Origin of the sequence: Thermodesulfobacterium sp. (genome assembly GCF_030445475.1) — a bacterium.
Lineage (GTDB): Bacteria > Desulfobacterota > Thermodesulfobacteria > Thermodesulfobacteriales > Thermodesulfobacteriaceae > Thermodesulfobacterium > Thermodesulfobacterium commune.
Map to the genome: position 1 here is coordinate 1 of NZ_JASUTP010000003.1, position 57,671 is coordinate 57,671.

49 protein-coding genes, 1 other RNA gene and 1 pseudogene (1 of these 51 running past the window's edge) are annotated in these 57,671 nt (G+C 38.4%); 33 read left to right on the plus strand and 18 right to left on the minus strand.

Annotated features, from left to right (window positions below):
- Positions 1 to 37 precede the first annotated feature (37 nt).
- The 7 genes from PWP26_RS02055 (at position 38) to hydE (ending at position 7,324) form a co-directional block, all read left to right on the plus strand.
- Positions 38 to 1,414 carry a [Fe-Fe] hydrogenase large subunit C-terminal domain-containing protein gene (locus PWP26_RS02055; protein ID WP_301398866.1) on the plus strand — a complete coding sequence of 459 codons (1,377 nt, stop codon included), beginning with the start codon at positions 38 to 40 and terminating at the stop codon, positions 1,412 to 1,414.
- 33 nt (positions 1,415 to 1,447) lie between these two features.
- Complete coding sequence (locus tag PWP26_RS02060; protein ID WP_051754603.1) at positions 1,448 to 1,774, plus strand: iron hydrogenase small subunit; 327 nt, start codon at positions 1,448 to 1,450, stop codon at positions 1,772 to 1,774.
- A gap of 98 nt (positions 1,775 to 1,872) precedes the next feature.
- Positions 1,873 to 3,315: an aspartate ammonia-lyase gene (locus PWP26_RS02065; RefSeq protein WP_301398867.1), complete on the plus strand. Its 1,443-nt coding sequence runs from the start codon at positions 1,873 to 1,875 to the stop codon at positions 3,313 to 3,315.
- The gene (hydG, locus tag PWP26_RS02070; RefSeq protein WP_301398868.1) at positions 3,306 to 4,814 is read left to right on the plus strand and encodes a [FeFe] hydrogenase H-cluster radical SAM maturase HydG; all 1,509 of its coding nucleotides are present in this window, start codon (positions 3,306 to 3,308) and stop codon (positions 4,812 to 4,814) included. Before PWP26_RS02065 ends, hydG begins: the two co-directional genes overlap by 10 nt.
- On the plus strand, positions 4,789 to 5,049 hold the full coding sequence (locus PWP26_RS02075; RefSeq protein WP_301398869.1) for a hypothetical protein: 261 nt from the start codon (positions 4,789 to 4,791) through the stop codon (positions 5,047 to 5,049). Before hydG ends, PWP26_RS02075 begins: the two co-directional genes overlap by 26 nt.
- Positions 5,046 to 6,326, plus strand: coding sequence for a [FeFe] hydrogenase H-cluster maturation GTPase HydF (gene hydF / locus PWP26_RS02080; protein WP_301398870.1), 1,281 nt, complete (start codon positions 5,046 to 5,048; stop codon positions 6,324 to 6,326). The genes PWP26_RS02075 and hydF overlap by 4 nt, the downstream gene beginning before the upstream one ends.
- The gene (gene hydE / locus PWP26_RS02085; RefSeq protein WP_301398871.1) at positions 6,287 to 7,324 is read left to right on the plus strand and encodes a [FeFe] hydrogenase H-cluster radical SAM maturase HydE; all 1,038 of its coding nucleotides are present in this window, start codon (positions 6,287 to 6,289) and stop codon (positions 7,322 to 7,324) included. Before hydF ends, hydE begins: the two co-directional genes overlap by 40 nt.
- A 38-nt stretch (positions 7,325 to 7,362) precedes the next feature.
- On the opposite strand, the pseudogene PWP26_RS02090 reads toward hydE, so the two are convergent.
- The 8 genes and pseudogenes from PWP26_RS02090 to rnpB all read right to left on the minus strand — a co-directional run bounded on the left by PWP26_RS02090 (position 7,363) and on the right by rnpB (position 16,162).
- A pseudogene (locus PWP26_RS02090) lies at positions 7,363 to 9,054 on the minus strand (sulfite exporter TauE/SafE family protein).
- A 186-nt stretch (positions 9,055 to 9,240) separates the two neighbouring features.
- Positions 9,241 to 10,680: a putative nucleotidyltransferase substrate binding domain-containing protein gene (locus PWP26_RS02095; protein WP_287567834.1), complete on the minus strand. Its 1,440-nt coding sequence runs from the start codon at positions 10,678 to 10,680 to the stop codon at positions 9,241 to 9,243.
- A gap of 1 nt (position 10,681) precedes the next feature.
- Complete coding sequence (locus PWP26_RS02100; RefSeq protein WP_287567835.1) at positions 10,682 to 11,320, minus strand: PolC-type DNA polymerase III; 639 nt, start codon at positions 11,318 to 11,320, stop codon at positions 10,682 to 10,684.
- A 26-nt stretch (positions 11,321 to 11,346) separates the two neighbouring features.
- A complete protein-coding gene (locus tag PWP26_RS02105; protein WP_287567838.1) occupies positions 11,347 to 13,161 on the minus strand; it encodes a putative nucleotidyltransferase substrate binding domain-containing protein in 1,815 nt (604 codons plus the stop codon).
- Position 13,162: 1 nt separating this feature from the next.
- Positions 13,163 to 14,707: a cation/acetate symporter ActP gene (actP, locus tag PWP26_RS02110; protein ID WP_301398873.1), complete on the minus strand. Its 1,545-nt coding sequence runs from the start codon at positions 14,705 to 14,707 to the stop codon at positions 13,163 to 13,165.
- Positions 14,708 to 14,725: 18 nt separating this feature from the next.
- Positions 14,726 to 15,019, minus strand: coding sequence for a DUF485 domain-containing protein (locus tag PWP26_RS02115; RefSeq protein ID WP_287567843.1), 294 nt, complete (start codon positions 15,017 to 15,019; stop codon positions 14,726 to 14,728).
- Between the two features lie 137 nt (positions 15,020 to 15,156).
- Positions 15,157 to 15,750: a ribosome biogenesis GTP-binding protein YihA/YsxC gene (gene yihA / locus PWP26_RS02120; RefSeq protein ID WP_287567844.1), complete on the minus strand. Its 594-nt coding sequence runs from the start codon at positions 15,748 to 15,750 to the stop codon at positions 15,157 to 15,159.
- A gap of 25 nt (positions 15,751 to 15,775) precedes the next feature.
- Positions 15,776 to 16,162: RNase P RNA component class A (gene rnpB, locus PWP26_RS02125), an RNA gene on the minus strand.
- 136 nt (positions 16,163 to 16,298) lie between these two features.
- Between rnpB and PWP26_RS02130 the strand changes: the two genes are divergently transcribed.
- From PWP26_RS02130 to PWP26_RS02160, 7 genes are read left to right on the plus strand one after another with little or no spacing between them, the layout of a single operon-like run.
- Positions 16,299 to 17,258, plus strand: coding sequence for a carbohydrate kinase family protein (locus tag PWP26_RS02130; RefSeq protein WP_301398874.1), 960 nt, complete (start codon positions 16,299 to 16,301; stop codon positions 17,256 to 17,258).
- 28 nt (positions 17,259 to 17,286) lie between these two features.
- Positions 17,287 to 18,609 (plus strand): TldD/PmbA family protein, encoded by a 1,323-nt coding sequence (locus PWP26_RS02135; RefSeq protein WP_287567849.1) that lies wholly within the window; start codon positions 17,287 to 17,289, stop codon positions 18,607 to 18,609.
- Positions 18,610 to 18,627: 18 nt separating this feature from the next.
- The gene (purF, locus tag PWP26_RS02140) at positions 18,628 to 20,004 is read left to right on the plus strand and encodes an amidophosphoribosyltransferase (protein ID WP_038061318.1); all 1,377 of its coding nucleotides are present in this window, start codon (positions 18,628 to 18,630) and stop codon (positions 20,002 to 20,004) included.
- Position 20,005: 1 nt separating this feature from the next.
- Positions 20,006 to 21,472, plus strand: coding sequence for a menaquinone biosynthesis decarboxylase (locus PWP26_RS02145; RefSeq protein ID WP_038061321.1), 1,467 nt, complete (start codon positions 20,006 to 20,008; stop codon positions 21,470 to 21,472).
- Between the two features lies 1 nt (position 21,473).
- Positions 21,474 to 21,965 carry a metallophosphoesterase gene (locus tag PWP26_RS02150; protein ID WP_287567853.1) on the plus strand — a complete coding sequence of 164 codons (492 nt, stop codon included), beginning with the start codon at positions 21,474 to 21,476 and terminating at the stop codon, positions 21,963 to 21,965.
- Positions 21,966 to 21,979: 14 nt separating this feature from the next.
- The gene (locus PWP26_RS02155; protein ID WP_287567855.1) at positions 21,980 to 23,677 is read left to right on the plus strand and encodes a proline--tRNA ligase; all 1,698 of its coding nucleotides are present in this window, start codon (positions 21,980 to 21,982) and stop codon (positions 23,675 to 23,677) included.
- Positions 23,678 to 25,477 carry a KUP/HAK/KT family potassium transporter gene (locus PWP26_RS02160; protein WP_301398876.1) on the plus strand — a complete coding sequence of 600 codons (1,800 nt, stop codon included), beginning with the start codon at positions 23,678 to 23,680 and terminating at the stop codon, positions 25,475 to 25,477. It begins immediately after the preceding gene.
- Positions 25,478 to 25,481: 4 nt separating this feature from the next.
- Here the strand turns inward: PWP26_RS02160 and PWP26_RS02165 are convergent, their stop codons facing one another.
- The 10 genes from PWP26_RS02165 to fdnG all read right to left on the minus strand — a co-directional run bounded on the left by PWP26_RS02165 (position 25,482) and on the right by fdnG (position 39,612).
- Positions 25,482 to 28,154 (minus strand): cytochrome ubiquinol oxidase subunit I, encoded by a 2,673-nt coding sequence (locus PWP26_RS02165; protein ID WP_301398877.1) that lies wholly within the window; start codon positions 28,152 to 28,154, stop codon positions 25,482 to 25,484.
- Positions 28,151 to 29,194, minus strand: a complete 1,044-nt coding sequence (locus tag PWP26_RS02170; RefSeq protein ID WP_301398878.1) for a hypothetical protein — start codon at positions 29,192 to 29,194, stop codon at positions 28,151 to 28,153. The genes PWP26_RS02165 and PWP26_RS02170 overlap by 4 nt, the downstream gene beginning before the upstream one ends.
- Positions 29,195 to 29,409: 215 nt before the next feature.
- The gene (locus PWP26_RS02175) at positions 29,410 to 29,841 is read right to left on the minus strand and encodes an ACT domain-containing protein (protein ID WP_028841167.1); all 432 of its coding nucleotides are present in this window, start codon (positions 29,839 to 29,841) and stop codon (positions 29,410 to 29,412) included.
- Positions 29,842 to 29,856: 15 nt separating this feature from the next.
- Positions 29,857 to 31,161: a phenylacetate--CoA ligase family protein gene (locus PWP26_RS02180; protein ID WP_038061335.1), complete on the minus strand. Its 1,305-nt coding sequence runs from the start codon at positions 31,159 to 31,161 to the stop codon at positions 29,857 to 29,859.
- 34 nt (positions 31,162 to 31,195) lie between these two features.
- Complete coding sequence (locus PWP26_RS02185; protein WP_038061338.1) at positions 31,196 to 31,615, minus strand: ACT domain-containing protein; 420 nt, start codon at positions 31,613 to 31,615, stop codon at positions 31,196 to 31,198.
- A gap of 25 nt (positions 31,616 to 31,640) precedes the next feature.
- Positions 31,641 to 32,942: a phenylacetate--CoA ligase family protein gene (locus PWP26_RS02190; protein WP_287567867.1), complete on the minus strand. Its 1,302-nt coding sequence runs from the start codon at positions 32,940 to 32,942 to the stop codon at positions 31,641 to 31,643.
- A gap of 28 nt (positions 32,943 to 32,970) precedes the next feature.
- Entirely contained in the window at positions 32,971 to 34,902 is a 1,932-nt protein-coding gene (locus PWP26_RS02195; RefSeq protein WP_051754607.1) for a molybdopterin biosynthesis protein, read from the minus strand.
- Positions 34,902 to 35,654, minus strand: coding sequence for a formate dehydrogenase accessory protein FdhE (gene fdhE, locus PWP26_RS02200; protein ID WP_038061341.1), 753 nt, complete (start codon positions 35,652 to 35,654; stop codon positions 34,902 to 34,904). Before fdhE ends, PWP26_RS02195 begins: the two co-directional genes overlap by 1 nt.
- Positions 35,655 to 35,782: 128 nt before the next feature.
- On the minus strand, positions 35,783 to 36,511 hold the full coding sequence (locus PWP26_RS02205) for a 4Fe-4S dicluster domain-containing protein (protein WP_287567869.1): 729 nt from the start codon (positions 36,509 to 36,511) through the stop codon (positions 35,783 to 35,785).
- Positions 36,512 to 36,570: 59 nt separating this feature from the next.
- Positions 36,571 to 39,612, minus strand: coding sequence for a formate dehydrogenase-N subunit alpha (gene fdnG, locus PWP26_RS02210; RefSeq protein WP_287567870.1), 3,042 nt, complete (start codon positions 39,610 to 39,612; stop codon positions 36,571 to 36,573).
- Between the two features lie 304 nt (positions 39,613 to 39,916).
- Here fdnG and PWP26_RS02215 point away from each other — a divergent pair, with 304 nt between their 5' ends.
- From PWP26_RS02215 to nuoK, 19 genes are all read left to right on the plus strand, one after another.
- Positions 39,917 to 40,213: a ferritin family protein gene (locus PWP26_RS02215; protein ID WP_287567871.1), complete on the plus strand. Its 297-nt coding sequence runs from the start codon at positions 39,917 to 39,919 to the stop codon at positions 40,211 to 40,213.
- Between the two features lie 58 nt (positions 40,214 to 40,271).
- On the plus strand, positions 40,272 to 42,428 hold the full coding sequence (locus PWP26_RS02220) for an LPS-assembly protein LptD (protein WP_301398879.1): 2,157 nt from the start codon (positions 40,272 to 40,274) through the stop codon (positions 42,426 to 42,428).
- Between the two features lie 47 nt (positions 42,429 to 42,475).
- Positions 42,476 to 42,883, plus strand: coding sequence for a 23S rRNA (pseudouridine(1915)-N(3))-methyltransferase RlmH (locus PWP26_RS02225; protein WP_287567943.1), 408 nt, complete (start codon positions 42,476 to 42,478; stop codon positions 42,881 to 42,883).
- A 97-nt stretch (positions 42,884 to 42,980) separates the two neighbouring features.
- The gene (locus PWP26_RS02230) at positions 42,981 to 44,183 is read left to right on the plus strand and encodes a hypothetical protein (RefSeq protein WP_287567873.1); all 1,203 of its coding nucleotides are present in this window, start codon (positions 42,981 to 42,983) and stop codon (positions 44,181 to 44,183) included.
- A gap of 44 nt (positions 44,184 to 44,227) precedes the next feature.
- Positions 44,228 to 44,845 (plus strand): respiratory nitrate reductase subunit gamma, encoded by a 618-nt coding sequence (locus PWP26_RS02235; RefSeq protein ID WP_301398880.1) that lies wholly within the window; start codon positions 44,228 to 44,230, stop codon positions 44,843 to 44,845.
- 8 nt (positions 44,846 to 44,853) lie between these two features.
- Positions 44,854 to 46,182, plus strand: coding sequence for a (Fe-S)-binding protein (locus PWP26_RS02240; protein ID WP_301398881.1), 1,329 nt, complete (start codon positions 44,854 to 44,856; stop codon positions 46,180 to 46,182).
- Between the two features lies 1 nt (position 46,183).
- The gene (hmcA, locus tag PWP26_RS02245) at positions 46,184 to 47,794 is read left to right on the plus strand and encodes a sulfate respiration complex hexadecaheme cytochrome HmcA (protein WP_301398882.1); all 1,611 of its coding nucleotides are present in this window, start codon (positions 46,184 to 46,186) and stop codon (positions 47,792 to 47,794) included.
- A gap of 135 nt (positions 47,795 to 47,929) precedes the next feature.
- Positions 47,930 to 48,889 carry a 4Fe-4S dicluster domain-containing protein gene (locus PWP26_RS02250; protein WP_301398883.1) on the plus strand — a complete coding sequence of 320 codons (960 nt, stop codon included), beginning with the start codon at positions 47,930 to 47,932 and terminating at the stop codon, positions 48,887 to 48,889.
- A 2-nt stretch (positions 48,890 to 48,891) separates the two neighbouring features.
- Complete coding sequence (gene nrfD / locus PWP26_RS02255; RefSeq protein WP_051754610.1) at positions 48,892 to 50,088, plus strand: NrfD/PsrC family molybdoenzyme membrane anchor subunit; 1,197 nt, start codon at positions 48,892 to 48,894, stop codon at positions 50,086 to 50,088.
- Positions 50,089 to 50,244: 156 nt separating this feature from the next.
- Positions 50,245 to 52,332, plus strand: a complete 2,088-nt coding sequence (locus tag PWP26_RS02260) for a molybdopterin-dependent oxidoreductase (RefSeq protein ID WP_038061370.1) — start codon at positions 50,245 to 50,247, stop codon at positions 52,330 to 52,332.
- A gap of 14 nt (positions 52,333 to 52,346) precedes the next feature.
- On the plus strand, positions 52,347 to 52,853 hold the full coding sequence (locus PWP26_RS02265) for a 4Fe-4S dicluster domain-containing protein (protein ID WP_038061373.1): 507 nt from the start codon (positions 52,347 to 52,349) through the stop codon (positions 52,851 to 52,853).
- Between the two features lies 1 nt (position 52,854).
- Complete coding sequence (locus tag PWP26_RS02270) at positions 52,855 to 53,352, plus strand: NADH-quinone oxidoreductase subunit B (RefSeq protein ID WP_081856540.1); 498 nt, start codon at positions 52,855 to 52,857, stop codon at positions 53,350 to 53,352.
- The gene (locus tag PWP26_RS02275) at positions 53,349 to 54,554 is read left to right on the plus strand and encodes an NADH-quinone oxidoreductase subunit D (protein ID WP_022855753.1); all 1,206 of its coding nucleotides are present in this window, start codon (positions 53,349 to 53,351) and stop codon (positions 54,552 to 54,554) included. Before PWP26_RS02270 ends, PWP26_RS02275 begins: the two co-directional genes overlap by 4 nt.
- Positions 54,551 to 55,111: an NADH-quinone oxidoreductase subunit NuoI gene (nuoI, locus tag PWP26_RS02280; RefSeq protein ID WP_028841148.1), complete on the plus strand. Its 561-nt coding sequence runs from the start codon at positions 54,551 to 54,553 to the stop codon at positions 55,109 to 55,111. The genes PWP26_RS02275 and nuoI overlap by 4 nt, the downstream gene beginning before the upstream one ends.
- 3 nt (positions 55,112 to 55,114) lie before the next feature.
- Positions 55,115 to 55,498: an NADH-quinone oxidoreductase subunit A gene (locus PWP26_RS02285; RefSeq protein ID WP_022855751.1), complete on the plus strand. Its 384-nt coding sequence runs from the start codon at positions 55,115 to 55,117 to the stop codon at positions 55,496 to 55,498.
- The gene (locus PWP26_RS02290) at positions 55,480 to 55,962 is read left to right on the plus strand and encodes an NADH-quinone oxidoreductase subunit C (RefSeq protein WP_028841146.1); all 483 of its coding nucleotides are present in this window, start codon (positions 55,480 to 55,482) and stop codon (positions 55,960 to 55,962) included. The genes PWP26_RS02285 and PWP26_RS02290 overlap by 19 nt, the downstream gene beginning before the upstream one ends.
- Positions 55,963 to 55,983: 21 nt before the next feature.
- The gene (nuoH, locus tag PWP26_RS02295; RefSeq protein WP_301398884.1) at positions 55,984 to 56,997 is read left to right on the plus strand and encodes an NADH-quinone oxidoreductase subunit NuoH; all 1,014 of its coding nucleotides are present in this window, start codon (positions 55,984 to 55,986) and stop codon (positions 56,995 to 56,997) included.
- A 9-nt stretch (positions 56,998 to 57,006) separates the two neighbouring features.
- Positions 57,007 to 57,528 (plus strand): NADH-quinone oxidoreductase subunit J, encoded by a 522-nt coding sequence (locus tag PWP26_RS02300; RefSeq protein ID WP_301398885.1) that lies wholly within the window; start codon positions 57,007 to 57,009, stop codon positions 57,526 to 57,528.
- Positions 57,515 to 57,671, plus strand: the 5' portion of a protein-coding gene (nuoK, locus tag PWP26_RS02305; protein WP_301398886.1) for an NADH-quinone oxidoreductase subunit NuoK. Its footprint extends 149 nt past the window's final position; the window shows 157 of its 306 coding nt (coding positions 1–157); it begins with the start codon at positions 57,515 to 57,517; its stop codon lies beyond the right edge, outside the window. The genes PWP26_RS02300 and nuoK overlap by 14 nt, the downstream gene beginning before the upstream one ends.

The window sequence follows — 57,671 nt, forward strand, 5'->3', positions numbered from 1 at the left end:
AGAGGGTAAAAAAATATGTTAGCAGGAGGGAGAAACCATGGTTAGTAAAGTTAGAACTTTCAAATCAGAAAAAGGGTTATCTCAGGATGTAGGTACTTACAGAAGAGGAGAACTTAGAGGTGTCATTCGGATAAACGAAGAAGTTTGTGTAGGATGTGATACTTGTAGAGGAGTTTGTCCTGCTGATGCTATAGAAGGTTCTGTAGGAGAAAAGCATAAGATCAACTTAGACAAATGTGTGGTATGTGGGCAGTGTTTGATTAACTGTCCTTTTGATGCTGTTGAGCAGATGAGCTTTGTGGAGGATGTGTTGCCTAAACTAAAAGACAAACAAACCAAGGTGGTGGCGATAGTGGCTCCTGCGGTAAGGGTAGCTATAGCAGAAGAGTTTGGCGCAAAGCCTGGGACCTTAGCCTTAGGGAGACTCTGGGTTGCGCTTAAAAAGGCTGGATTTGAGATTTATGATAACAACTTTGCAGCTGACCAGACTATCTTAGAAGAAGGGACAGAACTTTTAGCAAGGATTGCCGCACATGCAGGATTAAAGGAACTACCTGTTTATCTATGGGATAAAAAATTGGTGTTAGAAGTAGAGGAATATAAACACAAACCTTTACCACAGTTTACCTCTTGTTGTCCTGCTTGGGTAAGGTATGTAGAGCTTTATTATCCTGATCTTATTCCATACCTTTCAACCTGTAAATCTCCTCAGCAGATGGCTGGAGCTACGGCTAAGACCTATGGAGCTAAAGATGTGTGGAAAGTTGCGGTAGAAAAGGTTTATACCGTAGGGGTTATGCCATGTACAGCTAAGATTTTTGAGGCTTTTAGGCCTGAGTTTAATTCTGCCGGTAAATATCATAAAAATGAGAGTATAAGGGATGTAGACGCAGTACTTACTACCAGAGATTTGGCAGAAATTTTTAGAAGACTTAACATCGATTTTATGAGATTACCAGAAGAAAGGGATCCTAAACATTTTATGTGGTATTCAGGAGGGGCCACAATTTTTGGTGTAAGTGGAGGGGTGATGGAGGCTGCGATAAGGTTTGCTTTTCATGTTCTCTCTGGGAAAGAACCTTCTCCTACTGCTTCAGAATGGGAGTTTCATGATGTAAGAGGGCTTACTAACCCTGTAGTCAGAGCTACGGTGACCATACCTTTGAGACCTGAATATCAAAAAGTTTTTAATGATAAAGTTATAAGACTTAAGGTTTGTGTAGTAAATGGTATTGGCCATAATGGGGCCCATTTAAAGCCAGTGGTTAAAGAAGTGCTTAGAGGAAAAAGCCCTTATCAATTTATAGAGGTTATGACCTGTCCAGGGGGTTGTATTAATGGAGGAGGGCAGCCCAAACAGGCGATGAGTATAGGGTTTATTCAAAAAATATTTTATAAGCTGGGTAGGGCTTAAACATAAACTAAGTTAGAACACAGGAGGGAAACTATGCAAAAAGTAAACAGAAGGGATTTTATAAAGTTTTTAGGTATAACCTATGTAGCCTTTACCGTAGGGGTGCCTAAGATAGTTTATTCTCAGGAAAAGGTTAAAGAAAACTTCTTTGAAACCTCTGTAGGTAGAGAAAAGCTTGAGCTTATTAAAGCAAGACAGTCTGCTCAGTATAAGGACGATAAGATAGTAAGAGAAAAATTTAAAATAGCTGCAAGCCATCAAAATCCGATGATTAAAGAATTTTACACAAAGTTTGCCCAGCATCCTTTAAGTGGAATAAGCGAAAGACTTTTACATACCTATTATAAGAAAAGAAGATAAGTCCAATCCCCTGGGGGGTAAAAATTATTTGGGAGGCCATCTCTGCATACCCTTCCCCTCCCTCCCCCAAGGGGTGTTTTTAAGGAGGTTGAAAAAACTTGTTTAGAAAAGAAATTGATTTTCTGGGAGAAAAACTTGTTCCACAGGAAGCCTACTATGGTATTCACACCTTAAGGGCCTTAGAAAATTTTCCGCTATCTGAAGAAAGGGTTCATAGAGAGCTTGTCTGGGCTATAGGTTTGGTTAAAAAAGCCTGTGCCTTTGCTAACAAAGAGCTTGGTTTTTTAGAGGAAAAAAAGGCTTATGCTATTTTAGAGGCCTGTGAAGAACTTGCTGAGGGAAGGTTTGATGACCAAATTCTAATCCATCCTCTGGCAGGAGGTGCAGGCACCTCTTTTAACATGAACGTTAACGAAGTCATTGCTAATCGTGCTCTTGAAATTCTGGGTCATCCTAAAGGAAGGTATGAGATCGTGCATCCTATAGAAGACGTAAACCTACATCAGTCAACCAACGATGTTTTCCCAACCTCAGTGAAGATAGCGGTTTTAAGACTTTTGAAGGAGTTGGCTCAAGAGGTAGCACTTCTTCAAGGAGAGTTTCAGAAAAAGGAAAAAGAGTTTGCCAAAGTCTTAAAGGTTGGTAGGACTGAGATGCAAGATGCTTGCCCTGTAACTTTAGGGCAAGAATTTGGAGCTTGGGCTGAAGCCTTAAATCGAGACTGGTGGAGGTTGAATAAAGCCTCAGAAAGGGTAAGACAGGTAAACCTTGGAGGAACAGCTGTAGGTACAGGTCTAAACTGCCCTAAGGAATTCGGAGAAATAGCCATAGAAAAGTTGAGAGAGATTACAGGACTTCCGGTGGCAAAAGCAGAAAACCTTTTTGAGGCCACACAAAACATGGATGCTCTCTGTGAGGTTTCCGGTTTTTTGAAGACCTTAGCAGCAAACCTTATAAAAATAGCAGGAGACCTAAGATTTCTTTCTTCTGGACCTAAGGCAGGTATAGGAGAAATTAAACTCCCAGAGTTGCAGGCTGGTTCCTCTATCATGCCAGGTAAAATAAACCCAGTTATTCCTGAGATGGTAATTCAAGTAGGTATAAAGACGATAGCAGCAGACCATGCCATAACCTTAGGATGTAGCCTTGGTAATTTAGAGTTAAACCCTTTTTTACCGCTTATTTCTCAAGAACTTATCACAAGCTTAAAGCTTCTTAAAAAAAGTTGTAATATCCTTAGAGAAAAATGTATATCAGGCATAACTGTTAATCAAGAACGATGTAAAGAATTGTTTAACCAAAGTGCTTGTGTGATCACAGCCTTTAGTCCCTATTTAGGTTATGAAGTTTGTGCAGAGGTTTTTAAAGAGGCTGTGAGTTCAGGTAAACGGGTAGAAGAGATCTTGTTGGCTCGAGGTTATTTCACTGAAGAAGAGTTGAGGTTGATACTTGATCCTCAGGAGCTTACTACCCCAGGAATTGCCGGGTTAGAAAAGTTAAAAGAAATAATACAAAAAAGGGGGGATAAAGAATGTTTTTAAACTTTGAAACGGTAGAGACACAGGGTCTGGCAGATCAGATAATAAAAGAAAATGAAATAGAAAGGTATTTAGAGAAGGGAAGGGATTTTATCAACGACGAGGAAATTTGGGAAAAATTAAACAAACATGTTGAGCCAGACCCGGTTAGGGTAAGAGAAATTTTAGCTAAGTCTCTTGCTATTGAAACTCTTGAACCTGATGAACTGGCTATTTTGATAAACGTCAAAGACCCAGAACTTTGGGAAGAAATGTTTGCTACGGCAAGAGAAATTAAAAAGAAGGTATACGACAACCGTATCGTTACCTTTGCCCCACTTTATTGTGGTAATCTTTGTATCAACAATTGTCTTTATTGTGGTTTTAGAAGAGAAAACAGGGTAATCAAGAGAAGGGTGCTTACCATAGAAGAGGTAAAGACAGAAGCAGAGGTTTTAGCAGGAGAGATAGGGCATAAAAGGCTGATAGTGGTTTATGGAGAGCATCCTGCTACCGGGGCTGAATATATTAGAGATACAATAGAGGCTATCTATTCGGTAAAGGTGAAGACTCGAAGGGGATATGGACAGATCAGGAGGGTTAACGTTAACGCTGCCCCTATGTCCATAGATGAGCTTAAGATGCTTAAGGAAGTAGGCATAGGAACTTATCAGGTGTTTCAAGAGACCTATCATCACGAAACCTATGCCCAAATTCATCCAAAAGGAACGGTAAAACACCATTATCAGTGGAGGCTTTATTGTCATCACAGAGCTTTAGAGGCAGGTGTAGATGATGTGGCATTGGGGGTACTTTTTGGTCTTTATGACTGGAGGTTTGAGTTGATGGGACTTTTATACCATGCACGAGACCTTGAGAAAAAGTTTGGGATAGGCCCACATACTATTTCCTTCCCCAGGCTTGAACCTGCGGCTAATACCCCCTTTGTGCAGGAGACAAAATACAAAGTTTCAGATGAGGATTTTAAAAAAGTAATCTGTTTAATCAGGCTGGCTGTACCATATACAGGTATGATACTTACCGCAAGAGAACCTGCTCATATAAGAAGAGAAATCTTAGGTTTAGGAATTGTGACCCAAACGGATGCTTCAACCAAGATAGGAATAGGAGCTTATTCTGATAGGTATACAGAACAAGAGTTAGAAAGACAGCAGTTTCAGATAGGAGATCCTCGGAGTCTTGAGGAAGTAATAAGAGAACTTGCTGAGATGGGGTATATCACAAGCTTTTGCACCGCAGGGTATCGTTGTGGAAGAACAGGAGAAAGGATAATGGACCTCCTGGTTAAGGGGAAAGAACGAATCTTTTGCAAGTTAAATGCTGTCCTTACCTTTAAAGAATGGCTTGATGATTTTGCTTCAGAAGAAACCAAGGAGGTAGCCCAAAAGGTTATAGAAAAAGAGATGGAAGAACTTAAGGGTATGGTTCCTGAAGGGGTTTATCAAAAACTTTTAGAGTATTATCAGAGGATTGAAGATGGAGAAAGAGACCTTTATTTCTAAGTTTACAGCCTTAGCTGAAAGGATAAAACAAACTTATGGAGTAAATCTTTGGTTGGTTGAGGTGCTTGGAAAAAGACATTCTTATGTAGCTGGCCACAAGGAAGATAGCTTTTTGCCTCCAGAACCTATATACCTTAACGAGAGATTTGCGGTTGTTTCTAACGAGTGGGAGAAAATCCCAGAGGAAGAAAGAAAACAACTGATAAGTTTTTTAAAAGAGGATCTTTTAAAATGAATATACCTAAGGGACAAAGGCTTCACATAGCCCTTTTTGGAAGGAGAAACGTGGGAAAATCTTCTTTGATTAATGCTTTAACCGGACAAGAACTTGCGATTGTTTCGGATATTCCAGGAACTACCACTGACCCGGTAGAAAAAAGTATGGAGATTCTTCCCTTAGGGCCTGTGGTAATCATAGATACAGCTGGAATCGATGATGTAGGTAAACTTGGTGAATTAAGAAAGAAAAAGTCTTATGAAGTTTTTAATAAAGCAGATTTAATTTTATTGATAATAGATCCGATGACAGGTTTCGGAGAATTTGAGGAAGAGGTAGTAAAAAAGGCTAAGGAGTATGATACTCCGTTAGTGCATGTGATAAATAAAATAGACCTTTATCCTCAGGCTAAAACACAAAAATTTCCAGAACCTAAGGTTTTCGTAAGTGCTAAGACTAAAGAAGGGATAGACGAGTTAAAACAGGTGATCATAAAGCATGCACCCAAAGACTGGGCTCTTCCAACTATAGTAGGAGATTTGATAAAACCTGGAGATTTTGTGGTATGTGTAGTCCCGGTAGATAAAGCAGCTCCTAAAGGTAGACTTATTTTGCCTCAACAGATGGTTATAAGAGACATTTTAGATAATGAAGCTATCGCCTTGGTGGTAAAAGAAAGGGAGCTTAGGTTTGTTTTTGAAAAGACCAAGGTTAAACCAAGTCTGGTGATAACAGATGCCTCGGTTTACACCAAAGTTTCTGCAGACACTCCACCAGACATAAGGCTTACGTCTTTTTCTGTTCTTTTCGCAAGATATAAGGGGGATTTGCAAACCCTGGTAGAAGGGGTTCTTGCTGTAAAGACACTTAAGCCTGGAGATAAAGTGTTGATCGCAGAGGCTTGTACCCATCATCCTGTAGAAGATGATATAGGTAGGGTAAAAATTCCCAGATGGCTTAGGGCTCAGGTAGGACAAGACCTTGAAATAGAGGTAAAAGCAGGTGGAGGGCCTCTTCCTGAAAACCTTGAGCAATATAAACTGATCGTTCATTGCGGAGCTTGCATGCTCAATAGAAAAGAAATGCTTTCAAGGATTATGCAGGCTAAGAGTGCCAAGGTTCCTATCGTAAATTATGGGGTAATGTTGGCCTACATGCATGGGATTTTAAAAAGAGCTCTTTCTCCTTTTCCTCATTTGCAACGGTTGGTTGTTTCTGAAATCAGAGATTATAAAAAAATCGCAGATGACTTTAAATGCATAAAAGCTTTCTTTTTAAAAAGAACAAACAACTAACCGAAAACAACCTGATAGAAAAGGCTTTATCAGGGATAAAGTTTTCAAAAGAAGAAATTGCCTTTCTTCTTTTAGAAGCCAACCCTGAGTGGGTATATGAGATAGCTAATGAGATAAAAAAACGAGTAAAGGGAAATGTAGTTTATTTAAGAGCGATCATCGAGTTTTCCAACTATTGTAGAAACAACTGCCTTTATTGTGGCATAAGAAGAGATAACAGGGAACTCAAACGTTATCGCATGAAGGAAGAAGAAATTTTAGAAATAGCAGAAAAAATAAGCAAACAAGGTTTTAAGACCATAGTTTTACAATCTGGTGAGGACCCTTTTTGGGATGCTAAGAGGTTGAGTCGTTTGATTAAAGAAATTAAAAATTTAGGGGTGGTAGTTACCCTATCTGTAGGTGAAATGGATTATGAGGATTATAAGGTTTTAAAAGAGGCTGGGGCTGACAGGTTTTTACTCAAACATGAAACGATAGACAAAAGACTTTTTAGTTGGTTAAAGCCAGATACTAATTTAACAAAGAGGGTTCGTTGTTTAAACTGGTTGAAGCAGCTTGGTTATGAAGTTGGTACAGGCTGTATCGTTGGTTTACCAGGACAGAGAATAGAGACCTTGGTCGAAGACCTTCTTTTTTTACAAGAAATTAGCCCAGAGATGGTAGGGCATGGCCCATTTATTCCTCATCCTCAAACTCCTCTGGCTTTTTTCCCTTCTGGAAACCCTTGGTTAACCCTTAAACTGATAGCCTTAACCAGGATGATTCTTCCAAAAGCTAACATTCCTGCAACTACAGCTTTAAACGTTTTAGCACCTGATTTAAGGTTTAAGGCTTTTCTAGCTGGTGCTAATGTTCTTATGCCAGACTTAACTCCAGATCAATATAAGCTCCATTATGAAATATATCCAGGAAAAGGAAGTTACCGGATAAATTTAGAGGAATATTTTCGGTTTTTTGAAAAAGAAAACCTAAGGACTGACCTGAAACCTGTTTAGTCTAAGTTAGGTCAGCCCTTAGGTGTAAAGATCTTAGATTAAGGAATAAACGGAACGTTTAAAAGTTTTAGCCCCAAGTAAGTTATCCCTAAACAAGCCACTCTTTTAACCCAGACAGGGCTTAATCTTTTAGCAATTCTAGGTCCTACAAATCCGGCAGCAATTGCTCCTACAGCCATGACTACAAACAATAAAAGGTCAGTTTGTCCAAAAAAGAAGTAACGTGAGCTTGCCATTAAGGTGTTGAAGAAAATGGCTAAGAGAGAACTACCGACCACCACATAAATCGGAAGACCCATAATTACTGTCATAAGGGGAACTACAAAAGGTCCTCCTCCAAAACCACCTAAACTGGAGGCAACTGCTATGAGAAAACCTCCTATGGCACCTATTATCATGTTAGCATAAAACTCTTGTCCCCAAAATTCTATTCTTAACTTCATGGTTTTCACCTCCTAACTAGATTTTTTTTCCTTAGCTTCTTTAGCACGTTTTAGGTACTCCTGAAGTATAGCCCTTTCCTTCTTATTCTTTTCAAGATATCCTGGTGTTGTCTGCCAGAAGAGAAGGGCAGCAAGGATCAACAGGATTACTCCGAAGATGAACTTATACTCTTCTAAAGTCACAAACTGGTTCAATAGAGGCCCTATGAACCCACCGATTAGCATAAAAATACCTACTCCTATACCAAGTTTCCAGTTGATAAATCCTATCTTTGAATAGTTGTAGATTCCTGCGGATTGACTAAAGAGAACTGTTGGCATAACTGAACCAGCAACCACACCGTGAGGCAATCCATAGATGAGAATCAATAAGGGGTTTAAGATAAAACCACCTCCTGCTCCCATGATTACTCCGAACGTACAAACAGCAAAGGCTAAAAAAAGAGGCCCAAATATGTTGGTAGAAGTTCCAGCTACAGGAAAATATACAGTAGGAAAGGAGATTTGATGGGTTAGTTGAATCGGATCGCTTTTTACTTCTTTGCTAGCTACAGCTAAAACAGTAAAATCTCCCTTAGGGGCGCTACCAGGAAGGGTTATCTCTGCCTCAAAGGTCCCGTCGGGATTATTCTTGATTTTAGTAAGCACAAAGATTTTTTCAAATTTCTTAAACCTGACTTGAATTAATCTGGCAGCCACTTTACTTATGTCTTTTTTATCAGTAAGGGGATCTAATTTAATACCTCTTGAACCTATAAAGGCTCTTAGAACTGTAGTTTTCCATACATCGATTTGTTTGATTTCTTTAGGAGGAGTGATAAAGGCAAAATTAGCGTTGCTTTCTCTTAAAAATTCTCCTATTTTCCATTTCTTATTTTGTTTATACTTTTGATAGATTTCCTTTACCGGTTTTTCTTCTACCGTACCGTTTTTGTCTATCTTAGCTATATACTCCTCATTAATCCAAATTTGATAGAAAGCAGGTATTTCTTTACTTAAATAAAATTTAAAATCTTTCCTATCAAGTCTACTTACCTGGACTTTTTCTTTTGAAGTGATTTCGATGAAGTTTACTTTGTAGCCCTCAGGGACTTTACCTGTAAGTTTGATCTTTTCACCACCTTTGAAAGAGGTTTTGTCAGCCTTTAACTCAATCTTTAAAGGTATTGCTTCAGCCTCAGGTTTGGTAGTATTCCCCTGTGGCTGAGCTAAAAGGTTTTTAGAAAAAACTAATAAAAAGAAAAACAAAAGAAAAGACCATAAGTTTAACTTAAACTTGTACCGCATAACCTGCCTCCCTCCTTTGGATTTTTGAGGTTTCTCGATCAAATATCATGCCTAAACAAAAAATGGTTAAAATTAGAAAAATAAAGAATTTTAAAAGATAAAAAATATATAGGTTTTGATACTTTGGACCTTTAAGCGCAGGGGGTTGTCCCGTTAAGGACAGATCGTTACAAAAGGTTTTGTTAGTTAGGTAAAAAACCTCAGGTTGTATTTTCTGAAAAGGAATTCTTGGAAGGTTTTGATCGTTTTGAAAACCTGTTTTAGTTGGTCTCTGTCTTTTTTAGAAAGTTCTTGCGGGTTTAAATAGTTGTCAGGGGGTTGTCCGGTTTGGAGTTTTTTGGCTTGATTCAAAAATTGAAGAGAAAGGATAAACCTGTATCCTTCTTTTAATTCAGAGGCAAAGTCTAAAGAGAGAATCCCTTCCTCTTTTAGAGCATCGATTCTATCAAAGGTATTTGTATGCCAGAGGTTGTACTCTAAAGCCAGAGCTCTAATCCCCTGGACTATGGGAAAAATGGCTGTTTTTTTAAGGTCTAATTTACCTTTGTTAGGGCCTTCTTTTTCGGTTATAAACCTTCCCAAGAAATTAAGAGGTGGTTCAAACCTTATGGCTTCTGCCGCAAGACACACGATAAGTCCTTTATTTTTACTTATTTTTTCTTTTATCCAACCTCTGATCTCCTTTTCTATCTCTTCATCTCCATAAACCATTCGAAAATCTAAAAAAATACAAAGATTAAGCAAAGCCTCTTTTTGAGAACAGTCCATCCAGTTAGAAAGCCTTTTTTTCCAGGTTTGCAGATCTCCTCGCCAAAGGGGATTAGAAATCATAACCCCACCAGGACAAGGAGGAAATCCTACTTTTAAAAGATTTTCGATAAAAGTAGAAGAAAAGCTTTCAAAAAAAAGGTCTACCTCTTTTTTTCTATCTGGTAAATCTTCATAGATTAAGGCGTTATCTTGGTCGGTTTTAAAACTTTGTTCTTTTCTTCCTTCACTTCCAAGTACAAAGAATCCAAACTTAGCCGGAAAAGAAAGCTCTGTCTCCTTTAAGGTTATCTCCCAGGTTTTTTTTATGAACCTGTCGTTTATTTCTGCAAGGTATTTCCCTAAGTACTCCGGGTTAAAACCTTCGGAAATTTGATTTAACAATGCTTCTTTTACCAGGCTATAAAGTTTGGCTAACTCCTCTAACTCGTGGGCCAACTCCACTTGATATAGAAGAGAAACCAGGTTTTTGCTTTGAAAACTTATGATGTCAGTGTCTTCAAGTACTCCTTGAAGGATTCCTTTATCAAAAACCGCTACTTTTCTTAGTCTTTTTTCTGCCATAAGGAGGATGGCTTCAAACAAACGGTGGTCTGTAGAAAGGCTGACAAGAGGAAAGGTGGCTATTTCTTTAGCTTTTATTCCAAAAGGGTCTTTCCGTTGATATACCACTTTTTGTAAAATGTCCCTTTCAGTGATAATCCCTAAGCCTTCTTTTCCTTGCACTACAACAAAACTGTATTCTTTTTCTACCATAAGTTTAATTACTTTATCTAAGGAATCTTCTTCCCCCACAATAAGAGGAGTTTTTAAGGGTAGATTTTTTAAAGGTTGATCAAAAAATGAATTCTGGAGCATTTTAAATAATTTTTAGCGGTAGTTGTTTCAGTTTTTTATTCCTGTAAGAATAAACTAATTTTAAAAAAAGCAAAGCAGTCATGTAGGCATCTTCTAAAGCATTGTGAAAACTGGTGGTAGGTAAATCATATTCTTCTAACAGTTCATTAAGCTTAGGAATTCTATCTAAAGTCTTTTTAGGATAAAGGTCTAAGACATCAAACCCATAAAAAGAGACGTTAAGGTTTAGTTCTTCTTTGAGATGTTTTTTTAGCATTTCTAAGTCAAACTCTAAAAAATATCCTACCAATACTGCACCCTTGGTAAACTCTAAAAATTGATGCAAGGCCTCCTTTCTTTCAAGACCGTTTTTAAGTTTGTCTGGTGTAATCCCGTGAATCTTGATAGAGTCTTCAATTCTACACAGGTCTGTTTTTAAGTATAAAATTAGTTTTTCAGAAAAAGAAAGGGTAAGATCAACAATCTTATAAGCACCTACAGAGATAACCTCGTCCTTTTTTAAATCAAGCCCTGTGGTTTCGGTGTCTATCACCACGAAAGTGGTATCTTTTACTTTTTTATTTAGGTCGACCTCCCAACTTAAGTTTTTCTTTTTTCGAAAAAAAGTATGGTAAGTCCTCTTTAAAGTTGTGGTTAACACCTTCCACACCTTCTCAAGATCCTCGTTTACCTTAAATAGCTTAGACGGTATTTTTCAAAAAGCATTTTTTGCAAATTTTCTATGAATTTAAAGACTTCTTTTAAAAGGTTTAGGTCTCCTTTTTCTAACTCAGATGGGTCTAAATAATCGTGAGGTTCTTGTTCTCGTTTAAAGTTATCTATCTGGACTTTAAAACGTAAGGTAGTAAGAAATTTATAGGCCTCCTTTAGGTCTTTAGCTGTTTCAGGTCTAATACTTCCTGAGGATTCTAAACGAGAAATCCGTTTAAACGTATTCACGTTTTTAATCCCCTGTTCTAAACTAAGTACCCTTACCAGACAAACCAAAGGTAAAACCCCTGATTTAAACAGGTTTAATTTACCTTTAAAAGGACCAGATTTTTCTACCAGGAGTTCTTTAAACAAACCTAAAGGTGTTTTGAGTTTAACTGCATCCAAGGCTAAATATGGTAAAATACGGTCGGTTTTTTTAATCTTCTGTAAAATGTTTTGGTAAAAAAGGTCTGCTTCTTTAGGTTCCACACCTATGAAACGAAGGTCAAAGAAATTAGCTTTTTTACCTATATCTTTTAGGTCAGGATAGGCTATCCAATGAGAAAAGGTTTTTTCCCATTCGTTTAAGGTTTTTACCCAGTAAGGTTGGGTAAGATATTCCTCTTCTATTTCAACCCCTAAAAACTTCAGATTTTTGGCCAATAATAAAGCAACCTCAAAAGTTTCTTCTGAGAGGTTTTTAATTAGAAAAATTTTTAGTTTTGTTTTAAAACTGGCTTCTCTTCTTCCATGGGCTCCGATAACCATTAGGCTTGGTAGAAGAGAAAGGTTTCTTTCAGATAGGGTTAGAAGAACTACCTTTTTGATGATCCCATCCCTTATTTCAGAAAGATATCTTCCTATCAACTCTGGGTCTTTTTCTTTTATGGCAAAATCTATGGCAGAATAAAAACAGTGGTAATAAATTTTTTTTAGCTCCTCTAAAGAGTTAGTTCTTTCTATTTCTTTAGTTATGGTAATAAGGTTTTTGCTGCCAAGGGAGATGATGTCGGTATCCTCTAAAATACCTACAGGTATTCCTTCATCAACCACCACTATTTTCCTTATACGGTGTTGTGTCATAAGAAGCATAGCTTGAGATAAGGGGGCTTCTTTTTCTAAATACACCAAAGGGAAAGAAGCTATATTTTTGGCTTTAGTTTCTTTTTTATCCAACCCCTGATATAGAAGTTTTTTGATAACGTCCCGCTCAGTTATAATCCCATATCCTTTTTCTAATTTAACTAAACAAGCGGTGACGTTTTTTTCTACCATCTCCTGAATAACCTTTTCTACGGAGTTTTCTCCATCTACGATGACAGGGGGTTTTAGGTTCAATTTTGAGAGAGGGACAGAGCTAAAAGTTCCCCACTGGTCTTTTTTCTGGTTTAAAGCTTCTGCCAGTTTTTGAGCCAGTTTTTGGGTATAAAAACTCTGGACTACTGAATAGTTTTGAAAAAGTTTTAAAAAATCTTCTTTTTTAATTAAAAATACCACGGTATCTTCTACCGCACGGGCTGAATGGTCAAGTTCCTGATCAGTTATTAAGGGTAAATAACCAAAGGTTTCTCCTTCTTGAAGTTGGTCTAAGATAGTACCTTTTTTTTCTAAGACTACATATCCTTTCCTTATAAGATATAAATATTCAGAGAGGTCTTTTTCCCGGTAGATAACCTCGTTTTTAGGATAGACTTTTACCTTTATTTTTTCTACTAAAGTAGATATAACAGATGAGGGGAGCCCCCTAAAAGGGGGTACTTCCCTTATAAACCTTTCTGCATCAAGCATGCTATTCTATCCCCACACCCAGATAGGTTCTAACCTTTTCCTCTTCAAACTTTTCTTGAGCTTCTTTTTCTGGTGTCAAAAGAGATACTAAGATAGCCATGATAAAACTTGCTGGCATAGAAATAAGGGCAGGATTTTTCCAAGGAAAGATAGGAGCAGGGTTTTTAAAAATGCCTACCCAAACAGTGGGGCTTAAGATGATAAGCACCACAGAAAGGGTAACCCCTGTCAAGATGCCTGCTACCACACCTGCGGTAGAAATTTTTTTCCAGAAGATAGAAAGAAGCAGAGAAGGAAAGTTAGCACTGGCAGCTATAGCAAAGGCAAGTCCTACCATAAAAGCTACGTTTTGTCCCTTAAAAGCTATACCAAGAAAAATCGCAAGGATTCCCAAGATAAGGGTGGCTAACCTTGCCACTTTTACCTGTTCCTCTTCTGTAGCTCTTCCTTTTTTTATTACGTTGGTGTATAAGTCATGAGAAAGGGCTCCTGCTCCTGCTAAAGTAAGTCCTGCAACCACCGCAAGGATGGTAGAAAAGGCTACCGCAGCAATAAATCCTAAAAATATCGTTCCTCCCACAGCCTCAGCCAAAAGAGGAGCTGCCATATTTCCGCCTTTTTCTATACTTTTAATCAAGTTTTCTCCTACTATAGCAGCTGCACCAAATCCTATGATAAAGGTGAGAATGTAAAAGTAACCGATAAATCCTGTAGCATAAAAAACTGACTTTCTGGCTTCTTTAGCGTCAGGAACGGTATAAAATCTCATAAGTATGTGAGGGAGCCCTGCTGTTCCAAACATAAGGGCTAGACCAAGAGAAATAGCATCCCATGGATTGGCTACAAGGCCTCCTGGAAGAAGCCTTTTTTCTCCATACTTTTCACTGATAAAACCAAACAATTCATTAAAGCTAAAACCAAACTTAACCAACGTGAGAATGGCAAGCACCGTAGCTCCACCAAGCAAAAGACAAGCCTTGATAATCTGAACCCAGGTAGTAGCAATCATGCCACCAAAAATAACATAGATAATCATTATAGTCCCTACTAAAACAACCGCCAACTCATAGGGTAATCCAAACAAAAGTTTTACAAGAGAACCAGCTCCTACCATCTGAGCAATAAGGTAAAGAAGAACGGTAGCCAAAGACCCAAAAGAAGAGGCAATCCTTATAGGCTTTTGCTTAAGCCTGTAAGCTACCACATCTGCAAAGGTATACTTACCAAGGTTTCTTAATTGCTCAGCTATAAGAAACATCACTATCGGCCAGCCTACCAAAAATCCGATGGAATAAATCAAACCATCATAACCTTTTAACGCTACCAACCCAGCAATCCCAAGAAAAGAAGCGGCACTCATGTAGTCCCCAGCCAACGCAAGTCCGTTTTGAAATCCAGTGATACTTCTTCCTGCTGCATAGTACTCAGAAGCTGTCTTAGTCCGTTTAGCAGCCAAGTAGGTAATATAAAGAGTAGTTAAAGTAAATAAAAAGAAAAACAAAATAGAAACCACGTTAGGTTGCCCTAAGGTTGTCTGCATTTCCATCTTACATCCCTCCTTATTTTAATGTTTTTCTATCTCTCCTTTAATCTCTTCAACCAACCTGTCATAGACGCTGTTTGCCCAAAGGGTATAAACCCCAGTTAACAGCCAGGAAAAAATTATTACTGAAATCCCCAGAGGAATTCCTAAAGGTATTGATCCGGTAACCTTAATGGCTAAAAAGTCTTTTTTAAAAGCTAAAAGGTAGATAAAACCATAATAGATTAACAACTGGATAAAAGTAAGAGCAAAAGCTACCTTGTTTTTTTGAGACATTAACGTTTGAAACTTAGGAGAACTTAACACCTCCTTCATATTTAAACACCTCCTTTTTTGAGATTTATTTTCTGATAAAATAGATAGCAATAGTTATGCCAAAACAAAGAATATAGAATTATCGATGATTAGATGGAGAAACACCAGAAATAGTAAAAACTTTGAGGAAAAATTCCTCAATTATTTTTAAAGCCCAAACAAGACAAGAGATGAGATCTTAACTGGGGTATCCCCTTAGATTCTTTACAGGAGATTAGGAAAAGAGGGGTTTCTGGATTAGGTTTGAATGTTTTTTGATAAACAGAGGCTTGACGTTCTACTTCTTTAAAAGATAAAGTATCTATCTTGTTTAAGACTATACAGTGAGGTTTTTTGAGGTGTTTTACAAACTCAACCAGCTGGATGTCTGCTTCATCGGGATTACGTCTTATATCAAAAATAAGGACAAGATTTCTAAAGTCTCTCACTGCTTTTAAATATCCCTCTACCAGGTATTGCCAGTGTTTTTTTACCTCAACAGGGACTTTAGCAAACCCGTAACCAGGTAGGTCTACTAAATAAAACTTAAAATCTATTCTAAAAAAGTTTAAGGCTTTGGTAAAGCCAGGAGTAGAGGACACTTTGGCTACCTTTTTACGGTTTAAAAAGGCATTGATTAAAGAGGATTTACCTACGTTTGACCTTCCTAAAAAGGCAATTTCAGGAAATTCTGGAGGAGGCAGGTCCTCTAACTTAAAAACACTTTTAACAAACTCGATATGCTTAAACATGGTTAGTCTTGTTTTAAGATTACGAGGGCAGGGTTTAAGTAAGCCGGGTTCTGTTACCTGGGGAAATTTTCCCCAGGCGGTGATTATTTCTCTGAGAAGAGGGTTACCCCTCTTCTTAAGCGGCCTACCTGAGCCTTAGCGGGCGGGGCACCCATGGCTCTGTTTGGCCTTGCTCCGGACGGGGGTTGCCGTGCCACCAGGTGTTACCACCTGGTGCGGTGGGCTCTTACCCCACCTTTTCACCCTTGCCCGCACCAGAAAGGAAAAAATCCTTTCTGGCCGCTGGCGGTCTGTTTTCTGTGGCCCTTTCCAGGGATTACTCCCTCCGGGTGTTACCCGGCGTCCTCCCCTGTGGAGCCCGGACTTTCCTCCCCAGGGAATTAATCCCTGGAGCAATCACCTCTTAAACCCTGCCCTCTGTTTTTAAAACATAGGTTCTTTTTAAAATTTTTCAACCAGAACTGACCCGGCTTTTCAAAGTTTGATCCTATCCAAAAAATAGACTCTACGTTAAAATTATCTATAAAACTGTTTCATAAGGAGGCTTAATGTTTGATTTTGTAGGTTGTGGGGCGCTTAATTGGGATATTTTTTTTGAGGTAGAAGACCTTGAGGTTTTAAAGGAAAAAAACATACAAGCTATACCAGGAGGTGAAATAGCCTTAGAAAGAAAGGAGTTTTTAGGGGTGCTTAATTTTTTAGAGAAAAAAGGCAACTTTTTGTTTGAAGGAGGAGGTGGTTCTGCAGCTAATACCCTTTATGCTCTTAGTCTTTGGGGGTTTAGGTGTAGTTTTTTAGGGGCGGTGGGAGAAGATTCTTTTGGTAAGAAGATTTTAGAAGAATTTTCTTCGGTAAACCTTGTTTCTGAGTATATCATAAAAAAAGGAACTACCAGTTTAGCTTTGATAATCTTAAGCCCATATCGTGACAGGTTTATCCTCGTAAGTCCAGGGGATGCAGAAAAATACCTCCCTTCCCTTTTATCAACCAAGGTCTTACCTACAGGGGTTTACCACTTTTCTTCCTTTGCCTCTAAAGAAGGAAGAAATTTTCAGCTAAATCTTCTTAGCAAGGTTAATCCTCTTTGTTTTGACCCAGGTAGAATATACACCGCTTTGGGATGGGAGTTCCTTTTGCCTTGGCTAAAAAAGACTAAACATCTTTTTATCACAGAAGAAGAACTGAGCATGTTAGATAAAAACCCTTATGACCTTTTAGAGTTAGGGATAGAAAAGATATTTTTAAAACAAGGCAAAAAGGGAGCAACCTTGGTGAGTAGGGATAGGGTTATCACAGCCTCAAGTCTAAAGATAGAAAAGGTGGTAGATAATACCGGGGCAGGCGATTATTTTAACGCTGGGGTGCTTGCAGGTATAGCCTTAGGATTGCCTGACGAAAGAGCTTTAAACCTTGGGATTTATACCGCAGGAATAAGCCTCAGGGATTACGGAAGAAGGGGTTGCTTAAACAAAAAGGAGTTTCAAAATTATGTAAGTTTGTTAAAATAACAGATGAAAAATTTAAGAAGGTATTAAAATGTCAGAAGTTGACCTAAAATATTTAAAAAGTCTTACTCAAGGATGGTTTAAAGACGCTTTTTATGGAGACCTTTACTTAGAAAGGGTTGAAACTCTTAAAATAGTGGTTGAGCCAGACAGAATAGACGAGGTCAACTGGGGAGTAGAAGAAGGCTCAGCCATAAGAAAAATCACCCCAGAGTTTACCAACAAACTCTATTTTTCTAATGGATTTTTTGAGAAAGGTTTAAGAGAGTTGATTTTACAGACAAAAAGACCTTGTGAGGAAGAGGTTTCTAAAAAACTAACCACCAGGCTTGAATATTTAGAAGAATTAAAAAAGAAGGTTTGGTCTACGAAAGAGATAAAACACTATCGTCTTTTTTATAGCGAGGTCGTAAAAGAAGTATGGATTTTTACCTCAGAGGGAAAATTTTTGTCTGATAAAAGGGAATATACCAAGTTGGGAGTGATAGTGGTTGCAGAAAAGGACGGTAGGCTTGAGAGAGGTTATGAGGTCGCAGGGAGAAAGATGAACTTTGAACAGGTAAAGGATTTAGAAGAGTTTTTAGTTCTTCCTGAACGAGCCTCAAGGTTGGCTACGACGATGCTTTCAACTAAGAAAGCTCCTGCTGGGGTTATGCCTGTAGTTTTAGCAGGTCAGGCAGGAGGAACGATGATACATGAGGCTGTAGGGCATGGTCTTGAGGCAGACCATGCAGAAGAGGGGCTTTCGGTTTATTCAGGTAAAATTGGGGAAAAAGTAGCCAGTCCTTTGATTACGGTGGTTGACGACCCAACGATAGAAGGTCTTTATGGTTCTTATCAGGTGGATGACGAAGGGGTTTATGCTCAACCGGTAGTTTTGATAGAGAACGGAAGGCTTAAAACCTATCTTTATGACAGGTTAACCGCATTTAAGTACCAGAAAACACCTAATGGACATGGAAGAAGGCAAGATTATAGGTGTATCCCTATACCTCGCATGGCCAATACCTATATAGCCAAAGGTCCTCATAAGTCTGAAGAGATCCTTAAAAGCATAGAAAAAGGGATTTTAGTAAAAAAAATGGGCGGAGGGGAGGTTAATCCTTTAACAGGAGATTTTGTGTTTGAAGTAAGAGAGGGTTATTACATAGATAAAGGAGAGATAGCCTATCCTGTTAAAGGTGCTACTTTAGTAGGGAACGGTCCCAAAGTATTAGAAATCATAGACATGGTAGGGGAGGATTTACATTTTGAGCCTGGGGTTTGTGGGAAAGACGGCCAAGGGGTTCCTGTTTCAGACGGCCAACCTACTTTGAGGATCCCCGAGTTAACTGTTGGAGGTATAGTAGAGTAATAAGAGAGGTGAAAAAAGATGTGTGGACTTTTTGGGATATTTGGTGTAGAAGAAGCAGCTAACTATACATATTTTGGGCTTTATTCACTTCAACACAGAGGTCAAGAAAGTGCTGGGATTGCAGTTTATGATGGAGAAACCATAAGAGAGTGGAAGGCCTTAGGGCTGGTAAGTGAGGTTTTTAATGAGGAGATTTTGAAAGGTCTTAAAGGAAAGGTAGCTATCGGTCATGTGAGATATTCTACCACAGGGTCAAGTATAGTACAAAATGCTCAGCCTTTTTGTGTGAGTTTTGCTAAAAAAAAGATAGCCATAGCTCACAACGGAAATCTAGTCAACGCCTATCAGATCAGGTGCTCCCTCGAGGAAGAAGGACATATCTTTCAAACCACGATGGATAGTGAGGTTATTATTCATTTAGTCGTGAGAAACCTTAAAAAAGGTCTGGTAGAGGCTATTGCTGAGACTATGAAAAAAATAAAGGGAGCCTATTCTGTCCTTCTTCTTTACGATGACACCTTGGTTGCCTTTAGAGATCCTTGGGGTTTTCGTCCCCTTTGTTTAGGGATAATTAACGGAGGTTATGTGATAGCCTCTGAGACCTGCGCGTTTGACCTTATCGGGGCTCAGTATTTAAGAGAGGTAGCCCCAGGGGAGATTTTGGTTATAACTCAAGAAGGGCTAAAATCTTATTTTCCCTTTAAAAAAGAAAAGTTTCCCAAGAGTCACTGTGTTTTTGAGTTTATCTATTTTGCCAGGCCTGATAGCCATATCTTTGGCAAAACCGTATATCCTGTAAGAAAACAGTTAGGAAAAAATCTTTATAAAGAATGTCCTTTAGAGGCAGATTTTGTGATGCCCTTTCCTGATTCAGGTACTTATGCAGCCATCGGATATTCACAGGCAAGTGGTATCCCTCTTGAGTTTGGAATGATAAGGAATCATTACATAGGAAGGACTTTTATCCAGCCTTCACAACGTCTTAGGGATCTTTCTGTAAAGATGAAATTAAACCCGGTAAAGGAACTTATCAAAAATAGAGAAATTATTATAGTAGATGATTCCTTGGTAAGAGGAACAACCAGTAAAAACCGATTTAGAGGGATAAAGGAGCTTGGGCCAAAAAAGGTTCATTTTTTGCTTTCTTGTCCCCCGATAAGGTTCCCTTGCTTTTTTGGAATAGATTTCCCTTCAAGGTCAGAGCTTATTGCAGCTAAACATAGTGTGGAAGAAATAAGAAAGTTTTTAGACATAGATACCCTTTATTATCTCAGTATAGAAGGGTTGGTTGATGCGTTAGGTGATCTAAGAAACAAATTATGTTTAGCCTGTTTTACCGGGGAATATCCGATAGAGGTTGATTTTAGTTTTAAAAAAGACATCGCAGAGGCATAAAATGTCAAGTTTTAAAAGTTTACAAGAGTTTTTACAGGTGCTGGAACAGGAAAAGGAGTTAATAAGGGTTAAAGAAGAGGTTTCTCCTGAACTTGAGATAACCGAGATTACCGACAGAGTTTGTAAAAAATTTGGCCCAGCCCTTTTGTTCGAAAAAGTAAAGGGCTATAAAATTCCTGTGGTTACCAACCTTATGGGAAGTTACAAAAGGATATGTTTAGCCCTGAGGGTAAAGGATCTTGATGAGCTTGGAAAAGAGGTTGCCGAGTTTATAGAGGTAACAAAACCTGGGTCTTTTTTTGAGAAATTAAAGCTTGTCCCGAAGCTTTTACGTGCCTCCAATCTTTTTCCTAAAAAGGTTGAAAAAGCCCCCTGTCAGGAGATAGTTTGGGAGGGAGATGAGGTAGATCTCTACAAACTTCCCATACTTAAATGCTGGCCTAAGGACGGAGGTCCTTTTATAACACTTCCTTGTGTGATCACCAAGGATCCTGAAACCGGGACTTATAACGTAGGTATGTACCGGATGCAGGTGTTTAGTAAGAATGAAACCGGTATGCACTGGCAAATACATAAGACCGGGGCTAAGCACTATAGAAAAGCAGAAAAAAAAGGAGAAAGGTTGCCGGTAGCTGTAGCTATAGGCCCTGACCCTGCAATTATCTATGCAGCCACAGCTCCTTTACCTGAAGACATAGACGAGTTTTTGTTAGCAGGATTTTTAAGAAGGTCTCCGGTTGAACTGGTAAAATGTTTGACTGTGCCCCTTGAGGTGCCTGCAGAAAGTCAGATCGTCCTTGAAGGATATGTAGAGCCCTTCGAAAGAAGGCTTGAAGGCCCTTTTGGAGATCATACTGGCTATTACACCCCTCCAGACTATTACCCTGTGTTTAGAGTTACCTGTATCACCTTAAGAAAGGATGCTATCTATCCGGCTACCATCGTAGGTAAACCTCCTCAAGAGGATTGTTTTCTTGGTAAGGCTACAGAAAGGTTGTTTTTGCCTCTGCTAAAAAAGATCCTTCCCGAAATAATAGATATTCATCTTCCTTGGGAGGGAGTTTTTCATAACTTAGCCTTTGTATCAATAGATAAAAGATATCCAGGTCATGCCTTTAAAGTAGCCTCAGCCTTATGGGGCCTTGGGCAGATGATGTTTACCAAAATAATCGTGGTGGTTGACAAAGAGGTAAACGTTCAGAATATAAGTGAGGTGCTGTTTTACATGTCAGGCAACGTAGACCCAGAAAGGGATATCATGATAGTTAAAGGACCGGTTGATGCCCTTGACCATGCAAGCCCTTATCCAGCCTATGGGTCTAAGATGTGTATCGATGCTACCAGAAAATGGAGAGAAGAGGGATATTTAAGGGAATGGCCAGAAGAGGCGGTTATGTCTGATGAAATCAAAGCTAAGGTTGAAAAGGTTTGGAAAAAAATCGAGGAACAGATGAGGAGGTTAAAATAAGATGTTGGTTGGGGTTATCAGTGATACCCATGACAACATTTTTAACACAGAAAAGGCTATAAAGGTTGCTCAACAAAAAGGCTGTGAAATCCTTTTCCACTGTGGAGACCTTATTTCTCCTTTTATGATACCTCTGTTAGCTTCTTTTCAGAAAGAGGTACATCTTATCGTTGGAAATAATCAAGGAGATATAGCCTTGATGTATGAACATCTTAAAAAATATCCGTGGGTTAAGTTTCACGGAGAGCAGGCGTTTTTAGAGATAAAGGGTTTTAATGTAGCGATGGTTCATTACCCTAAACTTGCCTATGTTTTAGCCAAGAGTCAGGAGTTTGATTATGTTTTTTGCGGTCATACCCATAAGTTTGAAGTAAAAGAGATAGGAAAGGCCTTGGTGGTGAACCCAGGAGAGGTTTTGGGTAAAGAAGGTGTTCCTACTATGGTAGTCCTTGATTTAACCTCTAAGACTTGGGAAAAATTAGACCTTCTGTAAGGAGGGAGTAAACCATGAGATTAAGCCGATATTTTATGCCTACCCTTCGCGAAGACCCTTCAGAGGCTGAAACAGTTAGTCATAAGTTGCTTTTAAGGGCCGGAATGATAAGAAAGTTAGCCTCTGGAATTTATAACTTTTTACCTTTAGGTTTTAAGGCCTTAAAGAAGATAGAACAAATAGTGAGAGATGAAATGAATAAGGCAGGTGCTCTTGAAATACTTATGCCTTTGGTCCAGCCTGCTGAACTTTGGCAAGAAACAGGGAGATGGGAGCTTTATGGAAAAGAGCTTCTGAGGATAAAAGACAGAAAGGACCATGATTTTTGTCTTGGGCCTACCCATGAAGAGGTGGTAACCGATATCGTGAGAAGGGATGTTAAGTCTTATAAGGACCTACCTTTAATCCTTTATCAGATTGCGGTTAAGTTTAGAGATGAAATACGCCCCAGGTTTGGTATCATGAGGGCAAGAGAGTTTATCATGAAAGATGCCTACAGTTTTGATGCTGACGAAGAAGGTTTAGAAAAAAGTTATCAGAAAATGTACGAAACCTATCATCGGATCTTTGAAAACTGTGGTCTTAAGTTTAAGGCTGTAGAGGCTCATACCGGAGCTATAGGAGGGGATGTTTCTCATGAGTTTATGGTACTTGCAGAAACTGGAGAAGATACCATAGCCTTTTGTGAAGCCTGTGGTTATGCTTCAAACATAGAGTTAACCCCTGCCGAAACTTCAGAAACCTATTCTCAAGAACCTTCTAAGCCTTTAGAGAAGGTTTATACCCCAGGGGTAAGGACAGCTAAGGAGGTAGCAGATTTCTTAGGTTTACCTGTGGCAAAAATTACCAAAACCCTAATCTATATCGTAGAAGAAAACGAGGCCGTAGCAGTTTGTATAAGAGGAGACCATGAGGTAAACGAAATAAAACTTGAGAAGATTTTAGGTGGTAAACCCTTTAGGATGGCAAGGGATGAAGAAATAAGAAGAATAGCAGGAGCAAGTCCTGGTTTTATCGGTCCTAAGGGATTAAAGATAAAGATAATTGCCGATAAAAGTTTAGTTGGATATCCTAACTTTGTTATAGGTGCTAATGAAGACGAATATCACTATATCAACGCTAACCTTGGAGAAACCTTTACTCCAGACATGATAGCTGATGTCAGAAAAGCAACGGAAGGAGACCTTTGCCCTCATTGTGGAAAACCATTAAGTTTTTTGAAAGGGATTGAGGTAGGACATATTTTTAAGCTTGGCACTAAATACAGCCTTCCTATGAAAGCCATGTTTCTTGATAAAGACGGGCAGATGAAACCTTTTATCATGGGTTGTTATGGTATAGGGGTTAGCAGGGTGCTTGCGGCAACCATAGAACAGAACCATGACGAAAAAGGTATCATTTTCCCCTGGCAAATAGCACCTGTTCAAATAGGAATTATACCTTTAAAAGATAGTTTTAAAGAAAAGGCAGAAAGTTTATACCAGGGTTTAAGTCAAAAGTGGGATGTTTTGCTTGATGACAGAGATGAACGCCCAGGGGTAAAGTTTAACGACCTTGATCTCATAGGGGTGCCTCTGCAAATCATCTTAGGTAAGGCTTTTGAAGAAAAAGGAGAGGTAGAAATCAAGCAAAGGAAGACAGGAGAAAGGGTATATCTTAAGCCTGAGGAAATAGAAAACTACGTCCAAGGGTTTGCGAAAAAGGGAGCTTAGATGAGCCAAAAAATTGTTAAGGCTATAGGGCTTGTTTTTGGAGACATAGGAACAAGTCCTATCTATACCTTACCTGTTATTTTCCTTTTTCTGCCACCCACGAAAGAAAATGTTTTAGGCGTATTATCCTTGATCTTTTGGACTTTGATTATCATCCCTACCATTCAATACACCGTCTTAGCTATGAGTCTTAGTTTGCGAGGAGAAGGAGGCACTTTAATTCTTTCTGAGATTTTGCGTACTTTATTAAGAGGTCGTAAGAGACTTTTAGGATTGGTAGTTTTTTTGTCTTTTATAGGTATTTCCCTTCTTATGGGAGATGGGGTTATCACCCCTGCCATAAGTATAATGAGTGCTGTAGAAGGAATTTCTTATATACCTGGGTTAAGACCGTTAGAAAAAACAGAGGTAGTTCTTCTCAGTGTGTTGATTGCGTTAGGTTTGTTTTATTTTCAGAAAAAAGGGACAGAAAAGGTTTCAGGGGCCTTTGGCCCTATCATGAGCCTTTGGTTTTTAAGTCTTTTTATCCTTGGTTTTTTAAACTTGTTTTTGAGTCCTGAGGTTATCTTAGCGATAAACCCTTGGTATGCCTTAGAGTTTTTCAAACAAAACGGTTGGAAGGCCTACTTAATCTTAGGAGAGGTTATCCTTTGTGCTACGGGCAGTGAAGCTATGTATGCTGACATGGGGCATCTTGGGGCAAAACCCATAAAAAGAGCTTGGTATTTAGTTCTAACAGCCCTGGTGGTGAACTATTTTGGCCAAGGGGCTTTTCTTTTAAGACATCCGGAGTCGAAAAGCATTCTTTTTGAGATGTGTTTAAATACCTTTGCTTCAGCTTATGTGCCTTTTTTATGTTTAGCGTTGATGGCAACGGTGATTGCTTCTCAAGCGATGATCAGTGGTATGTTTAGTGTCGTTTATCAGGCGATGTCTGCCAGATATTTGCCCTTAATGAGAGTAAAGTATACTTCTCCTGAGCTACATTCTCAGATTTACATAGGAACGATCAATTGGTTTCTTTTCTTTGCTGTGGTTTTTATCATGTTTGAGTTTCAAAGCTCTACCAATTTGGCAGCAGCTTATGGTCTTGCAGTTACAGGAGATATGACCATCACAGGGATTTTTCTCATCACGATTTTTTATCTTAAAAAACGATATTCTTTTTTATTTCTTGCAGTCTTAACCACCTCTATCACCTTTTTATACTTTACTTCAACCCTTTTTAAGCTTCCTCACGGAGGATTTTGGGCTCTGGTACTTGCTGTAATTCCTTTTTCCATAATACTTCTTTATACCCAAGGACAAAAAAGACTATATAAAAGCCTGAGGTTTTTCAATCAGAAAGAATTTGTGACTAATTTTACTAAATTTTATAGAGAAAATTCTAAAATCCAAGGCAAGGCACTTTACTTTATCCGTGACCCTGAACATTTTCCCCCCTACGTTATCGAAAACATCTTTGTTCATGGGATTCTCTATGAAGAAAACATCTTTGTTTCCCTAATAAGAAAAAACGAGCCTTATGGTATTACCACCAGTTTTTTAGAAGAAATCTGCCCTGGAGCTAAGTTTTTTGAGATTGCTTACGGTTATATGGAAAGGTTCAAGGTTGAAGACATTTTAAAAGAACATGGTATCAACGAACGGGTAATCTTTTATGGTCTTGAGGATATCGAGACTCAACATCCTGTCTGGAAGGCTTATGCCTTTATCAAACAAATCAGCCCCCATTTTGTTAAATTTCTTAATCTTCCTCCTGCTAAACTTCACGGAGTGTTAACCAGAATAGAGCTGTAAGCTTTTATTCTAAGTCCGTCTGGGAAGTTAAAAGTTTACTGTTTCTAAAGGTTCTTATCAGGTTTGGATGGTGAGAAGGTACGTTCATCTTTTTTAAATGGCAAACCTCACATTTTAAGTTTGCACCTATCGGGAGGATATTTCTCTGGTATTGTAAGGGTTGTAGGTTGTCTATAACCATCCCATAAGGGTTAAAAGCTGGATATAATGCGTGGGGAGAGCCATGACAGACAAGACAAGGTAGTTTTTGTGTGTTATCCTTTCTTACCCGGAAAAGGCCTGAGACATCTTCAGTCCAGTTATTATAACCCTTAGCCTCTTTAGCTGGTTTTTGAAAGCCTTTATGGCAGTTAAGACAGTCAGGTTGCTGTACCCAGGGCTTCCTTGGTGTTATCTGATCTTTAGGTATTGGGGGGTTGAGATGAGCAAGCAAAAATTTGGAAGTTTTTGTGTTCGTTCCCTTGAGAAGAGATGTGGCATGAAAATCTATGTTTCCATGACAATCAACACACTCTAACCCTAATTTTTTATGGATATCTCTGTAACATTTGGTATTACCTTTAGGATGATCAGGATGACATAAATAACAGGCTTTTTCATCTTTATAGGGCATATAGTTTGCATGCCATCCATGGATGGCTGCTGAAAAACTATTATAACCCTTTATTCCTTCACTCCCTACGATAAAATCGGCATGACATTTTTGACAGAAAACAGGTTTCCCTTGAAGAGCAAATTTATAGAAGTTGGTTTGATGGTTTTTATCATGGGCTTTAAGTATGTTAATGGCTGTTTGATCAGAGATACCGGCTACACCATTCCATCTTGGGCTTCCTTCATGACACACATAGCAACGGAACTCAGTTGCTACAGGAGAAACGGCTTTGGTGCGCTGTAAAACTTTGCCTGAAACTTTATCTACAGCTTCTATCTCAAAAACAGGATAAGGGTTATATGTACCGTCTTTTTTATAAGGTAAAACCGGGATCCCCTTAGCTATAAAAATTTTTCTTTTTTCATCCCAATCGAAAGTACCGTTAAGTCCTTTCCCAGTTAAACCTAAATCTTTAGGAATAGTCTTATTAAAAAATTCTCTAGCATAATCCCAGAAAAGGACATGTTTAGAGGGTGTTTTAAAACCAGGTTCAACTTTGTAAACTAATTGAACTTTTGTGTTATCAAGCATTTCAGGTTTAGGCCCTCTCTTAATAACCAAAGCTTCAAAAGTGCTTCCAGGATATAAGAAACTAAACCATCTGTCTGCATCGGTAACACATTTCATACCCAGAGGACTAAAAACAAAGATGACATACTGGTCTTTTTGTGGGTCAAAGGTAAAAGGTTGAGTTTTAAGTTCTCTGATAACAGGTTTAAGTTCAGGGGGATTTTCAGGTTTTCTTAAAAGTTCTTTAACAAGAAATGCAGCAAGAGCTTCTCTCTCTTTTTCTGTACCTATAAATTTAGGCATATAACCAAGAACTTTTCCTTGTCCATATAACTGGGAAATCATCCCAAAGTAGGTAAACCCCCGGGCTTTTTCAATCACATCGTTTCTTAGCCCTTTTATGGTGTGGCAGGATAGACATTGTAGGTTGAAAATTTCTTTTCCTGCCAAAATTTTATTGTCTTCTGTAACTTCTTTAACCATAGCCCATCTTGCATGTTTTAAAAAACCTTCGCTGTTAAGTTTCTTTTCCTCCTCAACCTTTATCCCAAAAGAATAAAGATAGCCATATATTACATAAGGCCTTCTTGCATATTCTCTGATATGTTCAAAACTACCTAACCATAGCAACCCTATAAAAAGAAGGAGAAAGGCTAATACCCTTTGTAAACCAGGATTGACTTTTACTAAAAAAGCAAGAGAAATTAAATAAATCAACGCAGAGGAAACATAAAGAAGTTTTTTAGCCATCAGAACCTGTCTGTTAAACACAAAGTTAAACACCTTAGATAGTTCTGGGACGGTTAGAAAGTACCAGATACTTGAAAAAAATATAAAGGGAAAGGCTACGTAAAGCCATTTTACGTTATATTTTAAAAGAAAAGGTCTTTTTTCTTTGGGAGAGAAAAATAGAGTACTAAAAATTCCAAAGATACCTGCTAACATAATAGAGATACCTGTTCTGAAAAATAGGCTTGGAAAGCTTGAAGGATTAAAAAAACCGTGCCAAGGATTTCTGGTTTCTAACCATTTTCCAGGAGTTAACATAAAACAAATAATACCGTTTATGACAAATAAGCTCATCCAGGCAGAGATGGCGTATAGCAGCGCTACCCTAAGACGCAGTTTGTCAGACAATTCATCGAACTTGTAGTGATATATCAAAAGAGCTACTATTTCCACAAAGAAAAACACCCATTCTATAGCCCAGAAGAAAACAAACTGATTTATAAGGATTGAGGTAGCCTCAGGGTTTGCAATCCCTATGATAAACCAAATACCTACTCCAGAAACCCCGCCCAAAACCATCGTGATCAAAAGGAAAAACCAGGTATGTTTACGTACAAATTCTCGTAAGTCTTGATCGTTGGTTAACACAGAAAGTCTGTCTGTATACCAGAGATAGATTCCTCCTCCTACGGCAAAGTGAGAAATAAAAACATGAAAAACCGCAATAATTGCTACCCAAAGCCCAGGATTTATAAAATAAGTTTCCCAAACAGGATAGTTCATACTTTTCTTCCTTCCTGCTTAGAGAAACTATGTTTTAAAAAGTAATACACTGTAACAATTCCTAACCCCAAAAACAGTAAAAACAACAAGAAAACATCCATTTGAGGAGAAAATTGCAACAGTTCTGTTTGATAGTAAGAAGACAACTGAAGGGTTCTTAAGTTAAACCTGTTTACTACCATGAAAATAAGGGTAAGTATAAAAAACGATATGGTTAGTTTTAAGTGATGCTTTTTGCTAAAATATAGAGAAGTGAGGGCAAAAACAATGCTTAAGTAAAAAAAGAAAGCAACTTTTGGGGCATTGCCTAAAAATAAGCCTCTTATCTCTGAAGGTAGAGATAATAGAAAAGCTATTCCTACTCCTATTTGCAACAGGGTTAAGTAAAAAAATAGGTTTAGCCCTTTTATAAGGCATATTTTATCGTTTTTATAATGTCCCAAAACCCCTAAGCTCAAACCGCTTACAGCCAAAGACCCTGCCAAAAAATGTAGATATTTAAAATATAGATAAGGTATATCTAAGGGCAGATAGGTGCCTTTTCTATTAGCAAAATAGACGTGCCATTTTTCTGGGTTTTCCAGAAGGGTAAGGTTGCTTACCAAGATAAAGGCTATATAAAGAAGGATAAAAGCCTGAATAAAAATAAAAGGTTTAAAAGGCTTTTGAGAAGAACTCTTCTTAGAGATGAGGTAAGAAAGATAGTAGACCAAGATAACAGAAGGAATGATAAGCATCCAATGGGTAGCAAGTATGATAGAACTTGTAAAAAATAGAGGTCCATATACTACCTGAAGGAAAAGAAGGGCAGGGATGGCCATGTTGATAGCTAAGGCAAACAGAATCGGTTTTTTCTTAAAAAAAAGACGAGCAGTTTCCGGAAGGAAGGTTTCTTTTAACTGTTGGTATGTAAAAAACAGCGACCATCCTAAAATAAGATTGATAAGCAAGATGTGGAGGAGAAAGAAGGTATGCTCCAGAAAATTCAAGATTGAAGGATAAAAGGGAAGTTTTTCAGGATAAAAAACCAAACTTTCCATATAAAAAATTTTAGAAAAAGTTTAAAAATAAGTCAAGAAAAAATCGCAATTGTAGATAGATTTAAAATTAAAAATTTTTTTTATAACATCTTTTTTAAATCATTAAAAAAGGAGATGCTACCAAAGCTTGCGCAGAATTGAAAAAATTAAAAAACTATCCTGATTTACACCAGCAAATAACCCCTCTTAAAGAATTTTGTCAAAAATAATCACACTTAAAGTTCTTTGATTTCTTCCCAGGATAAAAGATGGACCCCTTTTTCCTGTAATAAATCTATGGTTTTGTCTAAGTTGTTAGTCCTTAAAACCACCACCGCTTTTTCTCCAGATTTTTCTACAAAAGCATAGATATACTCTACGTTTATGTCTGCATCGTAAAGATGTTTAAGTACTCCTGCCAGCCCTCCAGGTTCATCCTTTATCCCTACGGCAACCACGTTGGTTATCTTAGTGGTAAACCCTGCTTCTTCTAAAACTTTTTTAGCCTCCTCAGGTTGTGGCACTATCATTCGTAGAATTCCAAATTCAGAGGTGTCAGCTATAGACAAAGCTCTTATGTTTATCCCGTGGTCTGCTATAGCCTTTAAAGCTTCATAAAGCCTACCTTTTTTATTTTCTAAAAACACCGATATCTGTTTAATCTTCATACCAATCCTCCTGGTTTATTTAAGATTACGTTTGTCGATGATCCTTTTGGCTTTACCCTCACTTCTCGGGATAGATTTAGGTTCAACCAACGTCACCTTAACCCTTACCCCAACCGTTTGTTCTATCTTCTTTTCTAAACGTTTTCTTAGGGTTTCTATCGTTTTTACGTCGTCTGAAAAGATTTCCTTAGACATCTCTACTTGTACCTCCACTTCATCCAGATAATGAGGACGGGTAAGGATGATTTGATAATGAGGTTCTACCCCCTGTACCTCAAGGATAGCCTGTTCTATTTGATATGGAAAGATCATCACACCCCTTACCTTGATCATGTCGTCAGACCTTCCTTTAATCCGTTCTATCTTTGCCAGGGTCCTTCCACAAGCACATTTTTCTCTATGGAGGGTGGTGATATCCCTTGTCCTAAACCTTATCATCGGCATACCTTCTCTGGTTAAACTAGTTAAAACTAACTCTCCTTCTTGTCCCTCAGGCAGAGGTTCTCCTGTTTCAGGGTCTATGATTTCTGGGTAAAAATGGTCCTCCCACACATGAAGGCCTTGCTGAGCAGGACATTCATGGGCTACTCCAGGCCCGATAATCTCCGTTAATCCATAAACATTGTAAGCTTTAATCCCCATTCTTCTTTCTATCTCCTTTCTCATTTCTTCAGTCCACATCTCTGCGCCAAAACTTCCTATTCTAAGCTTTAAGGTTGAAAGGTCTATACCCATCTCTTCTTTTGCATACTCAGTCAGATAAAGAGCGTAAGAAGGTGTACAGGCTAAGAAGGTGGTTCCAAAATCTTTCATAAGTTCTATCTGCCTTCTTGTATTTCCGGCTGAAGCAGGAACTACCGTTGCTCCTATTTTCTGAGCTCCATAATGAAAACCTAACCCTCCGGTAAACATACCGTAACCATAGGCTATCTGAACGATATCGTCCTTGGTAGCCCCTACCATAACCAAACAACGGGCCATTACTTCAGCCCAAAGGGCGATGTCTTTAACCGTATATCCGGCAACCACAGGTTTTCCAGTGGTACCACTTGAGGTATGAATTTCGACTATCTCTGAGAGAGGTACGGCAAACAATCCAAAGGGATAAGCCTCTCTCATATCAGTCTTACTGGTAAAAGGAAGGTATTTAATATCTTCCAAAGACCTGATATCTTCAGGCTTAATCCCTGCTTCATCAAATTTTTTACGATAAAAAGGCACTTTTTCGTAAACTCGTCTGACTACCTCTTTTAACCTTTGAAGCTGGATTTCTCTTAATTTTTCTTGGTCTATGCATTCTAACTGCTGGTCCCAAAACATCGTATTTATCCTCCTTCCACACATTTTTTATATATTAGACAAGCTTTAAAAGTTCAAATCCGTTGTCTTTTAGTTTTTCAAGGACTTCTTCAAAATTTTCTACCTCAAAAATAAAATAGGCCTTTTCCCTGCTTTCTGCTACATAAACCAAAGCATTTTCTATGTTTATTCCTTTAGAAGAAATAAACTTTACTACTTCATAGAGACCACCTGGTTTGTCTTTCATCTCAATACCTAATGCAGGGTTTAAAGCTACCACAAACCCATTTTTTTTGAAAAGTTCATAGGCTTCATGAGGTTTGTCTACTAAAAATTTTATGATACCAAAATCTTTGGCATCTGTGATAGAAAATCCAAGTATGTTGATGTTTGCCTCTGCCAGCAGTTTGGTAATTTTTTCAAGCTTGCCAGGTTTGTTTTCCACAAATATAGAGATAATTTCTACCTTATACATAAAAGCCTCCTAAATGTTTCTGAATTTATAAAGTCCTTTTATCTATCACCCTTTTAGCTTTACCTTCACTTACAGGTAAAGTTCCAGGTTCTAACAACTCTACCTTAGGCTTAACCAAGATAGCTTCTCTCAGTTTTTCTACTATTTCTTCTTTTAGTTTAAGCAACCTTTCTATTCTTCCGTCAAAAAATTCTCTGTCTATTTCTACCTTCACTATCATTTCATCGTAGTTTTCAAGCACTATCTGATAGTTTTGAGCTACTCCTTTGATACCCATCAACACAGCTTCTATCTGCTGCGGAAAGATGTTTACCCCTCTGACGATGAACATATCGTCTGCACGTCCCAAAATCCTGCTAATTCTTCTATGGGTCCTTCCACAGGCACAAGGTTCTGTAAAGAAAAACGTGAGATCCCTTGTTCGGTAGCGAATAAGGGGCATCCCTTCACGGTTGAGCGAAGTTAACACCAATTCTCCTATCTCACCTTCTTTAACAGGCTCCCCGGTTTCAGGGTTTACGATCTCTACCAAAAAAGCGTCTTCCCATATATGTAGTCCTTTTTTATACACGCACTCAAATCCTACTCCAGGACCTCCCATCTCAGATAAACCATAACAATTGTAAACGTCAATCCCTAAGAGTTCTTCTATTTTTTTTCTGGTTTCTTCAGTATAAGGTTCTGCTCCTAAATAGGCTCTTTTAAGCTTTAGGTCCCTTCTTGGGTCAAGGCCTTTGTTTAAGATTACAGAGGCTACATAAAGGGCATAGCTTGGGGTCATGTGAAAACAAGTAGTACCAAAGGTCTTCATAAGTTCTATCTGTCTTTCCGTATTCCCAGGACCAGCAGGAATTACCAAAACCCCTAATTTTTCAGCTCCGTAATGCATTACCAAAGCTCCGGTAAAAAGTCCATAGGTCATAGAGTTTTGAAGAACATCTCCTCGTGTGGTGCCTGTCATAACTAAATTCCTTGCGATCAACTCTGCCTGAGCGTCTATATCCTTTTTGGTAAAAAATAAAGCCTTTGGTTTCCCGGTGGTACCACTTGAGGTGTGTAGTCTTACCACCTCTTCTAAAGGTACGGCTAAAAGCCCATAAGGATAGTCTACAAACAAGTCTTCCTTGGTGGTAAAAGGTAATCTTACCACATCTTCTAACGACTTTATGTCTTCAGGTTTTACCTTTGCTTCTTCAAACTTTTTACGATAATGGGGTACCCTTTCATAAACTAACGTTACCACCTTTTTAAGTTTTTCTAACTGCAGGGCTTTTAGATCTTGTTGAGGCATAGTCTCTATCTTTGGATCCCAAAAGTTTACCTCCACCTTTCCACCCTCCTAAGGTTTATCAATTTTAGTTTTCGTAAATGATTTTTCCCATATGCCTTACGTCGTATCCTCCTAAGTTTACCACCATCTTTTTAAACTCTTCGTCATTTCTGATTATGTCTAAAAAGGCCTGAACCATCTCTAAGTCTAAAAATTCCTTGGGAATAAGGATATCATAACGTTCTTCTGCTAAAGGTATAAAATCTAAATCTAAAGCCTTAGCCGCCGCATAAATCCCAAGCCCTACATCAGCCCTTCCACTCGCAACCGCCTGAGCTACTCCCATATGAGTATATTCTTCTTGGTCATAACCTCTTATCTGAGAAGGATTTATTCCTAAATCCTTCAAATGTTTGTCAAGAAGAAGCCTTGTTCCTGAACCAGCTTGTCTGTTGATAAACACCACATCTTCTCGAGTAAGGTCAGAAAAACTAAAGATGTTTTTAGGATTACCTTTTTTTACGATAAACCCTTGTATCCTGTAAACTAGATTTACCAATACTACCGAACGTTCAGGCAAGATTCTTTTAATAAAAGGTATGTTATATTCTCCGGTTGTTTCATCTAAAAGGTGTGTGCCTGCAAGATGGGCTTCTCCTTTCTTGATAGCTATAAGACCTCCCATAGATCCTACATGAGCTGAAGAAAGAGAAATATGAGGATATTTCCTACGTAAGAAGTTGTAGACCACATCAAGGGTATTGTCATGGCTTCCTATACACACTAAGGTGTAATCTATCTCTTCTTTGTTTCTCCAGAGAAACACCTCTACCTCTTTCCCAGGAGAAAATCCCTCAATACCTGCTGGGATCCATAGATAACCGTCTGCCCTAACCACTGACATAAGTAATCCAGCTCCTCTCCCCAAAGGAGAAACTATGTACTTTTCTCCTACCTTTCCCACCTTTACCCTTACAAATTCATCTACTCCTACAGGAGAAGAAAGTTGACGAGAAAGAAGGCCTTTGATCTTTTCTTCCTTGGGTAGTTTAGCCCCTAAGTAAAGCTCAATAAGAGGTCTTACAAAAAGTTGATAACAAAAGATGGCTGAAACTGGATAACCAGGTATTCCTAAAACAGGTTTATTTTTACAAAAACTTGCGATAAAGGGCTTCCCTGGTTTGATAGCTACCCCGTTAATTATAACCTCTCCTAACTCACTTAACACCTTATAGGTAAAGTCTTCCTTACCATAGCCTGAACCAGCATTTAAGAGTACCATATCATTTTCTATCAAAGCTTTTTCTATAGAAGATTTTATAGAAAACTCATCATCTTTAGCTATAGGATAAACTTTAACCTCAGCTCCGTCTTTTTCTAAAAGTCCTTTCAAAACAGAAGAGTTATATTCTATCAAGCTGGGTGGGTTAAGACCTTCTTTTTCAGCCTCTTCAGGAGTTAACAATTCAGAACCTGTAGGAATAATGCCTACCTTGGGTTTTTTTCTTACTACAACCTCTAAGATACCACTTGCCAACATAGCCCCGATTTCAAAGGGTCTTATAAAATGATTTTCTGGAATGATCATCTCAGTAGCCACGATGTCTTCTCCCACAGGACGGACGTCATGGTAAGGGGGATAAGATTTGTATATCTCGATAAAACCTTCTTTAACATTAACCTCTTCTACCGGAATAACTGCATCAAACCCCTCAGGTAAAGGGTCACCTGTCTCTATCCAGAGGGCTTGCTCTCCTATTTTTAAAAGCACAGGGTCTTTTTCTGTAGCGTTAAAGGTATCTTTAGAATGAACAGCATAACCATCCATCGCAGCTGAATGGAAATAAGGAGACGAACGTTTAGCAAATACAGGCTCTGCTGTGACCCTTCCTAAGGCTTCTTTAACCTTTATCTTTTCTGCAGGAAGAGGATGAAATACCCTTTGTTTAAAATTTTGGATCAAGCTGTGTAAAGCTTCCTCAAGACTTAAGATTTCATGAAAAACCTTTTTTCCCATTACTTAATCTCCCTTATCCCTAAAATGTTAGGAGACCTTCTAATAAAGCCACGTTCCTGGGCAACTACCTCTAAAGGAAGGCTTATCAGGTCTATAAGATAAGGGTCAGGATATTTTAAATACAAGGGAATGGTTTCTTTAAAACTTTTTACATAACTTTTGCAGTCCTTACAAAGTTCAACCCTTATTTCATCTTCATCTACCAAAAGGTCTATCTTTTCACAGCTAGTATGACCACAATAACCGCATCCAATCCTTGGTCCTTCTTCTTTATAACCACAAACAGGACAAAGAAAATAACGTTTGTTGTTTTCATCTATAACCGATAAAGAATAAAACTCTCCACATACAAGGCATCTTTTCCGATCTTCTGAATTGGGCTTATTCTTTCTATCTTCTAAAGCAAGTTTTCTAAAAAGAGGCATACTTAACAAAAAGAGCATTCTCTTTATCTCTTCCTCAGAACTTTCTTCCCCAAAGAAGGCTATTTCCCATAATTTTTTAGGATAATACAAGACCTCTTCTTCTTTACCTTCTAACCCCTCTTTTAAAAAAGAAATAAATTCATAAGGTACCTCAAAGGTTTTTCCAAAAATCTCTAAAAGTTTATCCAGGCTTTTTACAGGATCCTCGGTTTTAAGAATTTTTTCACATTCTTTGTTAAACCCTGCTACCTTGTCATACAAACTTAAAACCTCTTTTAAATGTGGTTTTTCTGTGATAAGTTTTTCTATCCAAATCTTTAAATCCATTTTTTTCTCCTTCTTGTTTTTGATTGAATTTTTGACCACATTACTTCTATAATAACTTAAGATAAAAAAGAAGAAAGGGGGAGAAAATACCTCCCCCTTTCTGTAAGATTTTAGTTTTTTTCTTTTTTCTATCCTTTTATCAACCCTATGTCTTTAAGCACAGAAGGTGAAAGGGCAACTCCTTTCTCGATGAGGCTTCTTAGCATCTGTCCCATAGCAATCAGGTTTTCAGGTTTTTTCGGATTTTCTGCTAAGTTATACTCTTTAGGAGAGGCTTTTAGAGCATACACTACCCCTAAACCTCCTAACTCTGTTTCTCCGTAAAATACAGAATATCCTTCTGCTTTAGCCTCTTTAATCAATTCTTCGCGGTTTCCATACTTGATGGCTCCGGTAGGACAGGTTTTAGCACAAGCTGGACTAAGCCCAGCTTTAACCCTGTCGATGCAGAAATGACACTTAGAAATCTTTCCGTTTTTATCATACCTTGGTATGTTAAAAGGACATGCGGATTGACAGGCCTGACATCCGATACACTGGTTTTTATCATAATAAACTATCCCGGTTTCAGCGTCCTTTTTCAGAGCCTTCACAGGACAGATTTCTACACAGGCAGGTTCTCCACAGTGTAAACACCTGTGACTTACAAACAACCATTGAACTTCACCTTTTTCGTTCACTTTTTCGATAAACCTGATACGGTTATAGGTGTATCCGGTGAGGTCTGGTGGGTTTTCATGGGTTCCGTTGTTTTTAGTTTTCTCTGCTGGCAGGTCATTCCAGGACTTACAAGCCACCTGACATCCTCTACATCCTATACAAAGGTCTGGAGTTATTAATAAAGCTTTACGTGCCATACTTTTCCTCCTTTTAATTTTTTCAAGGAGGTAGGTTCCCCTACCTCCTTTTTATTGGGCTATGCCTTTCTTATGTTTATCACAAAACACTTTGTTTCTTGTATAAAGGTATTCGGGTCAACCACATTAGGTGTAAGAAGGTTAGCACTATCCCCTCCATTCTTAGGGAACTTCCATCCATAATGCCAGGGGATACCTATCACATGACACTTTTTACCCTGAACGATAAGTGGTCTTATTCTTTCTGTAACGATAGCTATCGCCCATATTTCTCCTCTTGGACTGGAGACTATTACCTTATCCCCGCTCTTTATGCCTTTTTCCTTAGCCAGCTCTGGGTCTATCTCTGCAAAAATCTGAGGTTCAAGCTCTAACAACCATGGGGTATGTCTGGTCATAACACCTGTCTGCCAGTGTTCGGTGACCCTGTAAGTGGTACCTACATAAGGATATTTAGGATCAGTACCTACTACAAATTTGTCATCTGGACTATCGTAAGTTCTGGCTACAGGATTAAAATAGACTTTCGGATAAAGTAGGTTCTTAAAAGGTGACTCTACCGGTTCATAGTAAGTGGGGAAAGGTCCGTCTGCCAAACCAGCTCCAAAGATAGTTCCTACACCTAAAGGTTTCATAATAAAAGGTAATACTCCTCCTTTCATCGCTAAAGGTGGTTGTGGGCCGTCAGGAACATCTCCAACCCATTTTTTATTTTGGGCATCCCATTTAATAACAGGTCTTTTCGGATCCCAAGGATTACCCATTGGATCAACACTTGCCCTGTTGTAAAGAATTCTTCTGTTAACAGGCCAGCACCAAGCCCAGTTAGAATACAGACCAAGACCTGTGGGGTCTTCTTTCCCTCTTCTTTTCATCATGTTGCCTGCTTCAGTAAAAGCACCAGAATAAAGCCAGTTCCCACAGGCAGTTGAACCATCATCCATTAAAAATACAAAGGAGGCAACCTGTTGCCCTTTTTTGTAAGCTTTTTTGTCTATAGGATGAGAAGCTACATCCTTGGTGTAGTAACCGTTTATTTCTTTGGCTACTTTTTCTATGTCTACATGTTTATCTCCATAATTCCAGTTAAGTTTGAGTATTGGGTCAGGGAAAACTCCACCTTGTTTTTGGTAAAGTTCCTTAATCTTATGATAAAGCTCATTCATGATCTCGGCATCAGGCATACACTTTCCAGGAGGTTCAACGGCTTTATACCTCCATTGAGCTAACCTTCCAGAATTAGTGATGCTACCTTGTTTTTCTATTGAAGAAGCACAAGGTAAGAAAAACACCTCAGTTTTGATCTTCTTAGGATCCATCCCAGGCCCTTTCCAGAAAGAAGAGGTTTCATTGTCCCAAAGGTTTACACAAACCAACCAATCAAGCTTAGCCAAAGCCTTCCTGACTTTATTAGCGTTTGCACTTGAACAAGCTGGGTTTTGTCCCCAGGCAAAAAATCCTTTAATTTTTCCTTTATACATGGCATCAAAAATATCATACCAACTATAAGTGCGGTTATCGTCAAGTTTAGGTAGATAGCTATAGCAAAAATCGTTTTCTTTGGTGGCATAATCTCCATAAAAAGCCTTAAGTAAGCTTACGATATATTTAGGTCTGTTTTTCCACCAGTTAAGACTCTTAGGTTCTGCAGTTTTTGGGGTATTTACCTCTATATAAGTTTTTAAATCAACCCAAGAAGCCTTTGGAGTAGGTAAATACCCGGGTAACACATGGAAAAGAAGTCCCATATCCGTTGAGCCTTGAACGTTACTCTCACCTCTTAAGGCATTAACACCACCTCCAGCCATTCCTATGTTACCAAGAAGTAGTTGAATGATAGACATGGCTCTTATGTTCTGAACTCCTACGGTATGCTGGGTCCATCCCATCGCATAACAAATGGTAGCCGTTTTATTGGGTTTTCCGGTTGAAGCTATAATCTTATAAGCCTCAAGCACCTTTTCTTTAGGTGCTCCGGTAATCTCCACCACCATGTCTATGGTATATCTACTGTAATGTTTTTTAAGGAGCTGAAACACACAGTTAGGGTCTTTAAGGGTTGGATCCTTTTTAGGAACTCCTTTTTCATCTAACTGGTATTTCCAAGTAGCTTTATCATATTTTCTGGTTTTTGGGTCATACCCCGAAAAATATCCATCTAAGTCTTCGGGACCTTTAAAGTTGGGGTCTACTAAATAAGAAAGGTCGGTATAGTTGATCACATAATCTTTGAAGTAGAGTTCATTATCTATAATATATTTAATAAGCCCACCTAAGAAAGCTATGTCAGTGCCTGGACGGATAGGAACATACAGGTCTGCTTTAGAAGCTGTTCTGGTAAACTTGGGGTCTATGACTAAAAGTTTAGCTCCTCTTTCCTTTTTAGCCTTTAATATCCATTTCATCGAGATAGGATGGTTTTCAGCAGGGTTACTACCCATAACGATGATTACATCAGCGTTTTTGAGGTCAACCCAGTGATTGGTCATTGCGCCACGTCCGAACGACTCTGCCAGAGCCGCCACGGTGGCGCTGTGTCATATTCGCGCCTGATGCTCGATGTAAACTAATCCTAAGGCCCTCATCAGTTTTTGTAAGAGATAACATTCTTCATTATCCAAGGCAGCTGACCCTACATGAGCAATAGCTTCAACTCTGTTTACCACTCGCCCTTTTTCATCTTTAAGAATAAAATATTTATCTCTTGTAGCCTTAACCCTTTTAGCTATCTCAGAAATAGCCCATTCCCAAGAAACCTTTTTCCATTCAGTAGCCCCTGGAGCACGATAAAGAGGTTCCATAACCCTGTAAGGATTGTTGGCCATTTGCAATAAAGAAGCACCTTTAGCACATAAGGCCCCTTGGTTGATAGGGCTATCTGGATCACCTTCTACCTGTACTACCTTGCCTCCCTTTGCATAAACAATCAGACTGCATCCTACAGAACAATAAGGACAAACAGAAGTACTTTCCTTAGCGTTTTTGATCTTAAGTTCTGTAGCTGCATAAGACTTAACAGGTGTAAGGTCTATTGAGATGGAACTTAAAACTAGAGAACCTAACGACAACTTTAAAAAGTTTCGCCTACTTATTCCACCCATAACATACCCTCCTTTTTGTTTACTCCCTTAATATAAAATTTAGTACTATTTTTACGTTTAAATCAAGAGCAAAAATGGTTAGTTATTTATTATTTTGGGTAATAAAGTTTGATTTTTTTTATTTTTTGTTTTTAAACACAAAATTTTTTGTATATTTGCTGCCGTTTGAAAAGTCTAAAGATAGCACCTATAAAGCTTTAAAATTAGTTATAGGTTAACATGGTTCACAGGTAGTCTTTTTAACTTGCTTTTTAGAAGAAAACAAGCTAAAATAGTTATTAAATTTTAAAATAGGAGGATTCCTATGCTTTCAAAGATACCTTTCGACCTTTCAAAGATTGATCCAAAGAACTTAGATAAACAGATTCTCAGGATAGCGATCATGGCTGAGCTTGATGCCATCAACCTTTATGAACAGCTTGCTTCTTTAACTGAAGATAAAAACTTACAAGCCGTACTTCTTGACATAGCCAGAGAAGAAAAGACCCATGTAGGAGAGTTTTTATCGATGCTTTTAATCAAAGATGAAGAACAGGAAGAAGAACTCGAGGCTGGTGAAGAAGAAATAAGTGAACTCTTAGAAGACGAAGAAGAAAACTAACGATCGTTTAGGATTTTTTACTCTAAAGCTATCTTTTATCATGGGCTTTCGGGTTAAGTTGATTTTTTCAAAGGTATTTTTATGGTTAATTTCGGCCTGCTTCTTTTTTGTCCATGTTCAAGCTTTTGGTTCTGTTTCTAAACCTTTAGAAGTTACTGCTCAAAAGGTAGAAGCCTTTAATAATTTTAAAATTTTGGTAGCTGAAGGGGATGTGGTAATTCAGACTAACAGTATGCTCATCTGGGCTCAAAGGGTTAAATATGAAGTTTCTACCCGCTATTTAATCCTTTATCAGTATAAAATTTTCGATTTTACCAAAAATGCTATCCTTGAAGGAGATCAAGCCTTCTTAGACTTGAGAAACGAAGAGTTTTGGGGACAAAACATTTTTATGTTTTTGAAAAAAGAAGGGATCAGAATTAAAGCTAAAGATTTACATAAAAACGCCTTAAACGAATACCTGGCTAAAAGTGCCTTGGTTACCTCTTGTGAGTTTGACTGTGAAAACGAAAAAGATTTTCCTCCCTGGAGCTTAGAAGTTCGAGAGTTTGTCTTGACCCCAGAAGGGATAAGTAAAGGAGAGGCTACCAAGTTTAAGATAAAAAAACAGACTGTGGTTTCTTTGCCAAAAACAGCCTATGTTCCCAAGGTAACCCTCCCGATGGTTCCTCAAAGAAGTACAGGTTTTTTATTTCCTAAAATAATTCAAGGAAATAGATTAGGGTTAGGCCTTCAACTACCTTTTTTCTGGCCATATACTGACCAGGTTGACTTTACCTTATCGCCTATGTTTCTTACCAAAAGAGGTTTGTTGTTAGATTTAGAAAGCCAGTTCAGGCTGATGGAACCTTTAGAAGGGGTTTTAAAGTTAAGATATTTAAAGGATAATAAAGAAACTTTACTTGGCGATACAGAAAAAGAGGAAGAGAAAAAACATAAATGGTGGGTCGCTGGGAAAATCGATTACACACCCAAACCAAACCTTGATTTTCATCTGGACATAGATGTGGTCTCCAATAAAGACTTTTTGGAAGAGTTTGACGTAGGAGAAAACGGGTTTTCCTCTTCAAAAAGTTTTTTTTTAGAAAGGTTTCATCGCACTTTAGAAGAAAAAAATCAAGAATATAGAACATCTCGTTTTTGGGCTCAATATTATCGTGGTAGTCTTTATTCAAGGATAGAAAGTTCCTATCTTGACTATCATGGAGCTTCTGATAAAGACACGGTTTTACAACCTCTTTGGGGTTTTCGTCTAAATTTGTTGCCTTTTAAGACCATAGGAAACCTTATGACAAACTTTAGCTTGGTACATAACTATAGTTTTAGAAAAGAGGGGTACTATGGGCACAAACTAAGCTCAAACTTAGAGTTGGCTTATCCTTTTAGAACCTCTTTTTTGTTTAACGAGTTTAAGGCAAGTTATTTCCTAAACCATTTTATCCTTGACGATTCTACAGGTTTTTCAAAAAACAGTTTAAACAATCATTACTACGATGTTTCTTTTACTACCTACACTCAGATTTTTAAGTTTTACGAAATACCTCTACCTTTAAACCGCAATTTAACCTTTTTACACGTCTTAAAGCCATATGTAAGCTATTATTTTAAGAAAAAACCTTCTGAAACCAACCTACCGATTTTTAACTATGAAGACCTTTCTCATGAAGAGATAAATACCTTAGAGTATGGGTTATGGCAACTTTTTAGACTTAAAAACCAGCCAGACTTTTTAAGAGTAAAGGTTTACCAGCAGTATCAGTTTAACGCAGAGGAAACTCCTACCGCTACCTCAAGTGAAAAGAGAAAATTTTCAGACTTAGGCCTTCAGGTGTTGTTAAATTACACCCCACACCTTTCTTTAAGATACGATGGAAGTTATAACTTTTATGGATTAGGTTTTAAAAAACACTCCTTTTACTTTGGGTTAACTGACTGGATGGTTGACCGTTTGGGGCTTACTTTTCAGGATGATAAAGCCTGGAATACAAGACAACTTACCCTTTCCCTTTCTCACCGATTTTTTCAAAGGTTGCAAACAGATTTTTATCTGAGTAGAAATTTAAGGCTTGAAGAAAATACCGAGATGAGGTTGGGTCTTTCTTATGTGCATGATTGCTATCTGTTAGGGGGAGGTGTTTCAGTCACCCCTAAGGACACAAAATTTTTCTTTAGGGTAGAATTAAAAGGTTTAGGAGGTTACGGATTAGAAAAATAAAGGTTTTAGCTCCAGGGCCTTTAAAGTTCAGTTTTATAGAAGAAGGAATTTCTTACTATGCCAAAAAAATTTCACCGCTATGTCCTGTAGAGGTATGTCTACCTAAGGTTAAAGGTGGGGTAGAAAAAAAGGAAGAAAGACTAAAGATAGAAGAAAAAGTTTTAAAGAAGCATCTTTCTGAAAATGAATTTTTGGTGATTTTAGATGAGAGAGGACAACTCCTTAATACCATAGAGCTTGCCTCTAAAATCGAAAAATGGCTTGAAGCCTCAAAAGATTTATGTTTTTTAGTAGGAGGTCCTGAGGGAATATCTCCCGAGTTAAAACATAAAGCCCACTTTCTTCTTAGCCTTTCTCCTCTAACCCTTAACCACGAAATAGCTATTTTGGTGTTGATGGAAGCCCTTTACCGAAGTTTTACCATATTAAAGAAAATTCCCTATCATAGGGCATAATAAACAAAAAATCAGATAAAAAATACAATTTTTAGCTAAAATCGTCGAAAAACACTCTTGACTTTTATTCTCATTATCGCTAAATACTTTAGCTAAGATGTCCTGGGTAGACCTTCGAGTATTAGAAAAATATGCAAATTTTTCAGAATTGGTGGTTAACTCTTTAGGAGATAAAATAGCCACGGTTGTTGAGGATGAAGAAGGACAAAGGTTTATTTGGGTTAATGGTAAGACCATAGATGAGCCTTTTGAAAGGGTAAATTTACTTCAGTTTACACCTAACGGAGATTTGATAGCTTCTGTTCAAAAAGACGGGTTGTGGACAGTTTGGAAAGAAGGTGTTTTATGGGAAGAGTTTTTTGAATATCTATGGAACCTAAAAACAGATAACTCAGGGCAGAAGGTCTTAGCTAACGTTAAAATCGACGGAAACTACACGGTTTGTGTGGATGGGATTCCCTGGAGTCATAGTTTTTATGATACCAGAGATCTTTTTGTGTCTCCTACAGGGGCTAAAGTAGCTACTTATGTGAGGTTAGAAAATTATCCGGTGTTAGAGATTTTTAACTTTGCCAAAGGAATGTGGTCGCTTGCGGTAAACGACGTTTTTTGGGATAAAAAGTTTTTAGCCCTTTTTGGTTGTTGCTTTAGCCCTAAGGAGACAAGGGTAGCTACAGCTGTAAGACTTACTGACAGAAGTTTTACCATAGTGGTGGATAATGTGTGTTGGGAAAAAAGTTTTTACCAGGTTTGGGAACCGAGATTTTTAGATGAGAATCAGGTGGTTGCTCCTGTAAAAACTTCTCGAGGATGGGAGTTATACTGTAATGGTAGTCCTTTTTGGGAAAGGTCTTTTACCCAGTTATGGAACCTTAAGGTTTTTCCTGAAAAGAAGAGGGTGGCAGCGATTGTGGCCTTAGAGCTTGGAAAGTGGACCTTAGCAGTAGATGGGAAAACTTGGAAGCCAACCTTTGGACAGATGGTGTTAGAGCCCCATTTTAGTCCCGATGGAGAAAGGATAGCCGCGTTAGTAAGACATAAAGATCGGTGGGGGCTGGTGGTAGACGAGGTTTGTTGGGACCTTGTTTGGGAAAGGATAGGAGACCCTGTATTTAGTCCTAAGGGTAGTAAAATAGCAGCTAAAGCCGAAAAAGATGGAGGATATTATCTCTTAGTAGAAAACAAAGTTTTAGATGGCCCTTACACCTATTTATGGGACCCGGTGTTTTTAGAAGAGGATATCCTGTTGATAAAAGGTATAAAAGAGAAGAGCTATTTTACGAAAGAAATTAAGGTGTGAAACTTATGACGTTTTTTGAGATAGTAAGGGGGCCCTTGGCTTGGGTGTCTTTTTTGATCTTCTTTTTAGGTTTAGTTTATAACCTCTATAACTTTTTTAAGAAAGCTCAAAAAGATAAAGTACTCTATGGATATTTTAGTCTTAAACATACGCTTAGGTCTTATCTTTTTTGGCTTTTACCCTTTGGTAGCTATAGCATGAGACAAAGACCTCTTTTTACCGCGATAAGTTATGTGTTTCATGTAGGGCTTTTGTTAACCCCTCTCTTTTTTTTAGGTCATATCGAAATGTGGAAGGAATCCTGGGGGATAAGCTGGTGGGCTTTACCTAATATTGTTTCTGATTTTTTAACAGTCTTAACCATTATCTGTGGAGTTATTTTACTTTTGAGACGTTTTTTGGTTAAAGATGTTAAATATTTAAGCACTCCTATAGATTATGCTCTTTTAGTTCTGGTGATCTTAGTTTTTTTAACCGGGTTTTTAGCAAGATATCAGTTGGTTTTTACCTATCAGGTTATAGCAGGTTTACATATCTTCTCAGGAGAAATGATGTTAGTTCTTATTCCTTTTACTAAGCTTTCGCATATTTTTTATTTTTGGTTGATTAGAGCCCATACTGCCTCAGAGTTTGGTGCAGTTAGGCGGTCAAAAGACTATTGAGGAAAAAGATGGAAGGCTTTGTAAGAAAACCGGTTTTTGATATAGGGATAGACAAAACGATAGAACGATTAGACCAACAAAAGATTAAAAGGGCTATCGAGAGGGTTTTAAACGAAGAGGCTACGGTAAGATTTAAGATCTTTTTAGAAACTTGTATGCGCTGTGGAATGTGTTCTGAGTCTTGCCATCACTATCTTTCCCATGACAGAGACCCAAGTTATGCGCCGGCCTCTAAAGTAAAACTTACTTTAGGAGATTTAATTGCTAAAAAAGGTAAAATAGAAAAAGCCGATTTAAAAAGATATGCAAGGATTGCTTTTACTGAGTGTAATCTTTGTCGCCGGTGTACTCAGTTTTGTCCCTTTGGGATTGACATTGCCTACTTGATCTCTTTGGTGAGAAGACTTTGTGGAGTTTTAGGAGTAGCTCCTCAGTTTATTCAGGACCAAGTCTACAGCCATATGTCTTCTTACAACATGCTCTGGTTTAAACAGGATGAATGGATAGACACGATACAATGGATAGAAGACGAGCTAAGGTATGAGATAAAAAATGCAAGGATCCCTCTTGGGAAAAAAGATGCAGACATTTTGTTACTTATTCATGGTCTTGAAGCTAAATACATGACCCCTTTGCTTTCTAACATGCTTAAGATTATGCTTGTCTCAGGGGTTGATTTTACTTTACCTGACACAGACGGTTGGGATTATACCAATAAGTCGCTTTATATGCATGATTTTGAGACGATGACGTTGGTAACCAAAAGGCATTATGAAATAGCCTCTAAACTAAGGGTTAAAAGGATTTTGATTACAGAGTGCGGACATGCCTATAGAGCAGCGCTTTATGAATCAGCAAAACTTTTAGGCTGGAAAGAGGCCCCTATACCTTTTATCCATGCGGTAGAGTTTTTCTATGAGATTTTAACCCAGGGAAAGATAAAGATCGCTCATAAGGTTAAAGAAAAGGCTACCTTACAAGATCCTTGCAACATAGTGAGATACAGAGGGTTAGGACAAAAACTCAGGTTTATAGTTAGGGAACTTTGTGAAGATTTTGTGGAAATGACCCCTAATCAAGAATACAATTATTGTTGTAGTTCAGGAGGAGGGATGGTTGATGCAGGGCCTCCCTGGAAGGGGGCAAGGATAGAAGGAGGAAAAGTCAAGATAGAACAGATAAAAGAAACAGGGGCATCTTTAGTGATAGCACCTTGTCATACCTGTCATAAGGGGATAGAAGATTTGATTGAGCACTATAAAGTAGAGGCCCATGTTAAATTTTTGGCAGACCTAATAGCAGAACATATGGAAATCCCTGAGAGGTTAAGACCTTAGGATGAAGAAAGAAACAGTCTTGTTGATTTTAGGGTTAGGTTTGACGGTTTTATTCTGGTGCTGTTTGAGTAATCCCTTGGCTTTAACTGAACCCTTTAGAAAAGTGGAAAAAACTCTAACTCCTACAGAGGTACAGAAAAATCTTCTTCTTATTAAACATCCTGAGGTTTTTGGGAGGTTAGAGTATGCCCCTGTTTTGTTTAACCACCTAAAACATGTTAAGGCGTTAGAAAAAGAAGGTTGTGGGGTTTGTCATCCGGTAGATAATAACAAGAATCTACGTTTTGTTTTTCCTAAGGAGTTTTTATCTGTTAAAGATCCAGAAAAGTTAAAAGACCTTTACCATCAAGCTTGCATTAAATGCCATCAACAGAAAAAGCTTGAGCAAAAACCTTATGGTCCGGTAAGACTTTCTTGTGGGGATTGCCATGTAAATATTTATGCGTACAAAGATATAAACTATCCTAAGTTTGATTTTGATTTTGTTTACCATGAAACCCATGTCAAAGAGTTAGACCAAAAATGTGAGAAGTGCCATCATACCTATGATTTAGAAGAACCTGATAAAACAAAGGCACTAAAATATGTAAAGGGTAAAGAAGAATCCTGTTATTATTGCCACGACTTTACTAAGAAGAGAGGTCCTGAGTTAACCAAGATATTGAAGATAGCTCAAGAAAAAAGTTTAAACCTTTCTCAGGCCTTTCATGGGTTATGTTTGAACTGTCATGTAGAATTAAAAAAGGATGGGAAAAAGGGTGGTCCGATAATCTGCAGTGATTGTCATAAAGGAGAAAAAAGGAGTTTGGAAGATCTGTCTAAAGCTCCAAGGCCAGAGAGAGGACAAAAAGAGATTTATTGGATGGAATTCCCTAAAGCTTCTAAGATGAAAGCAGTAGTGTTTAATCACCGAATTCACCAGTTTACAGCCCAGAAATGTAGAGATTGTCATCATGAAAGACTTGAAGGGTGTCGGAATTGTCATACCTTAGAAGGTAGTCCTAAAGGGAATTTTGTAAATGCTGTCACAGCTTTTCATTCAGTATTTTCAGACAGAAGCTGCCAGGGATGTCATCAAAAGGAAATAAATGCAAGAAAAGAATGTTTAGCTTGTCATCATCTTGACAAAAAAGAAACCTCTCGCACAGAAGTTGCTTCTGAAACTACTTGTGTTAAATGCCATATAGGTAGAGCGAGGTCTGATATTAAAAATTTAAAACCCTATTCAGGAGAGATAAAATCTCAAGTAGAAATAGAGGTTTTATCCAAGGAGTTTGAAAAGGCAACCATGCCTCATCAAAAGATAGTGAAAAGTTTGGTTGCTAAGACCTCAGGCAATAGACTTGCGGTATACTTCCATGATAAGGAAGAAACCCTGTGTAAAGGATGTCATCATAAAACGAACCCTGAAGGGAAAATAAAAGGACAAGAGGTTAAATGCAGTTCTTGCCATGGAATAAGTTTTGATGCTTTACACCCTGAAAGGCCAAGACTACAGGCAGCTTATCATGGACAGTGTATTAAATGCCATGAGTATTTAAAGATAGAAAAGGCTATGAGTTGTGATAGTTGCCATAAACCTAAAAAAGAGAGAGGTTTACCTAGTTTTTAGGGAGAAAAGATGTACATATGGGAAAAACTTTTTAGTTATCATGGTGCGGAATATGTAATTTCTGGAGCCGCGTTTTTTATGTTCATCCTGCTTTTTTTATGGTTTAAGTCTAAGAAAAAGTTTTAGGAAATAGGTATGAAGAGAAGGAATTTTTTGAAAGGTTTTTTGAGTTTGCCTGGGCTTTTGGGAATAGGTTCAGCCTCTAAATTTATCGAAGAAGAAAGAGCTTTTAAAACCATCCATACCCAGGCCAACGCTAAAAACTGGGAGATTTACCTAAAAAGAAAAGAGAGCAAGTACGAACCTAAAGAAGGAAGTTATGGCGTACTTTTTGATGCTACTAAATGTATAGGGTGTCGTAGATGTGAATGGGCCTGTAATGAATGGAATAAAAACCCTAATCAGCCGATAGAAAATTTTGAAAGGTCAAGATTTGAAATCAATTCAGTTTTTGAAAAAATTAGAAGACCTTCTGCCGGTGCTTTTACGGTAGTAAATCGGTTTGATGTTGACGGAAAAGTTATCTATGTAAAAAAACAATGTATGCACTGTTTAGACCCAGCCTGTGCTTCTTCGTGTTTTGTTGGGGCATTTACAAGGACAGAAGAAGGGGCGGTGATCTATAATCCTACGGTATGCGTAGGATGTAGGTATTGTATGGTTGCCTGTCCTTTTGACATTCCTGCCTATGAATACTATGACCCTTTAACCCCACAGGTTACTAAATGCACGATGTGCTTTGACAGGATGGTTGAAGGCAAAGTACCTGCCTGTGTGGCTGTTTGTTCGGCTGATGCCTTGAAGTTTGGGAAACGGGAGGAGTTATTAAAACTTGCTTATAAATTGATTGCAGACAACCCACATAGATACTATCCTAAGGTCTATGGGGAGGACGATTTTGGTGGGACAAGCTGGTTATATCTCTCTCCTGTTCCTTTTGAAAAGATAGGATTACCTACTGGACTTAAAAAAAGTCCGGCGGTTTATACCAGAAACTATCTTTTTGCGGTAAAGGTGTTAGAAATTTTAGCCTCCCCGGTGCTGGTCTACTTAGCTTATAAGGCTATGTCTAAGAAGGGTAAAGACGAGGAATAAAGATGGAAAAGTTTGATTTAAAGGGATTTAAACAAAAGTTGCTCTTAGCTCCAGATTTTAAGTCTTATGTTTTTGGGCTCTTTACTCCTTGGAATGTGATAGCAGGAATAATTTTGCTTTTTGGTTTTTACGCGATGGTTTATAGGCTTATTTTTGGCCTTGGTCCTGCGACCAACTTAAATAACGACTATCCTTGGGGGCTGTGGATAGCCTTTGACATTTTAGCAGGTATCGCCCTTGCAGCTCCTGGGTTAACCTTAGGAACTGTGGTATATCTTTTTAGACTGAAAGATTACAAGAGTTTTGCCAGACCTGCCATCCTTTCAAGCCTGTTAGGATATGTTTTTGCGGTTATAGCCCTTCTTTTTGACCTTGGAAGGTATTATCGGGTGTTTTATCCTATCGTTTGGTCCTGGGGTTTAGAATCGGTGCTGTTTTTAGTTGGTTGGCATTTCTTTCTGTATATCATCATCTGTGTGGTTGAGTGGTTCCCTTCCTTTTTTGAATGGTTAGGGCAAGAAAGGTTGAGAAACTTCTTTTCTTCCTTGGGGATTTGGGCTACGGCTTTTGGGGTGATCATAGCCGGTGGCCATCAGTCAGCCTTAGGAGCACTTTTTTTGATAGCTCCAACCAAGCTACATCCCCTCTGGTATTCTCCTTTGTTGCCTCTGTTTTTCCTTATTACAGCAGTATTAGGTGGAATGGCTGTGGTGGTGATAGAAAGTGCGATTACCCATAGATATTTTAAACATCAGCTAAAAAGGTTTGACCAAAAGGCATTTGATAAAAAGACCCTTGGTCTTGGAAAAGCTTTGGCTGTAGTTTTGACGTTATATCTTCTTCTTAGGGGATTGGACCTGTTCCATCAAGAAAAACTACACTATATAAATTTAAGTTCTACCTATGGAGTCCTTTTTGTGTTAGAACATTTGCTTTTTGGTGTAATTCCATTGATTTTACTTTTATGGGCCGTAAAGGAAGAAAAACCTTTTTGGGTTAGGATATTGTCTTTTTGGATAGCCCTGGGGATAATAGTTAATCGTCTGATCGTCTGTTTGATTGCCTATAACTGGTATATTCCTTGGTCTCAAAAATACTATCCCTCTTGGATGGAGGTTGCGCTTTCTCTTTCGATGGTTGTGTTAATCATCTTGTCTACCAGGTTTATGATAAGAAGACTTCCTATCCTTTCAGACTAATCGCTGTCCTTTTTGGGACAAACTTTAGTCCAAATAGGTTAATCGTTTAGGAGAAAGAGTCTTTATAGGCAAGTAAGTTTGTTTCTGTTTTTAGGCATAAATTTTGTTATTAAACTCCATAAAAACTTGGGGTAAAAAGCAGGCAGGGGAGGGCATATGAAAAAACAGGTGTTTTCTGTATGTGGGATGTGTTCTGCAAGGTGTCCTATAAGGGTTGAGGTAACAGATGGAAGGATTACCTGGATAGAGGGTAATCCCTATGCAGCTGGTATCGAGGGTTCAATGTGTGCCAGGGGCTCTGCTGGGTTGGTTCACGTATATGATTTTGAGCGTCCTCAAGGTCCTATGGTAAGGATAGGGGAGAGAGGGTCAGGAGAGTGGAAAAGGGTTTCTTGGGATGAAGCTTTGAACTATATTGCCAACAGACTTTCTGAGATAATTGGTAAATACGGACCTAAGTCAGTGGCTCTTTTAGACCGAGGAGGTGGTCTTTTTGGAGAAATGCAAAGGGTTTTTATCAAGGCGATAGGTTCTCCTAACTATTTTAACCATGATGACCTGTGTAGAAAAGACGCAGATTTAGCACTTCAAAGTTTAATCGGTATTCCGAGAAATCAAATAAGTTATGATTTTGCTAACGCCAGACATATAGTGTCCTTTGGTAGGGCCTTTTTTGATGCAGTGGTGGTTAAAGAGGCTAACAATGTGTTAAAAGCCTTAGAAAAGGGAGCTAAACTTACCTATTTTGACCCAAGGGTAAACGTAACTGCCACCAAGGCAACACGATACTTAAGAATCAGACCTGGGACAGACTATGCTGTAGTACTGGCTTTGATCCATCAAATTTTAAAAGAAGATTTATACGACAGGGATTTTGTAAATAAATACATGTTGGGTATTACAGATTTAGAAGAATTTATAAAACCTTATACTCCAAAGTGGGCTGAAGCAGAGTCTGGAGTTCCTGAGTACCAAATCATAAAATTGGCAAGAGAACTTTCTGAGGCTAAGCCAAGGGTGATAATCTATCCTTACTGGTTTGGTGCAAGGTATACAGATTCTTTCTATTATGCCAGGGCAGTCTGGATATTAAACTTTTTACTTGGGAATTTGGAACAAAAAGGAGGTTTGATTTTAGCTAAATCTCCTAAAGAGGTAGGGGCTCAACCGTTAAAAAGTCTCTTAGACCCCATTCCAGCCCCTCAAGATAAACGAATTGAGGCTGAATTAGGTAAGGGATTTTTGTATGATGGAGCTGGCCATATCTTACATCTATACAAAGCGATCAAAACTGAAGAACCCTATCCTATAAAAGCACTTTTTGTGTATAGATATGACCCCTTTGCAGGGATGCCGTTAGAAGATATTAAGGAAATCACCAGGAAACTTGAACTTTTAGTCCATATTCCTGTAGATTATGGTACTACCAGTTGGTTTGCCGATGTTATCCTTCCAGAATCAACCTATCTTGAAAGGGATGACATCATTGGTTTACAGAGAGGGGCTAAACCTGCTTTTATTTTAAGAAGGAAGGCCATCGACCCGGTTTACGATACCAAACCCAGGTGGTGGATTTTTACCCAGTTATGTAAAAAGCTTGGTTTGGAAAAATACGTCCCCTATGAAAGTATTGAGGACATCTGGAATTATCAATTAGAGGGTACAGGGATAAAAATCGAGGACTTTGAGGCTAAGGGTTTTGTTTCGCTTTGTAAGGAGCAGGTTCTTTATTCTCGGGATCAGCTAAAGTTTAAAACTCCTTCCGGAAAGATCGAAATTGTTTCTTCCAAGATGCAAGAAAGAGAGGTACCAATCTTTTATCCTTATAAAACTCCAGAGAAACCTAAGGTAGAAGAGGGAGAGTTTAGACTTATTTTTGGAAGAGCAGCCATGCATACCCATGTTAGGACCCAGAATAATCCGTTATTGAATGAAATCAAACCAGAAAACGAACTCTGGATAAACGACGAGGTAGCAGAAAGATTAGGGATAAAAGATGGGGATTGGGTAGAGGTTTCCTCAGGAGACTATACAGGAAAAATCAAGGCCAAAGTAACTCCTTTTATCCATCCTGAGGCAGTGTTTATGGTAAGAGGATATCAAAATGACATTCCCTGGCTAAGCAGGGTTTATGGTAAAGGGCTTAACGAGGGAAGATTGCTTAAAGGAGCTTTTGATAAATTTGCATTAGGAAGCCATACAGGTGTTCTTTTTGAAAACTTTGTAAAAGTCAAAAAAGCTTAAGAAGGAGGGGAGTTATGAGCCTTTATTATATATATCAGGACCACAACAGATGTATCGGTTGTTTTGCCTGTGAAGTTCACTGTAAAACCAACAAAGGGTTAGGCCCTGGGCCAAGGCTTTGCAGGATCATCCCAACCGAAATCAAAGCTATAAACGAACAGGTGGTTCAACGGTTTATCTTTATGCCCTGTTTTCATTGTGAAGACCCCTGGTGTGTAAAAGCCTGCCCCACAGGAGCTATGCAGAAAAGGGCTAAAGATGGAATAGTTTTTGTAGAACCAAATCTTTGTGTTGGTTGTAAAAACTGTATCACTGCCTGTCCCTGGGGTATTCCTCAGTTTAACCCAGAGACCGGGAAAGTAGTTAAGTGTGACTATTGTAAAGACAGGATTGACCAGGGACTTTTACCTGCTTGTGTGTCTAAATGTACTACCCATGCTTTAAAATGGGTTTCAACTCAAGAAGCTTCTACTATTAAAAGAGAAAAGTTTGTAAAGGAAGCCTATGCTAACCTCTATTAAGATGGAAAACCCTACGGTTGAAATAGCAGACGGGGTAAAGTTGGTAAAGGGGACTGATAGTGTCCTTCTCACCACCCTTGATAAACTCATAAACTGGGGCCGGGCAAATTCGCTTTGGCCCCTTACCTTTGGGCTTGCCTGTTGTGCTATAGAGATGATGGCAGCCGGTGCCAGTCACTATGATTTTGATAGGTTAGGGGTTCTTTTTAGAGCCTCTCCTCGTCAAGCAGATTTGATGATAGTAGCCGGAACGGTTACCTATAAAATGGCTCCGATTGTGAGAAGGCTTTATGATCAGATGCCAGAGCCTAAGTTCGTTATTGCGGTAGGTAGCTGTGCCTCAACCGGAGGAATTTTTCAAACCTATAGTGTTTTGCAAGGGGTAGACCAGATCCTTCCGGTAGATGTTTACATACCTGGTTGTCCACCAAGGCCAGAGGCTTTTTTCCAGGGGATTATAAAATTACAACAAAAAATTTTAGAAGGTTATAACAAATGAAAGGGTATGTTTTAGAACAGATAGAACCCTCAAAGTTTGTTTTACAGATGGGTCCTCACCATCCAGCTACCCATGGAGTGTTAAAGCTTTTTTTAGAACTTGAGGGGGAAAGGGTTGCCCGCTGTAGGCCTGAGGTAGGGTATCTTCATCGAGGTATAGAAAAGCTTGCTGAGACTAAAACCTATCCTCAAGTTGTACCTTTAACCGATAGGTTAGATTACATCGCAAGCATGATAAACAACGTAGGTTATTGTGTGGCTGTTGAGAGACTTTTAGGGATAGAGCCTCCTCCAAGAGCTAAGTTTCTCCGTACTATGGTCTGCGAATTGTCAAGGATTAGCAATCATTTACTTTGGTTAGCTACTCATGCCCTTGATATAGGTGCGATGACAGTCTTTCTTTATTGTTTTAGAGAAAGAGAACAGATCCTCTGGTTTTTAGAAGAAATTTGCGGAGCAAGGCTTACCTTTAGTTATCCAAGAATAGGAGGAGTAAGGATTGATGTAGAAGAAAAAACCTTAGAAAAAATAGACAGGTTTATCGATGGATTTTTTCAAAAAATAGATGAATACGAGGGTTTGCTTACAGAAAACAGGATTTGGATAGCCCGTACCAGAGGGGTTGGAGTTATAAATCCTGAAGATGCTATAGCTTATGGTCTTACAGGTCCCAGTCTTAGGGGTTCGGGAATAAACTATGATGTAAGAAAACATTTCCCTTATGACGCATACAGTGAGGTAGATTTTGAGGTCCCGGTAGGAAAACACGGAGATACCTATGATAGATATTTATGTCGTGTCCAAGAGATGAGGCAATCTGCTAAAATAGTTAAACAATGTATTCAGAAAATGCCAGAAGGAAGTATCCTGGCAGAAAACGCTATAGAGTTAGACCTTCCCCCTTCTGGTAAAAAAAAGCTTCATCCAGAAGGTTGGTCTACCGGTGCTTTTATTTCTTTTTTAAAAGAGAAGGAACCTCTTTTACCTGAAGGGGAAATCTATTCAGCAGTAGAAGGGGCAAAAGGAGAACTTGGGTTTTTTATCATAAGTGATGGGTCAGGGAGACCTTACCGGGTAAGGATTAGGGTGCCCTCTTTTATACATATTTCAGCCATTCCTAAGCTTGCAGAGGGTCAGTTTTTGGCAGACGTGGTAGCCATCATCGGAACCCTTGATATCGTTATGGGAGAGGCTGATAAATGAAACAACTGTTAAAAAAGATCTTGTTGATAGACCTTATAAAAGGGCTTTTAATCACCTTAAGAACCATTTTTACCCAGCCGGTTACCATAAGATACCCCAAACAAAAAAGAGAGATCGCTCCAGGTTTTAGAGGAAGACATGCCTTAGTTAGAGACCCTGAAACAGGTAAAGAGAGATGTGTGGCCTGTTTAAGATGTGCAAGAGTTTGTCCTTCTCAGTGCATCTACATCGGATACAAGGAAGATGAAACCTCAGGAAGAAGAGTGCTTACTAAATATGAAATTGAGGCCTTTAGATGTGTTTATTGTGGATATTGTGTAGAGGTATGCCCTGTAAATGCTATCGTCCTTACTGAGTTTTATGAGTATGCAGCATACGATAAAGAGGAAAATTACTTTACCAAAGAAAAGTTACTTCAAAACTGGGATGAGTTTTTAAGTCTTTATAAGCACCAAGAATATATAAACAAATTCTGGTATCTAAGAGGGATAGAAAGGATAAGACTTCCTTATGAAAAAAGGTTTCCTACCCCTATCAGGATTAAAAAGGAGGGTTAGCCTGTGACCCCAGGTACTTACTTACCGATAAAATACTTGCCTGTTTTTTTGATGTTAATTTTGGCTACCATTTTTAGTGTGGCCGCGATTTTTATAAATCAATTGCTTAGTCCAAAGAAAAAGACCGCTGTGAAACTTATGGCCTATGAATCAGGTAATTTGCCTTCAGGAGAGGTAAGAGAAAGGTTCTTCATCGGTTATTATGTGTTAGCTATCCTTTTTGTGGTGTTTGACGTGGAGTTGGTCTTTCTTTTTCCTTGGGCCTTAACCTTTAATAGCCTTGGTTTCCTTGGTTTCTGGGGGATGCTGTTTTTTATCTTTCTTATTTTGTTAGGCTATTTTTATGAGATCAAAAAGGAGGCTTTGGAATGGTTGAAGAGATCTTAAAGGACCTTCAACAGCAATTTAAAGAAGAAATTTTAGAGATAGGAGAGTTTAGAAAACAGAAGTTTTTGGTGGTAAAAAAAGATAAAGTAAAAGCTGTTTTAAGGTGGCTTAAAGAGAATTGGAGTTTTAACTATCTGCAAGACCTTTTTGGGGTAGATTTTTTAGGGAAGATCCCTCGTTTTGCGGTAGTTTATCAGCTTTATAGCCTTCCTAATAAGGTTCAGCTTAGGATAAAAGCCCTTATCGATGAAGAAGACCTTACCATAGACAGTGTAGTAGACCTTTGGCCTGTTGCCAACTGGTTAGAAAGGGAATGCTATGACATGTTTGGGATCGTTTTTAAAGGGCATCCAGATTTAAAAAGGATTTACATGCCAGAAGACTGGAAAGGTTATCCTTTGAGAAAAGATTATCCTGTTAAAGGGGAAGGCCCCTGGGATGGAGTAAAGGACCTAATCCGTTAGACTTAGGGAGAAGGACAAACCATGGATAGAACTTTAGATTTTTATCAGTTTGGTTTTTTGGTTTTAAAAACTGTATTTATCTTTGCTATAACCTTGGTGCATGTGGCCTTTACCACCTATGCTGAAAGAAAGATAATCGGAAGAGCTCAGGCACGTTTTGGTCCAAAAGAAGTAGGACCTCATGGTATTCTTCAGCCTTTAGCTGATTTTTTAAAAATTTTCGGAAAAGAAGACATAATCCCTCAATCTGCCTATCAACCGGTATTTAAGATAGCTCCGATCATAGTTTTTGCTTTTACCGCGGTTAATCTTACGGTCATCCCTTTTGAGCAAGGTTTTATTTTAGCAGACCTCAACGTAGGAGTTCTTTTTATTCTGGCTTCAGCCAGTTTGGCTGTATATGGTATTATCCTTGCAGGCTGGTCCTCTAACAGCAGATATTCCTTTTTAGGTGGACTAAGGTCAGCTGCTCAGGTGCTAAGCTACGAAATCGCTCTAACCTTAAGCTTAGCCTCGGTAGTTCTTATGGCAGGATCTCTTAAGCTGAGCGACATCGTCGTTGCTCAGCATAACTCCCTTTTTGGTTTTTATGCCATACCTCAGATAATAGGTTTCGTGGTTTTTGTGATCGCTGCCTTTGCTGAAACCAACAGAACCCCTTTTGACCTTCCTGAGGCAGAAACCGAGCTGGTTGCTGGGTATCTAACCGAATATAGTGCTTTTAGGTATGCCTTGTTTTTCCTCGGAGAATATACAGCTATGTATATCATGGCAAGCCTGGCAGCGCTGTGTTATTTAGGTGGATGGACCGTTCCTAAATATGTGATGGCTATTCTTCCTTTTTTGAAGTGGATACCAGGATGGGTGTGGTTTTTGTTAAAGGTGTATCTTTTTATCTTTCTTTATATCTGGGTTAGGGCTACTTTCCCAAGATACAGGTTTGACCAGTTATTAAGTCTTGGATGGAAAGTTCTAATACCTTTGGGATTTGTGAACCTTTTTATTACCATCTTGTTTAAAAAGTTGTTTGCATAGGAGAAAAGGATGGTTCTACAAGGTCTTTTTCTTTATTTTGCCTTGATGATTTTAGGGACAGGGATTTTAGGTATTACTCAGAAAAATCCTGTAAAAAGTTTGCTCTGGATTTTATTAACCTTTGTGCATTTAGGAGGGTTGTATCTTTTACTTAATGCAGAATTTTTAGCGGTGGTACAGATTATAGTTTATGCAGGGGCGATCTTGGTGATGTTTTTGTTTGTCATCTTTCTGTTAGACCTGAAAGAGGAAGAAAAAGGTGAGGTGTTTTTAAAGTCTTGGCAGTTAAGAGTTTGGGCTATTCTTTTGCTGGTGTTTTTTTTAGTAATAGGTGGTTTGAATTATAAGATTTTTTATCAAGGTCCTTATACCATAGAGTTTATAGAAAAGGAAGGACACAGTAAAGCCTTAGGCTTGGTTCTTTTTAGCGACTATGTTTATCCTCTTATTTTGTTAGGGTTTATCCTTTTAGTACCCCTTATTGGGATAGGGATAATGCTTTTCGGGAGGAAGAAGGATGGTTCCTCTTAATTGGTATCTTATTTTAAGCTTTTGTCTTTTTGGGATAGGTCTGGTAGGTTTTCTTATCAGAAGAAACCTGATAATGTTACTTCTTTCTATAGAGATTATGCTTAATGCAGTCAATCTTTCTTTAGTGGCTTTAGGCCATTATT

Excerpts from the sequence above, each read along its gene's own strand:
- nrfD (WP_051754610.1), top strand. The coding sequence starts at position 48,892 with ATGGAAAAGTTTGATTTAAAGGGATTTAAACAAAAGTTGCTCTTAGCT.
- nuoH (WP_301398884.1), top strand. The coding sequence starts at position 55,984 with ATGGATAGAACTTTAGATTTTTATCAGTTTGGTTTTTTGGTTTTAAAA.
- hmcA (WP_301398882.1), top strand. The coding sequence starts at position 46,184 with ATGAAGAAAGAAACAGTCTTGTTGATTTTAGGGTTAGGTTTGACGGTT.
- PWP26_RS02180 (WP_038061335.1), bottom strand. The coding sequence starts at position 31,161 with ATGTTTTGGGACCAGCAGTTAGAATGCATAGACCAAGAAAAATTAAGA.
- PWP26_RS02300 (WP_301398885.1), top strand. The coding sequence starts at position 57,007 with ATGGTTCTACAAGGTCTTTTTCTTTATTTTGCCTTGATGATTTTAGGG.
- hydF (WP_301398870.1), top strand. The coding sequence starts at position 5,046 with ATGAATATACCTAAGGGACAAAGGCTTCACATAGCCCTTTTTGGAAGG.
- nuoI (WP_028841148.1), top strand. The coding sequence starts at position 54,551 with ATGAAACAACTGTTAAAAAAGATCTTGTTGATAGACCTTATAAAAGGG.
- PWP26_RS02095 (WP_287567834.1), bottom strand. The coding sequence starts at position 10,680 with ATGCTCCAGAATTCATTTTTTGATCAACCTTTAAAAAATCTACCCTTA.
- hydE (WP_301398871.1), top strand. The coding sequence starts at position 6,287 with ATGCATAAAAGCTTTCTTTTTAAAAAGAACAAACAACTAACCGAAAAC.
- PWP26_RS02265 (WP_038061373.1), top strand. The coding sequence starts at position 52,347 with ATGAGCCTTTATTATATATATCAGGACCACAACAGATGTATCGGTTGT.
- PWP26_RS02270 (WP_081856540.1), top strand. The coding sequence starts at position 52,855 with ATGGAAAACCCTACGGTTGAAATAGCAGACGGGGTAAAGTTGGTAAAG.
- PWP26_RS02115 (WP_287567843.1), bottom strand. The coding sequence starts at position 15,019 with ATGAAGGAGGTGTTAAGTTCTCCTAAGTTTCAAACGTTAATGTCTCAA.
- PWP26_RS02240 (WP_301398881.1), top strand. The coding sequence starts at position 44,854 with ATGGAAGGCTTTGTAAGAAAACCGGTTTTTGATATAGGGATAGACAAA.
- PWP26_RS02195 (WP_051754607.1), bottom strand. The coding sequence starts at position 34,902 with ATGGGAAAAAAGGTTTTTCATGAAATCTTAAGTCTTGAGGAAGCTTTA.
- PWP26_RS02275 (WP_022855753.1), top strand. The coding sequence starts at position 53,349 with ATGAAAGGGTATGTTTTAGAACAGATAGAACCCTCAAAGTTTGTTTTA.
- PWP26_RS02145 (WP_038061321.1), top strand. The coding sequence starts at position 20,006 with ATGTCAAGTTTTAAAAGTTTACAAGAGTTTTTACAGGTGCTGGAACAG.
- PWP26_RS02105 (WP_287567838.1), bottom strand. The coding sequence starts at position 13,161 with ATGCTTGATGCAGAAAGGTTTATAAGGGAAGTACCCCCTTTTAGGGGG.
- PWP26_RS02175 (WP_028841167.1), bottom strand. The coding sequence starts at position 29,841 with ATGAAGATTAAACAGATATCGGTGTTTTTAGAAAATAAAAAAGGTAGG.
- PWP26_RS02170 (WP_301398878.1), bottom strand. The coding sequence starts at position 29,194 with ATGGAAAGTTTGGTTTTTTATCCTGAAAAACTTCCCTTTTATCCTTCA.
- purF (WP_038061318.1), top strand. The coding sequence starts at position 18,628 with ATGTGTGGACTTTTTGGGATATTTGGTGTAGAAGAAGCAGCTAACTAT.
- fdhE (WP_038061341.1), bottom strand. The coding sequence starts at position 35,654 with ATGGATTTAAAGATTTGGATAGAAAAACTTATCACAGAAAAACCACAT.
- PWP26_RS02150 (WP_287567853.1), top strand. The coding sequence starts at position 21,474 with ATGTTGGTTGGGGTTATCAGTGATACCCATGACAACATTTTTAACACA.
- PWP26_RS02055 (WP_301398866.1), top strand. The coding sequence starts at position 38 with ATGGTTAGTAAAGTTAGAACTTTCAAATCAGAAAAAGGGTTATCTCAG.
- PWP26_RS02130 (WP_301398874.1), top strand. The coding sequence starts at position 16,299 with ATGTTTGATTTTGTAGGTTGTGGGGCGCTTAATTGGGATATTTTTTTT.
- PWP26_RS02250 (WP_301398883.1), top strand. The coding sequence starts at position 47,930 with ATGAAGAGAAGGAATTTTTTGAAAGGTTTTTTGAGTTTGCCTGGGCTT.
- PWP26_RS02160 (WP_301398876.1), top strand. The coding sequence starts at position 23,678 with ATGAGCCAAAAAATTGTTAAGGCTATAGGGCTTGTTTTTGGAGACATA.
- PWP26_RS02060 (WP_051754603.1), top strand. The coding sequence starts at position 1,448 with ATGCAAAAAGTAAACAGAAGGGATTTTATAAAGTTTTTAGGTATAACC.
- actP (WP_301398873.1), bottom strand. The coding sequence starts at position 14,707 with ATGGAAATGCAGACAACCTTAGGGCAACCTAACGTGGTTTCTATTTTG.
- PWP26_RS02205 (WP_287567869.1), bottom strand. The coding sequence starts at position 36,511 with ATGGCACGTAAAGCTTTATTAATAACTCCAGACCTTTGTATAGGATGT.
- PWP26_RS02230 (WP_287567873.1), top strand. The coding sequence starts at position 42,981 with ATGTCCTGGGTAGACCTTCGAGTATTAGAAAAATATGCAAATTTTTCA.
- PWP26_RS02155 (WP_287567855.1), top strand. The coding sequence starts at position 21,980 with ATGAGATTAAGCCGATATTTTATGCCTACCCTTCGCGAAGACCCTTCA.
- PWP26_RS02075 (WP_301398869.1), top strand. The coding sequence starts at position 4,789 with ATGGAGAAAGAGACCTTTATTTCTAAGTTTACAGCCTTAGCTGAAAGG.
- PWP26_RS02215 (WP_287567871.1), top strand. The coding sequence starts at position 39,917 with ATGCTTTCAAAGATACCTTTCGACCTTTCAAAGATTGATCCAAAGAAC.
- hydG (WP_301398868.1), top strand. The coding sequence starts at position 3,306 with ATGTTTTTAAACTTTGAAACGGTAGAGACACAGGGTCTGGCAGATCAG.
- PWP26_RS02185 (WP_038061338.1), bottom strand. The coding sequence starts at position 31,615 with ATGTATAAGGTAGAAATTATCTCTATATTTGTGGAAAACAAACCTGGC.
- PWP26_RS02165 (WP_301398877.1), bottom strand. The coding sequence starts at position 28,154 with ATGAACTATCCTGTTTGGGAAACTTATTTTATAAATCCTGGGCTTTGG.
- PWP26_RS02290 (WP_028841146.1), top strand. The coding sequence starts at position 55,480 with ATGGTTGAAGAGATCTTAAAGGACCTTCAACAGCAATTTAAAGAAGAA.
- PWP26_RS02260 (WP_038061370.1), top strand. The coding sequence starts at position 50,245 with ATGAAAAAACAGGTGTTTTCTGTATGTGGGATGTGTTCTGCAAGGTGT.
- PWP26_RS02135 (WP_287567849.1), top strand. The coding sequence starts at position 17,287 with ATGTCAGAAGTTGACCTAAAATATTTAAAAAGTCTTACTCAAGGATGG.
- yihA (WP_287567844.1), bottom strand. The coding sequence starts at position 15,750 with ATGTTTAAGCATATCGAGTTTGTTAAAAGTGTTTTTAAGTTAGAGGAC.